Annotated in this window: 55 protein-coding genes and 2 tRNA genes (2 of these 57 cut by a window edge); 37 read left to right on the forward strand and 20 right to left on the reverse strand. The window is 65.6% G+C overall.

What is annotated here, in order from left to right:
- A protein-coding gene (locus tag H9656_RS01870) for a con-10 family general stress protein (protein WP_029673451.1) crosses the window boundary here: on the reverse strand, positions 1 to 7 show its start. 227 nt of this gene lie to the left of the window's left edge; 7 of the gene's 234 nt are visible here — the first part of the coding sequence; it begins with the start codon at positions 5 to 7; its stop codon lies beyond the left edge, outside the window.
- Between the two features lie 182 nt (positions 8 to 189).
- Between H9656_RS01870 and H9656_RS01875 the strand changes: the two genes are divergently transcribed.
- Positions 190 to 486 (forward strand): hypothetical protein, encoded by a 297-nt coding sequence (locus tag H9656_RS01875; protein WP_191742584.1) that lies wholly within the window; start codon positions 190 to 192, stop codon positions 484 to 486.
- A gap of 4 nt (positions 487 to 490) precedes the next feature.
- On the opposite strand, the gene H9656_RS01880 is transcribed toward H9656_RS01875, so the two are convergent.
- Positions 491 to 1204, reverse strand: a complete 714-nt coding sequence (locus H9656_RS01880; RefSeq protein ID WP_225212189.1) for an MBL fold metallo-hydrolase — start codon at positions 1202 to 1204, stop codon at positions 491 to 493.
- Between the two features lie 172 nt (positions 1205 to 1376).
- Here H9656_RS01880 and tig point away from each other — a divergent pair, with 172 nt between their 5' ends.
- The 4 genes from tig to H9656_RS01900 all read left to right on the forward strand — a co-directional run bounded on the left by tig (position 1377) and on the right by H9656_RS01900 (position 5140).
- On the forward strand, positions 1377 to 2720 hold the full coding sequence (gene tig / locus H9656_RS01885; protein ID WP_191742585.1) for a trigger factor: 1344 nt from the start codon (positions 1377 to 1379) through the stop codon (positions 2718 to 2720).
- Positions 2721 to 2839: 119 nt separating this feature from the next.
- A complete protein-coding gene (locus H9656_RS01890) occupies positions 2840 to 3745 on the forward strand; it encodes a hypothetical protein (RefSeq protein WP_191742586.1) in 906 nt (301 codons plus the stop codon).
- 108 nt (positions 3746 to 3853) lie between these two features.
- Positions 3854 to 4495, forward strand: a complete 642-nt coding sequence (locus H9656_RS01895; protein ID WP_024354168.1) for an ATP-dependent Clp protease proteolytic subunit — start codon at positions 3854 to 3856, stop codon at positions 4493 to 4495.
- Between the two features lie 102 nt (positions 4496 to 4597).
- Entirely contained in the window at positions 4598 to 5140 is a 543-nt protein-coding gene (locus H9656_RS01900; RefSeq protein WP_191742587.1) for a cytochrome b, read from the forward strand.
- A gap of 3 nt (positions 5141 to 5143) precedes the next feature.
- On the opposite strand, the gene H9656_RS01905 is transcribed toward H9656_RS01900, so the two are convergent.
- Positions 5144 to 5791: an HAD-IB family hydrolase gene (locus H9656_RS01905; RefSeq protein ID WP_191742588.1), complete on the reverse strand. Its 648-nt coding sequence runs from the start codon at positions 5789 to 5791 to the stop codon at positions 5144 to 5146.
- A gap of 196 nt (positions 5792 to 5987) precedes the next feature.
- Between H9656_RS01905 and clpX the strand changes: the two genes are divergently transcribed.
- From clpX to H9656_RS01925, 4 genes are all read left to right on the forward strand, one after another.
- Positions 5988 to 7256: an ATP-dependent Clp protease ATP-binding subunit ClpX gene (gene clpX / locus H9656_RS01910; RefSeq protein WP_191742589.1), complete on the forward strand. Its 1269-nt coding sequence runs from the start codon at positions 5988 to 5990 to the stop codon at positions 7254 to 7256.
- A gap of 274 nt (positions 7257 to 7530) precedes the next feature.
- Entirely contained in the window at positions 7531 to 9930 is a 2400-nt protein-coding gene (gene lon, locus H9656_RS01915) for an endopeptidase La (protein WP_191742590.1), read from the forward strand.
- Between the two features lie 119 nt (positions 9931 to 10049).
- Positions 10050 to 10325, forward strand: a complete 276-nt coding sequence (locus H9656_RS01920; RefSeq protein ID WP_003170215.1) for an HU family DNA-binding protein — start codon at positions 10050 to 10052, stop codon at positions 10323 to 10325.
- 47 nt (positions 10326 to 10372) lie between these two features.
- Positions 10373 to 10449: transfer RNA gene (locus H9656_RS01925), tRNA-Val, on the forward strand.
- 114 nt (positions 10450 to 10563) lie between these two features.
- Here H9656_RS01925 and H9656_RS01930 read toward each other — a convergent pair.
- The 5 genes from H9656_RS01930 to H9656_RS01950 form a co-directional block, all read right to left on the reverse strand.
- On the reverse strand, positions 10564 to 11064 hold the full coding sequence (locus H9656_RS01930) for a YciE/YciF ferroxidase family protein (RefSeq protein WP_191742591.1): 501 nt from the start codon (positions 11062 to 11064) through the stop codon (positions 10564 to 10566).
- Between the two features lie 160 nt (positions 11065 to 11224).
- Positions 11225 to 11815, reverse strand: a complete 591-nt coding sequence (locus H9656_RS01935) for a DUF4142 domain-containing protein (protein ID WP_191742592.1) — start codon at positions 11813 to 11815, stop codon at positions 11225 to 11227.
- A gap of 22 nt (positions 11816 to 11837) precedes the next feature.
- Positions 11838 to 12077 carry a hypothetical protein gene (locus H9656_RS01940; RefSeq protein WP_191742593.1) on the reverse strand — a complete coding sequence of 80 codons (240 nt, stop codon included), beginning with the start codon at positions 12075 to 12077 and terminating at the stop codon, positions 11838 to 11840.
- Between the two features lie 124 nt (positions 12078 to 12201).
- Positions 12202 to 12396, reverse strand: coding sequence for a hypothetical protein (locus tag H9656_RS01945; RefSeq protein WP_191742594.1), 195 nt, complete (start codon positions 12394 to 12396; stop codon positions 12202 to 12204).
- A 71-nt stretch (positions 12397 to 12467) separates the two neighbouring features.
- Positions 12468 to 13571: a flavodoxin family protein gene (locus H9656_RS01950; protein ID WP_191742595.1), complete on the reverse strand. Its 1104-nt coding sequence runs from the start codon at positions 13569 to 13571 to the stop codon at positions 12468 to 12470.
- Between the two features lie 126 nt (positions 13572 to 13697).
- Between H9656_RS01950 and H9656_RS01955 the strand changes: the two genes are divergently transcribed.
- Entirely contained in the window at positions 13698 to 14591 is an 894-nt protein-coding gene (locus tag H9656_RS01955) for an SDR family oxidoreductase (protein WP_191742596.1), read from the forward strand.
- Positions 14592 to 14596: 5 nt separating this feature from the next.
- On the opposite strand, the gene H9656_RS01960 is transcribed toward H9656_RS01955, so the two are convergent.
- Together H9656_RS01960 and H9656_RS01965 are read right to left on the reverse strand one after the other, a co-directional pair.
- Positions 14597 to 15397 (reverse strand): metallophosphoesterase family protein, encoded by an 801-nt coding sequence (locus tag H9656_RS01960; protein WP_225212190.1) that lies wholly within the window; start codon positions 15395 to 15397, stop codon positions 14597 to 14599.
- On the reverse strand, positions 15381 to 16160 hold the full coding sequence (locus H9656_RS01965; RefSeq protein WP_191742597.1) for a nucleotidyltransferase family protein: 780 nt from the start codon (positions 16158 to 16160) through the stop codon (positions 15381 to 15383). Before H9656_RS01965 ends, H9656_RS01960 begins: the two co-directional genes overlap by 17 nt.
- Before the next feature lie 112 nt (positions 16161 to 16272).
- Here H9656_RS01965 and H9656_RS01970 point away from each other — a divergent pair, with 112 nt between their 5' ends.
- The 5 genes from H9656_RS01970 (at position 16273) to H9656_RS01990 (ending at position 19133) form a co-directional block, all read left to right on the forward strand.
- On the forward strand, positions 16273 to 16887 hold the full coding sequence (locus H9656_RS01970; RefSeq protein ID WP_191742598.1) for a cysteine hydrolase family protein: 615 nt from the start codon (positions 16273 to 16275) through the stop codon (positions 16885 to 16887).
- Positions 16888 to 16960: 73 nt separating this feature from the next.
- The gene (locus H9656_RS01975) at positions 16961 to 17563 is read left to right on the forward strand and encodes a hypothetical protein (RefSeq protein ID WP_191742599.1); all 603 of its coding nucleotides are present in this window, start codon (positions 16961 to 16963) and stop codon (positions 17561 to 17563) included.
- Positions 17564 to 17612: 49 nt separating this feature from the next.
- On the forward strand, positions 17613 to 17888 hold the full coding sequence (locus tag H9656_RS01980) for a SemiSWEET family sugar transporter (RefSeq protein ID WP_191742600.1): 276 nt from the start codon (positions 17613 to 17615) through the stop codon (positions 17886 to 17888).
- A gap of 37 nt (positions 17889 to 17925) precedes the next feature.
- On the forward strand, positions 17926 to 18744 hold the full coding sequence (locus H9656_RS01985; protein ID WP_225212311.1) for a TIGR02587 family membrane protein: 819 nt from the start codon (positions 17926 to 17928) through the stop codon (positions 18742 to 18744).
- Positions 18745 to 18785: 41 nt separating this feature from the next.
- Positions 18786 to 19133 (forward strand): hypothetical protein, encoded by a 348-nt coding sequence (locus tag H9656_RS01990; protein WP_191742602.1) that lies wholly within the window; start codon positions 18786 to 18788, stop codon positions 19131 to 19133.
- Here H9656_RS01990 and H9656_RS01995 read toward each other — a convergent pair.
- The 5 genes from H9656_RS01995 to gltX all read right to left on the reverse strand — a co-directional run bounded on the left by H9656_RS01995 (position 19130) and on the right by gltX (position 24901).
- Positions 19130 to 20170: a phosphotransferase family protein gene (locus H9656_RS01995; RefSeq protein ID WP_191742603.1), complete on the reverse strand. Its 1041-nt coding sequence runs from the start codon at positions 20168 to 20170 to the stop codon at positions 19130 to 19132. The genes H9656_RS01990 and H9656_RS01995 overlap by 4 nt on opposite strands.
- Positions 20167 to 21417 (reverse strand): acyl-CoA dehydrogenase family protein, encoded by a 1251-nt coding sequence (locus H9656_RS02000; RefSeq protein ID WP_191742604.1) that lies wholly within the window; start codon positions 21415 to 21417, stop codon positions 20167 to 20169. The genes H9656_RS01995 and H9656_RS02000 overlap by 4 nt, the downstream gene beginning before the upstream one ends.
- A 170-nt stretch (positions 21418 to 21587) precedes the next feature.
- Positions 21588 to 21977 carry a cupin domain-containing protein gene (locus H9656_RS02005; RefSeq protein ID WP_191742605.1) on the reverse strand — a complete coding sequence of 130 codons (390 nt, stop codon included), beginning with the start codon at positions 21975 to 21977 and terminating at the stop codon, positions 21588 to 21590.
- 141 nt (positions 21978 to 22118) lie between these two features.
- Positions 22119 to 23420, reverse strand: a complete 1302-nt coding sequence (gene gltA, locus H9656_RS02010; RefSeq protein ID WP_191742606.1) for a citrate synthase — start codon at positions 23418 to 23420, stop codon at positions 22119 to 22121.
- A gap of 65 nt (positions 23421 to 23485) precedes the next feature.
- Positions 23486 to 24901 carry a glutamate--tRNA ligase gene (gltX, locus tag H9656_RS02015; RefSeq protein WP_191742607.1) on the reverse strand — a complete coding sequence of 472 codons (1416 nt, stop codon included), beginning with the start codon at positions 24899 to 24901 and terminating at the stop codon, positions 23486 to 23488.
- A 58-nt stretch (positions 24902 to 24959) separates the two neighbouring features.
- Between gltX and H9656_RS02020 the strand changes: the two genes are divergently transcribed.
- Positions 24960 to 27050, forward strand: a complete 2091-nt coding sequence (locus tag H9656_RS02020) for a ComEC/Rec2 family competence protein (RefSeq protein ID WP_191742608.1) — start codon at positions 24960 to 24962, stop codon at positions 27048 to 27050.
- Positions 27051 to 27218: 168 nt separating this feature from the next.
- Here the strand turns inward: H9656_RS02020 and lexA are convergent, their stop codons facing one another.
- The 3 genes from lexA to H9656_RS02035 all read right to left on the reverse strand — a co-directional run bounded on the left by lexA (position 27219) and on the right by H9656_RS02035 (position 33534).
- A complete protein-coding gene (gene lexA, locus H9656_RS02025; protein WP_191742609.1) occupies positions 27219 to 27923 on the reverse strand; it encodes a transcriptional repressor LexA in 705 nt (234 codons plus the stop codon).
- Between the two features lie 121 nt (positions 27924 to 28044).
- Positions 28045 to 30135, reverse strand: a complete 2091-nt coding sequence (locus H9656_RS02030) for a S9 family peptidase (RefSeq protein ID WP_191742610.1) — start codon at positions 30133 to 30135, stop codon at positions 28045 to 28047.
- Between the two features lie 117 nt (positions 30136 to 30252).
- Positions 30253 to 33534, reverse strand: coding sequence for an autotransporter outer membrane beta-barrel domain-containing protein (locus H9656_RS02035; protein WP_191742611.1), 3282 nt, complete (start codon positions 33532 to 33534; stop codon positions 30253 to 30255).
- Between the two features lie 313 nt (positions 33535 to 33847).
- Here H9656_RS02035 and H9656_RS02040 point away from each other — a divergent pair, with 313 nt between their 5' ends.
- A complete protein-coding gene (locus tag H9656_RS02040; RefSeq protein WP_191742612.1) occupies positions 33848 to 35098 on the forward strand; it encodes a glycosyltransferase in 1251 nt (416 codons plus the stop codon).
- A gap of 109 nt (positions 35099 to 35207) precedes the next feature.
- Here the strand turns inward: H9656_RS02040 and H9656_RS02045 are convergent.
- Positions 35208 to 35284, reverse strand: a tRNA-Asp gene (locus H9656_RS02045).
- A 94-nt stretch (positions 35285 to 35378) separates the two neighbouring features.
- Complete coding sequence (locus H9656_RS02050; protein WP_191742613.1) at positions 35379 to 36995, reverse strand: AbgT family transporter; 1617 nt, start codon at positions 36993 to 36995, stop codon at positions 35379 to 35381.
- Positions 36996 to 37203: 208 nt separating this feature from the next.
- Between H9656_RS02050 and H9656_RS02055 the strand changes: the two genes are divergently transcribed.
- From H9656_RS02055 to H9656_RS02150, 20 genes are all read left to right on the forward strand, one after another.
- Positions 37204 to 37581, forward strand: a complete 378-nt coding sequence (locus H9656_RS02055) for an NADH-quinone oxidoreductase subunit A (RefSeq protein ID WP_191742614.1) — start codon at positions 37204 to 37206, stop codon at positions 37579 to 37581.
- Positions 37551 to 38150: a NuoB/complex I 20 kDa subunit family protein gene (locus H9656_RS02060; protein ID WP_119412176.1), complete on the forward strand. Its 600-nt coding sequence runs from the start codon at positions 37551 to 37553 to the stop codon at positions 38148 to 38150. Before H9656_RS02055 ends, H9656_RS02060 begins: the two co-directional genes overlap by 31 nt.
- Positions 38147 to 38773 carry an NADH-quinone oxidoreductase subunit C gene (locus H9656_RS02065; RefSeq protein WP_191742615.1) on the forward strand — a complete coding sequence of 209 codons (627 nt, stop codon included), beginning with the start codon at positions 38147 to 38149 and terminating at the stop codon, positions 38771 to 38773. Before H9656_RS02060 ends, H9656_RS02065 begins: the two co-directional genes overlap by 4 nt.
- Positions 38774 to 38865: 92 nt before the next feature.
- Positions 38866 to 40044: an NADH-quinone oxidoreductase subunit D gene (locus H9656_RS02070; protein ID WP_225212312.1), complete on the forward strand. Its 1179-nt coding sequence runs from the start codon at positions 38866 to 38868 to the stop codon at positions 40042 to 40044.
- Entirely contained in the window at positions 40041 to 40715 is a 675-nt protein-coding gene (nuoE, locus tag H9656_RS02075) for an NADH-quinone oxidoreductase subunit NuoE (protein ID WP_191742616.1), read from the forward strand. The genes H9656_RS02070 and nuoE overlap by 4 nt, the downstream gene beginning before the upstream one ends.
- Positions 40715 to 40984, forward strand: coding sequence for a hypothetical protein (locus H9656_RS02080; RefSeq protein WP_119412174.1), 270 nt, complete (start codon positions 40715 to 40717; stop codon positions 40982 to 40984). Before nuoE ends, H9656_RS02080 begins: the two co-directional genes overlap by 1 nt.
- 6 nt (positions 40985 to 40990) lie before the next feature.
- Positions 40991 to 42304 carry an NADH-quinone oxidoreductase subunit NuoF gene (gene nuoF, locus H9656_RS02085; RefSeq protein ID WP_121483232.1) on the forward strand — a complete coding sequence of 438 codons (1314 nt, stop codon included), beginning with the start codon at positions 40991 to 40993 and terminating at the stop codon, positions 42302 to 42304.
- A gap of 5 nt (positions 42305 to 42309) precedes the next feature.
- A complete protein-coding gene (gene nuoG / locus H9656_RS02090; RefSeq protein ID WP_191742617.1) occupies positions 42310 to 44355 on the forward strand; it encodes an NADH-quinone oxidoreductase subunit NuoG in 2046 nt (681 codons plus the stop codon).
- 3 nt (positions 44356 to 44358) lie between these two features.
- Positions 44359 to 45435, forward strand: a complete 1077-nt coding sequence (gene nuoH / locus H9656_RS02095; protein ID WP_121483230.1) for an NADH-quinone oxidoreductase subunit NuoH — start codon at positions 44359 to 44361, stop codon at positions 45433 to 45435.
- Positions 45436 to 45446: 11 nt separating this feature from the next.
- A complete protein-coding gene (locus tag H9656_RS02100; protein ID WP_167349632.1) occupies positions 45447 to 45647 on the forward strand; it encodes a hypothetical protein in 201 nt (66 codons plus the stop codon).
- The gene (gene nuoI, locus H9656_RS02105; protein WP_003170180.1) at positions 45647 to 46138 is read left to right on the forward strand and encodes an NADH-quinone oxidoreductase subunit NuoI; all 492 of its coding nucleotides are present in this window, start codon (positions 45647 to 45649) and stop codon (positions 46136 to 46138) included. The genes H9656_RS02100 and nuoI overlap by 1 nt, the downstream gene beginning before the upstream one ends.
- Positions 46139 to 46251: 113 nt before the next feature.
- A complete protein-coding gene (locus H9656_RS02110; protein WP_191742618.1) occupies positions 46252 to 46878 on the forward strand; it encodes an NADH-quinone oxidoreductase subunit J in 627 nt (208 codons plus the stop codon).
- Positions 46878 to 47186, forward strand: coding sequence for an NADH-quinone oxidoreductase subunit NuoK (gene nuoK, locus H9656_RS02115; protein ID WP_191742619.1), 309 nt, complete (start codon positions 46878 to 46880; stop codon positions 47184 to 47186). Before H9656_RS02110 ends, nuoK begins: the two co-directional genes overlap by 1 nt.
- Positions 47187 to 47200: 14 nt before the next feature.
- Positions 47201 to 49270 (forward strand): NADH-quinone oxidoreductase subunit L, encoded by a 2070-nt coding sequence (gene nuoL, locus H9656_RS02120; protein WP_318240614.1) that lies wholly within the window; start codon positions 47201 to 47203, stop codon positions 49268 to 49270.
- Positions 49271 to 49275: 5 nt separating this feature from the next.
- Positions 49276 to 50763, forward strand: a complete 1488-nt coding sequence (locus H9656_RS02125; protein WP_191742621.1) for an NADH-quinone oxidoreductase subunit M — start codon at positions 49276 to 49278, stop codon at positions 50761 to 50763.
- Between the two features lie 7 nt (positions 50764 to 50770).
- The gene (nuoN, locus tag H9656_RS02130) at positions 50771 to 52213 is read left to right on the forward strand and encodes an NADH-quinone oxidoreductase subunit NuoN (protein ID WP_191742622.1); all 1443 of its coding nucleotides are present in this window, start codon (positions 50771 to 50773) and stop codon (positions 52211 to 52213) included.
- Between the two features lie 6 nt (positions 52214 to 52219).
- A complete protein-coding gene (locus tag H9656_RS02135) occupies positions 52220 to 52966 on the forward strand; it encodes a biotin--[acetyl-CoA-carboxylase] ligase (protein ID WP_191742623.1) in 747 nt (248 codons plus the stop codon).
- The gene (locus H9656_RS02140) at positions 52963 to 53757 is read left to right on the forward strand and encodes a type III pantothenate kinase (RefSeq protein WP_191743718.1); all 795 of its coding nucleotides are present in this window, start codon (positions 52963 to 52965) and stop codon (positions 53755 to 53757) included. Before H9656_RS02135 ends, H9656_RS02140 begins: the two co-directional genes overlap by 4 nt.
- Before the next feature lie 6 nt (positions 53758 to 53763).
- Positions 53764 to 55440 carry a ribonuclease J gene (locus H9656_RS02145; protein WP_191742624.1) on the forward strand — a complete coding sequence of 559 codons (1677 nt, stop codon included), beginning with the start codon at positions 53764 to 53766 and terminating at the stop codon, positions 55438 to 55440.
- Positions 55440 to 55659: the 5' portion of a DUF3088 family protein gene (locus tag H9656_RS02150; protein ID WP_191742625.1), read on the forward strand. Its footprint extends 119 nt past the window's final position; only the first 220 of its 339 coding nucleotides appear in the window; its start codon is at positions 55440 to 55442; its stop codon lies beyond the right edge, outside the window. Before H9656_RS02145 ends, H9656_RS02150 begins: the two co-directional genes overlap by 1 nt.

Raw genomic sequence — 55659 nt, forward strand, 5'->3', positions numbered from 1 at the left:
CGGCCATTTCGGATGTTCCTTTCGTAGACGGTGGCGCTTGCGAGAGAGAACCCGACCCCGGCGCGGAGGTTCCGCGAAAGGTTTAAAACCCCGTTCGACGGCGAGCGGACGCACACCGAGGTCAAAGGAACCCTGCGGATTCCGGCGGGTTCATCGAAGCTCGGAGTGCAGCATTCAGGAGCTCAGTTCATGTCCATGTCCAACGACCCTCTAGCCAATACCGACGGCGCGCCCTCGCCGGAGGACATCACTGAAGAGCGTTCAACTCTTGGCGATCGTCTTCAGGGAACCGCCGACGAGATTCTGGCCGCAGGCGCACGGCCGCGGCCCCTGCGTCAGGCTGTGCGGGAGGACGCGACGGAGGTGCGAGAGTGGGCGCGCCGCCACGGTGCGGAGGCTTGCGATGCGATTCGCGACGAACCGATGCGCATGACGCTCTATGCGCTCGGGATCGGCGTTCTGATCGGCCTCCTGGCCGCGCGATAGGCGGTCAGGCTGGGCCGGATGCAGGCCGCGCCATCGGCGCCGCCTGCATCGCCCGGTCGGACACAAACGGATTGCTGCGCCGCTCGGCCCCGAAGGTTGAATGCGGCCCGTGGCCCGGGACGAAGGTCACGTCGTCGCCGAGGGGCCACAGCTTGGTGGTGATGGCCGTCAGCAGGGCCTGGTGATCACTGCGCGGGAAATCAGTGCGCCCGACCGAACCCTGGAACAGGACGTCGCCGACCTGGGCGAAGCGGGCCTGACGGTTGAAGAAGATCACATGGCCGGGCGTGTGGCCGGGACAGTGGAAGACTTCCCAGGTCGTTTCCCCCAGCGTCAGCACGTCGCCGTCGGCCAGCCAGCACGTAGGGGTGAAGGTCCGGGCCTCGGGCAGGCCGTATTTCTGTCCCTGGGTGGGAATTAGGTCGATCCAGAACTGGTCCTCAAGGTGCGGGCCGACGATGTCGAGGCCGGTCTTCTCCTGCATTTCGGCGGCGGCGCCGGCGTGGTCCAGGTGGCCGTGGGTGATCCAGATGGCGTCAAGCGTCAGTCCGCGGCGCGCAACCTCGCCCAGAATGGCGTCGACCGAGCCGCCGGGATCGATGACGGCGGCCTTCTTCGTCTGCGTGCACCAGACGGTGGTGCAGTTCTGCTGAAGCGGGGTGACGGGCGTGACGAAGACGCCGATGGGGGCTGCTGAAGCGGCTGACGACTGGCTCATGCGTCATCAGATAGCGGCCCGATGACCACAAAGGAACCGCGTTGCGTTGACGTTTCAGCCCCTTCTCGACATAAGGGCGGGCTCCGAGGCGCCGCTCCCGAAAGGGGCGGCCCTGTTGCTTTATCCACCGCGCGCCTTTGCGGCGTCGCCACAGAGCGTCAGATATCCGACCATGCAAGTCGTCGAAAAGTCGAACGAAGGCCTCAGCCGCGTGATTGCGGTGACCATTCCCGTCGCCGAGCTGAATGAAAAGCTCGAAGCCCGCATCAAGGAAGTGGCCCCCCAGATGAAGCTGAAAGGCTTCCGTCCGGGCAAGGTGCCGGCCTCGTACGTCAAGAAGACCTTCGGCCGTGACTTCATGGGCGAAATCATCAACGCCTCGCTGAACGAGACCAGCCAGGGCGCTCTGGAAGAGCTGAAGCTGCGTCCGGCCGCGCCGGCCGAGATGAACCTGACCTCCGACATGGACAAGGTCATCGCCGGTCAGGAAGACCTGGCCTATGAAATGTCGCTGGAAGTCATGCCGGAATTCACCCCGGTCGACCCCAAGACCCTGAAGCTGACCCGCCCGACCTATGAGGCCTCGGAAGAGGACCTGGACGAGGCGCTCAAGGAACTGGCCTCGCAGGCCAAGTCCTACGAGGACAAGAAGGGCAAGACGGTCAAGGCCGCCGACGGCGACCAACTGACCATCGACTTCGTCGGCAAGATCGACGGCGAAGCCTTCGACGGCGGCGCCGCCACCGACGCTGACCTGGTGATCGGCTCGGGCCGCTTCATCCCCGGCTTCGAAGAGCAGCTGAAGGGCGCCAAGGTCGGTGAAGAAAAGACCATCGAAGTGACCTTCCCGGAAGACTACCAGGCCAAGCACCTGGCCGGTAAGGCCGCGACCTTCGACGTCACCGTCAAGGCCATCAAGGCCGAGGTCGAGTCCAAGATCGACGACGAGTTCGCCACGCGCATCGGCCTGGAGTCGCTGGACCAGCTGAAGGAACTGCTGAAGTCCAACCTGAACCAGCAGTACGCCGGCGCAACCCGCTTCAAGCTGAAGCGCGCCCTGCTGGACGTGCTGGATGAAGGCCACGACTTCGCCCTGCCGCCGAAGATGGTCGATGCCGAGTTCGAAGGCATCTGGGCCCAGGTGTCGGCTGACAAGGACGCCGGCCAGCTGCCGGAAGACGACGCCAAGAAGTCGGAAGACGAACTGAAGGCCGAGTACAAGAAGATCGCCGAGCGCCGCGTGCGCCTGGGCCTGGTCCTGGCTGAAATCGGCCGCGCCAACAACGTCGGCGTGACGGATCAGGAACTGTCGAACGCCATCATGGCCGAAGCCCGCAACTACCCGGGCCAGGAGAAGATGGTTCTGGACTTCTACCGCCAGAACCCGAACGCCGCCGCCCAGCTGCGCGCGCCGATCTATGAAGAGAAGGTCGTCGACCTGATCGTCTCGGTCGCCGAAGTGAAGGACGAAGCCATCAGCAAGGAAGAGCTGATGAAGGAAGAAGACGAGGCGTAAGCCTCTCTTCCTCGCCGATACTGAATGAGGGGCGGTCCGCATGGGCCGCCCCTCTTCTCATATCTGAGTGGTGGCGATAGGGTATCGACGTTTGGTCAGTTTTCGTTGTGGAGACGACTATGCTGAGCCTCGCGGCGCTGATGTTGTCAGGTCTGATATCCAACACTCCGGTGCAGGCCGCTGGTCTGCCGCCGGTGCAAGACGACCCCGTCCGGGTCGAGGATGTCGTCGTATCCGGCCGACGTTTGCAGGACGAGGCTGAGGCCTTCGTTGCGGAACTGGCGGCGCCGCCGCCCAAGCGCGGTCTGGCGCGATGGCGCGGGCCGGTCTGTATCGGCGTCGCCAACCTGTCCGAAAGCATTGCGCGCCCGTTGATCGATCACATCGCCACCGTGGCGAGCACCTATGACGTCCGCATACGAGAGCCCGGTTGTGCGCCCAACGTCATCATTGTCTTTACGGATGACGCCCCCGGAATGGCTCGAGGACTCGTGGCCCGTGACGCCGAAGCGTTCCGCGTGCGCTGGAGCAGTCAACTGGACCGCGGCCAGAAAGCGCGGGACGCCTTCCAGAACGGCGACTGGCCGGTACGCTGGTGGCACGTCAGCATGCCGGTCATCGGCACATCAGGGCAGCGGGCCATCCGGATGCCCGGCGACACCGGCCCGATTTCCGTCCCGGGCGAGGGATTGGCGAACAAGGGCCGCCCCATCACGGACGTGTTGAGCAAGGTGATCGTCATCGTCGATATCGCCAAGGTCGAGGGTGCCGAGCTCCCGCTGCTGGGGGACTATCTGGCGATGGTGGCCCTGGCGCAGGTTGATCCCGAGGGCGGCACGGGTCGGTTCGATACAGTGCTGAATCTTTTCCATGAAACGGGCAGGGACGAGGGTCTGTCGGGCTGGGACAAGGCCTACCTCGCTTCGCTATACGGGGCGTTTCCGGAGCGCATCGACCGATACAATCATGCCTCTTCGATCGTGCGCGACCTGCGACGGGCGGAGCGCAGCGCGCAGCGCCAGTAAAGTCGCGCGCGAGGGAGCCTTGCGCCGGCGGGCCAGCGACGCGATATCGTAGAAGACAGGCGCGCGTTCTATGAGTCGTGCGACCCTCCTGAATTCGAGAAGGCCTTCATGCGCGATCCGATCGACTACATCTCCAACAACCTGGTGCCGATGGTGGTGGAGCAATCCAGCCGCGGCGAGCGCTCCTTCGACATTTTCTCGCGCTTGCTGCGCGAGCGGATCATCTTCCTGACCGGGCCGTTCGAGGACGGCATGGCCTCGCTGATCTGCGCCCAGCTGCTGTTCCTGGAATCGGAGAACCCGAAGAAGGAGATCAGCATGTACATCAACAGCCCCGGCGGTCAGGTGACCTCGGCGCTCGCGATCTACGACACCATGCAATACATCAAGTCGCCGGTATCGACCGTGGTCATGGGCATGGCCGCCTCGGCCGGCTCGCTGATCCTGACGGCCGGCGAAGCGGGCCAGCGCGTCGCCCTGCCGAACGCGCGGGTCATGGTGCACCAGCCGTCGGGCGGCTTCCGCGGCACGGCCTCGGACATCGAGCGCCACGCCGAGGACATCATCGCCACCAAGCGCCGCCTCAACGAAATCTACGTCCAGCACACCGGCCGCACCTATGAAGAGGTCGAGCGCACCCTGGACCGCGACCACTTCATGACGGCCGAGGAAGCCAAGGCCTGGGGCATCGTCGACCACGTCTATGACAAGCGCACCCAGGCCGACGACGACGGCGTCAAGGCTCCCTAAACCTTAGATGGCTTTCGGCTGCGACAATTTGCGAGGCGGGATTCGGCGACGGATCCCGCCTCGAATCATGTTTGAGACTCGGTATCAGCGGGAGGGGGACGCATGGCGACGCAGTGGAGAGACGACGGATTTCGATATGGCGCCGTCACGCGCGCCCTGCATTGGGCGATGGCCCTGCTGCTGGCGTGGCAGTTCACGGGCATGGCGATCAAGCTGATCGTCGGCAAGGCGCCGATCACCGCCTTCTGGGTCGGCACGCACAAGGGGATCGGCGTCATCCTGCTGAGCCTGATCGTGCTGCGCGCGCTGTGGGGGCTCTACAACATGAAGACGCGTCCGGCGCATGGCGGCGGCTTCTGGGGACGGGCCGCCAAGGTCGGGCATCTGGCGCTCTACGCCCTGATGCTGATCGTGCCGGCGCTGGCCCTGCTGCGGCAGTATGGGTCGGGCAAGCCGCTGGATGTGTTCGGCGTGCGCCTGATTGACGGGGGCTGGGCTGAGGTTCCGTGGATGACAGCCCCGGCCAACGCCGCCCACGGCCTGCTGGCCTGGGTGCTGCTGGCCGCGATTGCGGGCCATATCCTGATGGTGCTGGTCCACCGCTTCATCTGGAAGGATGACACGACCCAACGGATGCTCGGTTAGCGATCATGGACGGCCAGTGAAGACGCGGTAGCCCTTTTCGGCGGCCGCCGCGATCATCTCGGCGTCGCCCGAGGTGTCGCCATAGGCGGCGGCCAACGTCATGTCGTCGCCGTAGACGGCGCGCAGGCGGCTCATCTTCTCTTCGCCCCGGCAGTTGCCGCCGAGAAAGCTGCCGGCCACGCGATCCTGGGCGTCGAAGGCCAACCGTGTGCCGATCAGGTTCTCGGCGCCCAGCCTGCGGGCGAAGGGGGCGACGGTTGTCTCAGGCGAGGCGGTGACGATGACCCGGTGCGCGCCGCGACGCCCCCAGTCCTCCCAGGTCGCCAGCGCGTCCGGCCGCATGAAGCGCGGCCAGATTTCTGCGGCGAAGCGTTCGGCGTCCGCCTCCAGCGCCTTGCGGTCGGCGCCCATCAGGAACTCGCGCACCGAGGCGACCTTGATCCGGCCCCGGTCGCGGTCGCCCAGGTAGGCGAAGACCGCCGGGATCATCTGCGCCAGACCGATCAGCCAGCGCACCGGCCCGGCCCGCCACTTCAGGAAGCTGGTGAAGCTGTCGCGAATCGTCAGGGTGCCGTCGAAATCGAAGGCGACGATGGGTTGTCCGGGGGCAGGGGACTGGTGAAAGGCTTTTCCGCTTCCCATGTCAGACATTAGCCGTGATCCCCATATTATCTGTCCTGTCCGTTCCCCGAAGCGCGTTGCCGCGCCGCAACGGGGTTGTGGCGGAACGTGTGATGGGTGATTGTCATTTTTTGAAGACCTTCGATGATAGATTCCCTGGATCGATCGCGAAGGAAGCGCTTTTCGTCTCAATGTCGGGGCGGATCGCGGATAGTGAGAAGGGTCTATGACCAAAGCCGCCGGCACAGACGCCAAAAGCACGCTCTACTGCTCGTTCTGCGGCAAGAGCCAGCACGAAGTCCGCAAACTGATCGCCGGACCGACCGTCTTCATCTGCGATGAATGCGTCGAACTGTGCATGGACATCATCCGCGAAGAGCACAAGATCGCCTTCAAGACCTCCAAGGACGGCGTGCCTACGCCCAAGGAGATCCGCGACGTCCTAGACGATTATGTGATCGGTCAGAGCCACGCCAAGAAGGTGCTGAGCGTCGCCGTTCACAACCACTACAAGCGCCTGAACCACGCGACGAAGAACAACGACGTCGAACTGGCCAAGTCGAACATCATGCTGATCGGGCCGACCGGCTCGGGCAAGACGCTGCTGGCCCAGACGCTGGCGCGCATCATCGACGTGCCGTTCACCATGGCCGACGCCACGACCCTGACCGAAGCCGGTTATGTCGGTGAAGACGTCGAGAACATCATCCTGAAGCTGCTGCAGGCGTCGGACTACAACGTCGAGCGCGCCCAGCGCGGCATCGTCTACATCGACGAGATTGATAAGATTTCGCGTAAGTCGGACAACCCGTCGATCACCCGCGACGTGTCGGGCGAAGGCGTGCAGCAAGCCCTGCTGAAGATCATGGAAGGCACCGTCGCCTCCGTGCCGCCGCAAGGCGGGCGCAAGCATCCGCAGCAGGAGTTCCTGCAGGTCGACACCGCCAACATCCTGTTCATCGTCGGCGGCGCCTTCGCCGGCCTGGAGAAGGTGATCTCGGCGCGCGGCGAGGGGGCCTCGATCGGCTTCGGCGCCAAGGTCAAGGAGATCGACGAGCGTCGCACCGGCGAAATCCTCAAGCAGGTCGAGCCTGACGACCTGATGCGCTTCGGCCTGATCCCTGAGTTCATCGGTCGTCTGCCTGTTCTGGCGACGCTGGAGGACCTCGACGAGGCGGCGCTGATCACCATCCTGACCGAGCCGAAGAACGCCCTGGTCAAGCAGTACAAGCGCCTGTTCGAGATGGAGAACGTGACGCTGACCTTCACCGACGACGCCCTGTCGGCGGTGGCCAAGAAGGCGATCACCCGCAAGACGGGCGCCCGCGGCCTGCGCTCCATTCTGGAGGGCGTGCTGCTGGAGACCATGTTCGAGTTGCCCACCTATGAGGGCGTCGAAGAGGTCGTGGTCAACGCCGAGGTGATCGAGGGCAAGGCTCAGCCGCTGTTGATCTATTCGGAAACCAAGAAGAAGACGGCCGACGGCGCCGCCTGACGCCGAGGCCTGATCTCAGTGAAAAAGGGGCGGCTCGCCACGGGCCGCCCCTTCATCGTTTCAGGGCGTGTCGAGAGCCGGCCTGAAATCACACGCTTTTTCACGCTTCTGTGGGCCGCCGGCCCGCCACGCTTGAACCGCGTCCAGACAGAACCACATACTCACACGAAAGCCGCTGAAAACAGCGGGTCGAGTCGGGAAGAAGAGGCAGTAGCGCCAAATCAGACCGGTTCGGCGGGCCGGAGATTCACGAAGGCCCCGGAAAGTACGCATCATGACCGAGAGCAAAATCCTCCCTGTCCTGCCGTTGAGAGACATCGTCGTCTTTCCGCACATGGTCGTGCCGCTGTTTGTCGGGCGCGAGAAGTCCGTGCGCGCCCTCGACGAGATCATGAAGGGCGAGAAGCAGATCCTGCTCGCCACCCAGATGAACTCGGTCGACGACGACCCGGCGACGGACGCCATCTATCCGACCGGCGTGCTGGCGACGGTGCTGCAACTGCTGAAGCTGCCGGATGGCACCGTGAAGGTGCTGGTCGAGGGCAAATCGCGCGCGCGCCTGACCCGTTTCACCGACCGTGAGGACTACTACGAAGCCGAGGCCGTCGAGATCGACGACGAAGCCGGCGATCCGTCGCAGAGCGAAGCCCTGCTGCGCGCCGTGATCGAGCAGTTCGAAAACTATGTGAAGCTCAACAAGAAGGTCCCGCCCGAGGCCCTCAGCGCTATTCCCCAGATCACCGATCCGTCCAAGCTGGCGGACTCGGTCGCCGCCCATCTGTCGGTCAAGATCGCCGACAAGCAGGCCTTGCTCGAAACCGTCGTCATCCCGGCGCGGCTGGAGAAGGTCTACGGCATGATGGAAGGCGAGATCAGCGTCCTTCAGGTCGAGAAGAAAATCCGCAGCCGCGTGAAGCGGCAGATGGAGAAGACCCAGCGCGAATATTATCTGAACGAGCAGATGAAGGCGATCCAGCGCGAGCTGGGCGAGACCGACGACGCGCGTGACGAGCTGCTGGAGCTGGAAAAGCGCATCAAGAAGACGCGCCTGTCCAAGGAGGCCCGCACCAAGGCCGAGGCGGAGCTGAAGAAGCTGCGCAACATGTCGCCGATGTCGGCGGAATCGACCGTGGTGCGGAACTACCTCGACTGGCTGCTGTCGATCCCGTGGTCCAAGACCCGGCCCAAGCCCATCGACCTGCAGAAGGCCGAGGACATCCTCGAAGAGGATCACTACGGCCTGGAGAAGGTCAAGGAACGGATCATCGAGTATCTGGCCGTCCAGGCGCGCACCGGCAGCCTGAAGGGGCCGATCCTGTGCCTCGTCGGCCCTCCCGGCGTCGGCAAGACCTCGCTGGCCCAGTCCATCGCCAAGGCGACGGGGCGTGAATACGTCCGTATGTCGCTGGGCGGCGTGCGCGACGAGGCCGAGATCCGCGGCCACCGCCGGACCTACATCGGCTCCATGCCCGGCAAGATCATCCAGTCGATGAAGAAGGCTAAGACCACCAACGCCTTCGTCCTGCTGGACGAGATCGACAAGCTGGGCGCCGACTGGCGCGGCGACCCGTCCTCGGCGCTGCTGGAAGTGCTGGACCCGGCCCAGAACTCGACCTTCGGCGACCACTATCTGGAGGTCGACTACGACCTGTCGCCGGTGATGTTCGTCACCACGGCCAACAGCCTGAACATGCCCCAGCCCCTGCTGGACCGCATGGAGATCATCCGGGTCTCCGGCTACACCGAGGATGAGAAGGTCGAGATCGCCCGTCGCCACGTCCTGCCCAAGCAGCTCAAGGACCACGGCCTGAAGGAGGGCGAGCTGATCGTCCCCGACGAGACGATCCGCGACCTGATCCGCTACTACACGCGCGAAGCGGGCGTGCGTTCGCTGGAACGCGCCCTGGGCGGACTGGCCCGCAAGGCGGTGCGCGAGATGGCCAAGACCAACGCCGCCTCGATCACCGTTGATGCGGCCAAGCTGGCCGAATACGCGGGCGTGAAGAAGTTCCGCTATGGCGAGACGGACGCGGAAGATCAGGTCGGCATCGTCACCGGCCTGGCCTGGACCGAGTTCGGGGGCGACATCCTGACCATCGAGGCCCTGAAGATGCCGGGCCGCGGCCGCATGACCGTGACCGGCAACCTGAAGGAGGTCATGAAGGAGTCTATCTCGGCGGCGGCGTCCTATGTCCGTAGCCGCGCGCTGAGCATCGGCGTCAAGCCGCCCGTGTTCGAGAAGACCGATATCCACGTCCACGTGCCGGACGGCGCAACGCCCAAGGACGGCCCCTCGGCCGGCGTGGCCATGACGGTGGCCATGGTCTCGGTTCTGACCGGCATTCCGATCCGCAAGGACATCGCCATGACCGGCGAGATCACTCTGCGCGGCCGGGTGACGGCCATCGGCGGCCTGAAGGAGAAGCTGCTGGCGGCCCTGCGTTCGGGCGTGAAGACCGTGCTGATCCCGCAGGAGAACGAGAAAGACCTCGAGGAGGTGCCGGAAAACGTCAAGGCGGCCCTCGAGATCGTGCCGATCTCCACCGCCGACGAAGCGCTGAAGTGGGCCCTGACCGGCACGCCGACCCCCGTCGAATGGGACGAGGCGACCGAGCCGATGAACCCGACGCCGCCCGCGCCCGCAGCAGGCGAGGGGGCCAGCATCAGCCACTGATGCGGGCCTTGACTAGAGAGTGATGAGAAGCGGCTCAGGGACACCTGAGCCGCTTCTTTTTTGACCTGCGCCCGGATAGCCGCTTAAGTTCCGCCTTCGTTCGCGAGGGGGCTTTCGACGTGACCAAGACTGAACTGATCGGCCGCATGGCGCAGGCGGCGGGGATCAGCCGCGACCAGGCCAAGCTGGCGCTTGAGGCCTTCACCGATCAGGTGACGGCTTCGCTTGTCGAGGGACGCGTGGTTCGCCTGGTCGGCTTCGGCAGCTTCGTCGCGGCTGAGCGCAAGGCGGGCGTGGCGCGCAACCCCCAGACCGGCCAGGAGATCGCCCGGCCCGCCTCTCGCACCGCGCGCTTTCGGCCTGGGGAAGGCTTGAAAAGCGCCTTGAACGGCTGACCGCCACAGGGCATGAAGCCTGTCCTCGACATTGAGTCGAATGATGCGGGCGGCTAGCTCAGCTGGTCAGAGCACCTCGTTTACACCGAGGGGGTCGGCGGTTCGAACCCGTCGCCGCCTACCATCCATCGCCGACTAGGCAGTCTTCGCCAGAGCGGGGCAGCGTGAGCAAGCGCCCGCTCCTCCCTGACCAAGCGCGCCGACCCCGCCGCTGGCGAGGCAGCAGGGCCGGGCTGGCTCAGGCGGCGGGATGCAAGGCTTCGGCGTTGACGGCGGCGTCGGCGATGGCCGTGAGATCCTCGTCCGTCTGGCTTTCTTCCTTGAGCGTCTCGTCCAGCAGTTTGACGGCGTCCTTCAGGCCCAGCACCTCGGCCCAACGCTTGAGGGTGCCGTAGCGGGTGATCTCATAATGCTCGACCGCCTGCGCGGCGGCCAGCAGACCGGCGTCGAGCGCTGGCGTATCCTTGTATTCCTCGGCGATTTCATCGCCTTCGGCGAGAATGCCTTCGATGGCGTCGCACGTCTTGCCGCGAGCGGGCTTGTCGATGATCTCGAACACCTTCTGCAGGCGCTCGATCTGCCCTTCAGTCTGCTCGCGGTGCTTCTCGAACGCCGCCTTGAGGTCGGGAGACTGTGCCGCTCGCGCCATCTTGGGGAGGGACTTCAGGATCTTGCGCTCGGCGTAATAGATATCGCGCAGGGTGTCGTGGAACAGTGTCTGCAACGTTTTCTCAGCCATGGAGAACTCCTAAAAACGAGAGGGGAGCTTTTGAAGCGGAGAGCGCGCCGGCGCGTTTCGGCTCGTTCAAATCTGAACAGGACGCTGCGCCGGGGCCCGCCGCATAAAGCAGGAGCGGACTGTCGTCCGACCCCTGATCAGTGGTGGATGCCCGTTGGCTTTAGGCCATGCTGGATTGCAGTTGCTTTGCGCGCTCCAGGTGGGCCTCGATCTTGGGCAGGACCGTACGGGCGTGTTCGGCCAGGGCGGGAACATCCGTGTTGTTCGAGAAGCCACGATGCAGAGTCACGGCTTCCTCGTGCGCGGCGACCTGCTGGTCGATGTAGGTCTTGTCGAAGTTCGCCGCCGAGGCGGAGCGAAGGTTATCGATCAGCCCTTTGCGGCGCTGATCCAGCTCCATCGGCACGGTCGTGTCCGGCGCCGCCTGGGCTGCGGCCGTTTTCAGCGCCGTGGAAGCGGCCGTGTGATCGGTTTTGATCATCTGGGCCAGCTCCTTGACCTGAGCGTTCTGCGAGCGCTCGAGGGCGATGTCCGCCGCCTGAATCTCGTACATGTCGCCCATGGCGGCGTTAGGCACATACGCGCTGACCATGTTGGCGCCCATGGTTGCGGCTGAGGTCTGGCCGACCGGCTCCGAAACGGCGTCCTGAGCCTTGTCTATGGCTTCGGAGCCTTGCTGCTGGTTGCAGGCGGCAAGTGTCAGGGCGGCGGTCGATACAGCCAGGATCGAGACGGTTTGCTTGAACATCATCTGGTTTTCCTCGGATAGGTTTTCAGGATTTTGCGGCCATGCCGGGGGTGCCGGAGGCCATCTCTTCAGCCTGGGTCTTGGGCGGCGGCGCGTCGGCCTGCTGCAACCCGTCGTCAGGGCTTTCTCGAATGGACAGAATGGCTTCATGCGCACGCATCAATGGGGCTGCGGCGTCGGCGGCTTGGGCATCGGTGGGCGAAGCCACGCGCAGATGCCTCTGCGGCCCGCTGTCGCTGCCGACAACTACCTCATAGAAGCGCATGGCCGCCTCCCTGGGCAACGGGATGGCGTAATCGTAAGCGATGCTCAGTCATTAGTTCCTCCCTGTGACAGGAGGTTAAGCAGCTAGGCGCGAGCCCGTTCCAAACGGTCAAGTTTGGCCGCTGCTACATGGCGCGCTCCAGCGGCGCTTCGCTCCCGGTCATCTGGGGATCGGGAACCTTGCTCTGCGTGCGCAGGAAGCCGGTGGCGGCGGTCGCCAAATAGACGATGAGCAGCAGCGCCAGGAGAGCGGCGACGACCATAAGCAACCGCCGCGGGCGCTGCAGAATGGGCGGCTTGTCTTTGTGGGCGAGCGGCAAGGCATTTCCTTTCGTGCTTCAGGCAGAAGCGAAAGGCGCGCGGCGCGTTCCATACGGCGCCGGTGGCTCGCCTATTTCTCTCGGGGCGCTCGAGCAGGGGGTTGCCCAGCGCCGCCGCCGTCTTCGCGGGCCGCGATGACGGCGCGAACCAACTCTTTCGCCGCCAAACGCACCTCGTCCTGGACGGCTTGATCACGGTCCAGGGCTTCGTGACTGGTCGCGTAGGGCTCCCAATAGCCGATGTAGCGGTCGATCTCCGCGTCCGCGCCGGCCGGTGACAACTTCATCGAAACGAGCCAGTCCGACAGCGATCGACGCACGTTCTCGGCCCCTTCCACGTCGCCGTGGACGACCAGAGCAAAGCGCCGACCGGCCAGGTGGCGAGGGTAGGGCCAATCCGCCAGCTCAAGGGCCTTGGCCATGGAGACTGTCTTGCCCTGCGTCGACGTGGGGTCGGGATTGCCGCCATCAGCGCAGACCATCCGGTCCATCATCAGCTTGAAGGGACTGGAGGCATGGTACCAATTGACCGGAGTGACGATCAGGACGCCGTGCGCCCGCACCCACATGGGATAGATCTCGTTCATCCAGTCGTGGACCTGGCCCAGGCTGTAGTTTGGGTAGCAACTGCACGGCCAGTGACAGAGAGCCGCCGCCGTCGAGAAGCAGGCTTTACAGGGGTGAATCTCGCGCCCGTATTCCGACGCGAGCCGCGACAGATCGAGGATCTCCGTCTCCACGCCGACATGATCCTCCACGACCTCACGCGCGATCTTGGCCAGGCGCCAGCTCTTGGACATTTCGCCGGGACAGGTGTGCTCCGAACGGCTGGAGGCGTTGATGATGAGTATGTGCAAGGGCGCCGACGCATCTTCGTGGCGGGCCTGGGCGGCGCGCACCGCGGCCTGAGCGTCCAGCCAGTCTAGCGCCAGCTCGTAATCCGGATCAGCGAAGCCCTGGCCGGCGACGCGTGTCAGAGGCGATTTGCGGCCGGAGATATAGCCGTCCCAGGCTGTAGCGGCCAAGCGATCGATCTCCTCTCGTAGAGGGTCGAAGGCGGGGTCAGCGAAGCGGCTGCGAAAGCGCGCCTCAAAGGTCGCCCGATCCAGTTCGGGGCTCGGCATGCCCTTGCGCGGCTCGGGGCCTGCAGGGGGCGGGGCGACGGGGTCGGACATGGCTGCCTCCGGCTCTGGCTTTGCCGGAAACGTCGCTTCCGATCGCGCCGTTCCATCCTCGCGCCGGGAACGCCCGCGACGGGCATGACTTAGAATGGCGACCTTCAGTCGTTCAGAGGAGCCGTCATGCCCGACCGCCTGACCATGCAGGACCCACGCGATCAATATCCGCGACCGCCCTTTCCCCGGCAGCCCCAATCGGCCCCCGGCTTGGTCGCCAGGATGGAGCCGCAGCCCGACCACGGGGAAGATACCTATCGCGGCCACGGGCGACTGAAGGGGCGACGCGCCCTGATCACCGGGGGTGATTCCGGCATCGGCCGCGCGGTGGCCATCGCGTACGCCCGCGAAGGCGCCGACGTTGCGATCTCCTATCTGCCCGCCGAGGAGGCCGATGCGCGCGAGGTGATCGCCTTGATCGAAGCTGAAGGCGTCAAGGCTTTGGCCTTGCCCGGCGACGTGCGCGGCGAGGCCTGGAATGCGACTATGGTGGAGCGTACGCTCGAAGCCTTCGGGGGGCTGGACATCCTGGTCGTCAACGCTGGCCGCCAGCAGTTTCGTGACGATGTGGGCGCGGTTTCGACCGAGGATTTCGACGCGACCATGAAGACAAACCTTTATGCCATGCATTGGCTATGTCAGGCCGCGGCGCCGCATTTGCCGCCTGGCGCGGCGGTGATCACCACGGCGTCGATCCAGGCCTATGAGCCTTCGGACATCCTCTTGGACTACGCCACAACGAAGGGCGGGATCGTCACCTACACAAAGGCCCTGGCGAAGCAACTGATCGACAAGGGCGTGCGAGTGAACGCCGTGGCGCCCGGACCATTCTGGACAGTGCTGCAACCCAGCGGCGGCCAGCCCCAGGAAAAGGTCGAGACGTTCGGGGCGCATAGCGCCTTTGGTCGTCCGGGCCAGCCGGTCGAGATCGCGCCGATCTATGTGTTGCTGGCGTCCCAGGAGGCCAGCTTTGTCACAGGCGAGGTCTGGGGCGTCACCGGCGGCGCGGGGATCGCTTAGACGGGTCAGACCTCGAACACGCGATACGGGGTGTCGCCCAATGTCCGCAGCACGGGCAGGGCGACGTTGTAGACCGGAACGCCGCGCGCCGTGCGGCCTTCGGGCGCCCCGCGATGGGCGTGACCATGCAGGACCAGCTTCACGTTCTCATAGCGATCGACCACCTCGCCCAGCCGCGACGAGCCGAGGAAGGCATGGATCTCCGGCGGCTCGCCGATCACGGTGTCCACCACTGGAGCGTAGTGGAGCAGCACCACGCTTCGCTCTGTGCGCAGAGTGCGGATTGAGTTTTCGATGATGTTGGCGTCTTCGACGGCCTCATTGACGAAGGTCTTGATCGAGGCCTCGCCGAAGGAACTGAGCATGTAGCGGCCGAAGCCCCCCACGAATCCCTTGCCGCCGGCGAAACCGACGCCGTCGATCTCATAGGCTTCGCCGGACAACATCTTGACCCCGGCTTCGCTCAGCATGCGGGTGACTTCCTGCGGCTGGCCGCATTCGTGCTCGTGATTGCCCAGAACGCCGACCATGGGAATGCGGCATGCGCGCAGGTCCTCAAGAAGGTTCTCGACCTCAACCGTCTTGCCGAAGTTGACCAGGTCGCCGCACAGGCACAGCACGTCCGCGTCCTCATGCACGCGGTCGAACAGGTCGCGATAGGCGCGGTGCGAGGTTTCGCCAACGTGCAGGTCGCCAACGGCGGCCACGCGCAGCTTCTTCTTCGGGCCTGCCTCCATGCCCGGCTGTGGAGTCTGGGCTTCGGCGAGCGGCGGGGCGGTTCCGGGCCGGTCAGGCGACGGGGTCATGACGTTCCTCCAGGCCTTTGCCCACGACGTCGCCGAAGCCCCACTCGGAAATGTCGGCGATGTAGTCGCGCGGGCTAAAGAGGCGGCCGCGGCACACCTTCACGCGCGGCGGCGGCAAATCGACCTGGGCCTGCAGGCGGCCGATCAGTTCGGTCATCAGCCAACCCGGCACCAGGCTGCGCTCGGTCGGATAGGCGAAGCGGAAGTTGAGCAAGTGCGCCATCAACACCTCCCAATAGAGGTCCATCTGATCCAGCAGCGACTTCCAGTCGATGGCGTCCGCCTGTTTCAGGATGACGTGGTTCACGTCGGCGCCGTCGTAGCGATAGCGGTCCTGAATGAAGACCTTCGACAGGATCAGTGCCGTCGGCGGGGTGATCGTCACCTCATGGCCGTAGACAGTGATGCGGTCGGGACCGAACCAGCTGTCAGACACGGCGATCGTGCCGTTCGACATGGCGAAAATGACGTCAAAGAAGTGCTTCTCGTCTTTCCAGACCTTGGCGATCCAGCGCTCGTCCTCGACGTCGGTGCGATAGCCGCGCGCCTGGAAGAAGGACAGGATACGGGGGTAGTCGCCAGGCTTGCAGAAGACGTCCAAGTCCTTGGTCGGGCGACGGATGCCCGTATAGGCGGTGACGGCGTAGGTCCCCGACAGCAGAAAGGGCACGCCCGATTCCTTCAGCAGGCCTAACGCCTCCTCATAGAAGGCCTGCGCCTCGGGCGGCGGTTCAAAGGCGGGTTCGGCGACGGTATCGGACATCGTATCGGGGTTCCTGAGCAGGGCAGGGAAACGGCGCAGGTGAAAGTCGGGTTCCGCCGCTTGCGTGGCCGACGAATGGAACCGCCTTTGGAAGTCTGAGGTTTGCGCCAGCATGGCTTCCGGCATTCATTTCGGCCGCATCCCGGCCAACGCGGTCCATCTGTGCGTCGACATGCAACGTCTCTTTGCGGAAGATACGGCCTGGCGCACGCCATGGATGCCGCGCGTCCTGCCCGTCGTCGTGCGTCTGTGCGAGCGTAAGGCCGAGCGCACCTGTTTCACCCGTTTCATCCCCGCGCGCTCGCCGGGCGAGGGGCGGGGAACGTGGCGGCGCTACTGGGAGCGATGGTCGTCGATCACGCTCGACAACCTGGGGGACGACAAGGTGGAGCTGTTGCCCGAGCTTCAGACCTTCACCCCGCCCGCCAGGGTGCTGGACAAGGCGCATTATTCCGCGTGGGTCGATACCGGTTTGGCGAGCGCTCTGGCGGCGGGTCACGTGGACACTCTGGTCGTGACCGGAGCCGAGACCGACATGTGCGTGCTCGCGACCGTGCTTGGAGCGGTGGACCTGGGCTTTCGGGTGGTGGTTGTTGCCGACGCCCTGTGCAGTTCGTCTGATCAGTCGCACGACGCCTTGCTGGGTCTTTATCATGACCGGTTCGGCCAGCAGATCGAGACGGCGGAGTGCGACGAAGTTCTGGACGCCTGGGATGAGCCCGACTGACCGCCACTCGCGCCGCCTGAGGACCGCTTGAATCGATCGGCGTTCCGTGAAAACGTCATCGGGCGGGGGCGCCATGAACGGTTTCGATTTCCTCTTTTCGCTGATCGGCCTTTTGCTGGGGTTCGTCCTGATCGAAATCCTCAGCGGCCTTAGCCGGGCGTTGAAAGCGCGTCAGACGCATCAGAAACAAGATGAGCAGGCGGTTCGCGTGGGGTGGCTTAGCCTCCTGCTGGCTCTTTTCATCATGGTGGATGTCGCCAGTTACTGGACAAACGTCTGGGAGATGCGCGAGCGGCTGACGGTCGGCTACGATACGGTTCTGATCAGCTTGCTGGTGGCGGCGCTCTACTATTTCGCCGCTTCGATGGTCTTTCCCAGCAACCTGGACGCTTGGCCGAATTTGGACGAGTGGTTCTGGCGCAACAAGCGTCGCGTCCTCCTGCTTGTTTTCGCGGCAAGCGCGGTGACCATGACAGGAGTGTTCGTGCTCTCGACCGAACGACCTCCGCTGTGGGAAGTGGTGGTGACGCAGGCCCTCTACTTCGGCCTTGTCCTCTCCGCCGCCCTGGCGCGGGGGCCGCGAGTGTTCGCCGCGTCCATAGGCGCTCTTCTGCTCGTCTATGGGCTCTACGCGGCGGTTGGTCTGGGATTCCGGCTCGGCCTGTTCGGCGCCTGAACAAAGGGTCGCTTTCGGAACAGCTAAGCGGGCCTGACGTTGGCCGGTGATGGACGACCAGCTCGCGAACATCATCGGCACGGCGGCGGCGCTCTGCTCGATCACCAGCTTTGCGCCGCAGGCCTATAAGATCTGGAAAGAGCGCGATGCGTCGGCGGTGAGCCTCAAGACCTACTCCTTGACCGTTAGCTGCTTCATCCTCTGGACGATCTACGGCGTCATGACCCAGGCGTGGCCGGTGACTTTCGCCAACGCCTGCGCTCTTGTCATGGCGTCGGCCGTCCTGGTCATGAAGTGGCGCTTCCGAGATAGCGGCGGCCAGTGACGCGGGAGCCGAAGCTCGACGGCGACGTTGCGTGGGCATGAGCTCGTTTCAGAACACCGCGAAGGCGGACGGCGCATATGTCCGGGATCTCGGCCGGGCCTTCGGCGGCGCGCTGCTGTTCAGCTTGCCCCTGCTGATGACCATGGAGATGTGGGCGCTCGGCTTTGCTGCAGAGCCGGTGCGGCGTCTGGTCTTCCTGTTAGCGTCGCTGCCGGTTCTTTTCGGGCTGGCGCACTACGCCGGGTTTTCGGCGCGACGAGGCCTGCTGAACAATGCGTTGGACACCCTGGTCGCTCTGGCCGTGGGCTTTATCACCGCCACTGCGCTTTTGATGGTGTTCAATGTGCTGGACTGGAGTTCGCCCGCCTCCGCTGTGGGGCAGGTCGCCTTGCAGGCGGTGCCGGCCGCGCTCGGCGCCCTGGCGGCGCGACGCCAGCTGTCCGGCGATCCGAACGAGGGCGAAGAAGACCAGGCCTCCTATCCGGGAGAACTGTTCCTGATGCTCGCTGGAGCGCTCTTTTTCGCGCTGAACCTGGCCCCGACGGAGGAGATGCGCCTGATCGCCTATCTTACCACCCCCTTGGGCGCTCTGGGGGTGCTGACGGTGTCGGTCGTCCTGCTGCACCTCATCGTGTTCGAAGCGGGTTTTGCCGGGCAGGAAGAGGCGGAGACGCCGTTACGGGCGTTTCTCGATTTCACTCTGCCGGGTTACGCCCTGTGCCTGCTTTCCAGCCTGGCCATGCTGTGGGTGTTCGGAGGAGCGGACGGCCACGGCGTTCAGTCGCTTGCCGCCAATGTCGTCATCCTGACCTTTCCGGCGTCGATAGGCGCGGCCGCAGCCCGGCTTCTGGTGTGACCATGGCGCGCCGAGGGAAAGAGGCAAAGGATAGGAACGTCGTGTCCCGGGTGCAGGCCTGCTGCGCCGTGGCGGGGGCTATCGTCCTGCTCGGGGCCGTGGCCGTTCTCGCTTCTGCGGCCTTTTCCAAACCGTTGCCTGCGAACCTGACGATCAGGAACGATGATGTTCGTGCTTCGGCGGGCGGATGGGTGGTCGATGTCGTGGTCGTAAACGAGGGCGACCTGGCGGCGGCCGCTGTGGATATCGAGGGGCAATTCGGCGACGAACGCTCCAATGTCTCGCTCGATTATGTGCCGGGCAAGGGAGAAAAGCGGGCCAGTCTGGTATTTTCGGGCGCGCAGAAGCCGGAGCCGCGCCTGCGCGTGCTGGGCTGGTCCGAGCCCTAGCCGACGGCTGGCCCCTCACTCGCCGCGCCCGCGAGGCGCGCTTCGCGCCAAGCCGCGGTGGTGAGCGCGGGCAGCATGGCCACAGCGTCGGCGGCCTTGGCGCTGGACGCGTTGCCTGAAAGCATCCGCTTCTTCACTCCCTGGACGATGCCGATCAGGCGGAACAGGTTGAAGGCGAAGTGCCAGTGGAGGTCGGGTAGCTCGTCGCGGCCGGTGGCGGCGCAATACCGCCGGGCGATGTCGGCCAGCGACGGAATGCCTGCCGTCTCAAGGTCCAGACCGTTCAAGCCCGCGCGGCCGTCGGCGGGCAGAATCCAGTTCATGGCCAGATAGGCGAAATCCGCCAGCGGGTCGCCCAGCGTCGCGAGTTCCCAGTCCAGCACGGCCCGGACCGTCATGGAACTGGGCGCGTAGATCAGATTGTCGATGCGATAGTCGCCGTGGATGATGGCGGTGCGCGTCTGTTGCGGCGCCGTTCGGGGCAGGAAGTCGATCAGGCGCTCGACCTCGGGCAGGTCGTCGGTCTGGGCGGCGCGATACTGCTTGGTCCAGCGGGCGACCTGACGCTCGAAATAATTGCCGGGGCGACCGAAGTCCTCCAGTCCCACGGCGACCGGATCGACACTGTGCAACTGCGCCAGCGTATCGACCATGGCTTCATAGGCGGTGCGGCGCTCATCCGGCGACAGGTCAGGCAGGGCGCCGTTCCAGAAGGTGCGGCCCTCGACCAGCTCCATCACATAGAAGGTCGAGCCGATGATGGAGTCGTCCTGGCACAGGGCTAGCGGCGCGGGCACGGGAAAGCCGGTCGGATGCAGGGCGCTGATCAGCCGATATTCGCGCTCGACCGCATGGGCAGAGGCCAGCAGGGGGCCGAAAGGCCGACGGCGCAGGACATAGTCCCGGCCGTCGACGGTCATCCGATAGGTCGGATTCGACTGGCCGCCGGGAAATTTCTCCAGCCGGATATCGGCGGGCGCGGCGGGCAGGACGCCCGCCAGCCATGGTCCCAGACGCGCGACGTCCAGATCGCTCATCGCGCCGCTTCGGCGTGACGGGCGAACTCCGACCGGGCGATGGCGCGGGCGTGCACCTCGTCGGGGCCATCGGCGAGACGCAGGGTGCGGATGCTGGCCCAGGCCGCCGCCAGTTCGAAGTCCTGGGATACGCCGCCGCCGCCGTGGGCCTGAATGGCGTCGTCGATGATGCGCAGCGCCATCGTCGGCGCCTGGACCTTGATCATGGCGATCTCGTCCTTGGCCGCCTTGTTGCCTGCGCGGTCCATCATGTCGGCGGCCTTCAGGCACAGCAGGCGCGTCATCTCGATGTCGATGCGGGCGCGGGCGACGCGCTCTTCCCAGACCGAATGGTCGCCGATCCGTTTGCCGAAGGCGACGCGCGACATCAGGCGGCGCGTCATGGCCTCCAGCGCCTCTTCGGCGGCGCCGATGGTGCGCATGCAGTGGTGGATGCGGCCGGGCCCCAGGCGTCCTTGCGCGATCTCGAAGCCGCGCCCCTCGCCGAGCAGGATGTTCTCGACCGGCACCCGCACGTCGGTCAGGCTGACCTCCATGTGGCCGTGCGGGGCGTGGTCATAGCCATAGACGCGCAGAGACCGCTCGATCTTCACGCCGGGCGCATCCATCGGCACCAGGATCATCGACTGCTGGCGATAGGTCTTCTCGTCCGGGTCGGTCTTGCCCATGACGATGGCGACGCGGCAGCGCGGATCGCCCGCGCCGGATGACCACCATTTGCGGCCGTTGATGACGTAATGGTCGCCGTCGCGCGTGATCTGGGTCTGGATGTTGGTGGCGTCGGACGAGGCGACGGCCGGTTCGGTCATCAGGAAGGCTGAGCGGATCTCGCCATTCATCAACGGAATCAGCCACTGCGCCTTCTGAGCGGGCGAGCCGTAGCGGTGCAGCACCTCCATATTGCCCGTGTCCGGCGCCGAACAGTTGAAGACCTCGCTGGCCCATTCGATGCGGCCCATCTCTTCGGCGCAAAGAGCATATTCCAGGTTGGTCAGCCGCTCGCCGGTGAATTCGAAGTCGTCCGCCTCGGCCATGCCCTGGGGGGCAGGCGGCATGAACAGGTTCCACAGTCCGGCGGCGCGCGCCTCGGCCTTCAGCGTCTCGATCGAGGGCAGGGGGGCGGTCCAACGGTCGCCTTCGGCGATCTCCGCGTGCACGGCGGCGACGCGCGGGCGCACCTTGTCGGCCATGAAGGCCCGGACCCGCGCCTGAAACGAACGCTCGCGCTCCGTCAGGGTGAAATCCATCGCTTAGCTCCCTTGAGTATGGCCACAACGCCGAGTCGGTCTTTCAACCGGTCGAAGATTCTCGACAGGCTTCACCATGCCAGACCGTTCGTCATCTGAAATCGCTGGCGGCGTTCAAGGCAGAGGGCGCGCTCCCGCTCGGCATGGGGGGAACGCGCCGGTCGCTGAGCCTACTCCGAGGTCTTGCCGTCGAAATGCTCCTCGGCTTCGTCGGCCTTGGTCGGATGAACTACGTCGAGGCGATGCTCGGGCGGGCCATAGAGGGTGTAGAGCTTGAGCGGCTCTGAGCCGGTGTTGATCAGGTTGTGGCGGGCTCCGGCGGGAACAATGATGCCGGACTCGGCCTGGGCGGGGCGCGATTGCCCGTCGATGACGATCTGTCCTTCGCCCTGTTCGATGCGGAAGAACTGGTCGTGGCCTTCGTGGACCTCTTCGCCGATCTCTTCCCCCGGCTGAAGCGTCATCAGCACCAGTTGCAGATGGCAGCCGGTGTAGAGCACGCGGCGGTAGTCATTGTTGTCGAGCGTGGCCCGTTCGATATCGTCGAGATAGCCTTGCATGGCGGATCCTCAGGAAGAAGAACTGGGAGAATTCGACTCTTAGCGCGCCTGATGCGGCCGGGTCTTGATCTTTCGCAAAGCCAAGAAAAAACGCCGGAGCTTTCGCCCCGGCGTTTCTGCATTGCATCGCTTTACGATCGCTTAGCCGCGCTGGGCCAGCGGGACGTAATCGCGCTCGGTCGGGCCGGTGTACAGCTGACGCGGGCGACCGATCTTCTGCGACGGATCGGCCATCATTTCCTGCCATTGGGCGATCCAGCCCACGGTGCGCGCCAGGGCGAACAGCACGGTGAACATGGTGGTCGGGAAGCCCATCGCCGACAGGGTGATGCCCGAATAGAAGTCGACGTTCGGGAACAGCTTGCGCGAGGTGAAATACTCGTCCTGCAGGGCCACCGCCTCCAGCTCCTTGGCGACCTGGAACAGCGGGTCGTTCTCGCGGCCCGTGGCGGCCAGAACTTCATAGGCCGACTGCTGCATGACCTTCGCGCGCGGATCGTAGTTCTTGTACACGCGGTGGCCGAAGCCCATCAGCTTGTACTTGCGCGCCTTCACGCCCTCGATGAACTCGGGGATGCGGTCCGGAGTGCCGATTTCCTTCAGCATGTTCAGCGCCTCTTCGTTGGCGCCGCCGTGCGACGGGCCCCACAGGCAGGCGATGCCGGCGGCGATACAGGCGAACGGATTGGCGCCCGACGAACCGGCCAGGCGGACGGTCGAGGTCGAGGCGTTCTGCTCGTGGTCGGCGTGCAGGATGAAAATGCGGTCCATCGCGCGCACCAGAGCCGGATCGACCTGATAGTCCTCCGCCGGAACGGCGAAGCACATGCGCAGGAAGTTCTCGGCGTACGACAGGTCGTTGCGCGGCGAGATGAAGGGCTGGCCGATGTGGTACTTATAGGCGCGGGCCGCGATCGTCGGCATCTTGGCGATCAGGCGGATGGCCGAGATGTTGCGCTGCACCGGATCATGGATGTCCAGGCTGTCGTGATAGAAGGCCGACAGGGCGCCGACGGTGCCGACCATGATCGCCATCGGGTGGGCGTCGCGACGGAAGCCCTCGAAGAAGCGGTCAAACTGGGCGTGCAGCATGGTGTGCCGCGTGACGCACTGCTCGAACTCTTCGTATTCGGCGGCGTTCGGCAGTTCGCCGTGCAGCAGCAGATGGCAGACTTCCAGGAAGTTGGACTTCGAGGCCAGCTGATCGATCGGATAGCCGCGGTGCAACAGAACGCCAGCGTCGCCGTCAATGTAGGTCAGGGCCGATTCGCAGGCCGCGGTGGAGGTGAAGCCAGGGTCGAAGGTGAAGGCGCCGGTGCCGCCGTACAGCTTGCGGATATCGATGACGTCCGGGCCGGTCGAGCCGGAAAGGACGGGGAGCTCTACGGTCGTGTCCTGATAGGACAGGGTCGCCGAGCCGGCGGGTTTGGCTTGTTCAGTCATCTAGGCCCCTTGTTCTTCCTTGGACCGGCGCGGGGAGGCAGTCGGCCTGAGTTGGTTATGGGAGATCACTTAGTCTGTTGCAGCGCATCATCCAAGCGTCCGAGACTTTCGTCACGCCCGAGAGCGCAAAGAGTTCGTGCGATATCGGGCGAGGTCGAGCCGCCCGTCAAGGCGGCGCGCATGGAAGGCCCTATTTTTCCGAAGCCTACGCCTTCTTCCTCGGCGAAAACCTTAAGTTCGGCCTCCAGAGCGAAGACATCCCAGCTTTGGAATAGGGCCAGACGCTCACGCAGTCGTGAAATTCTCTGCCCGCTTTCGCCCTGCAGCATACCCACGGATTTCTCGTTAAGCGCGAGCGGACGCGCCTGCAACACGAATGCCGTTTGATCCGCCAACTCCGGGATGGTCTTGGCGCGATCCTTGACGAAAGGCATGGCCCTGAGGAGCCGCTGTTCGTCGTCCGGTTGCAGGGTGCGGCCGCGCGCCAGGTGGGCGTCGAGCGTCAGCTTGGCCAGACGGTCATCGTCGGCCAGCCGCAGCCAGTGGGCGTTGACGTGAGCCAGTTTGTCGAAGTCCAGTCGGGCGGGCGCCTTGTTGACGCCTGCCAGATCGAACCAGGCCAGCGCCTGTTCGTCGCTGAACAGTTCATCGTCGCCGTGCGCCCAGCCGAGACGGGCCAGGTAGTTGCGCATGGCCTCGGGCAGGTAGCCCATGGCGGCGTATTCATGCACGGCTTGCGCGCCGTGGCGCTTGGACAGCTTGGCGCCGTCGGGACCGTGGATCAGCGGGATGTGGGCGAAGGTCGGCCGGGTCCAGCCGAGCGCATCGTAGATCAGGCTCTGACGGGCGGCGTTGTTGAGGTGGTCGTCGCCGCGGATGACGTGGGTCACGCCCATGTCGTGGTCGTCCACCACCACGGCCAGGTTATAGGTCGGCGCTCCGTCCGAACGCAGGATGACCAGATCGTCCAGCGACGCCGATTCCCAGCGCACCGTCCCCTGCACGGCGTCCTCGACCGCGACGGCCTGATCCAGGGGGCGGCGGAAGCGCACCGTGTGCGGCTTGGCCAGATCGTCGACGCTGGGCTCGCGGTCGCGCCAGGGCGAGACGAAATCGCGGCCCTCGGCCTTGGCCTGGTCGCGCAGGGCCGTGGTCTCGTCCGCCGTCAGGAAGTCGCGATAGGCGTGGCCCGTCGCCAGCAGCTCATTGATCACCTCGCGGTGACGGTCGGCGCGGGCGAACTGGAAGACCGGCTCTTCGTCGCCGAATAGCTCCAGCCAGGACAGGCCGTCGAAAATGGCCTTCACCGCCTCTTCGGTCGAACGCTCGCGGTCGGTGTCCTCGATGCGCACCAGGAACTTGCCGCCGCGTCCCTTGGCGTACAGCCAGTTGAATAACGCGGTTCTCGCCCCGCCGATATGCAGGTAGCCTGTGGGCGAGGGGGCGAAGCGGGTGACGACGGTCGACGAAGGGGAGGTCATAGAGGCAGCATCCATAGGGCAGGGTCTTATACGCCCGCCCGTGGGGAAGCGAACCCTTATGCCCCGGTTATTTGCCAGCCTGCTCGCCGACGCGCGGGCGCAGGTCGAACGCTGGCCGCTGTGGTCGTCGGTCTGCTTTGGCGCAGGGTGCGCGGCCTATTTCACCCTGAAGGACGAGCCGACGACTTGGCCGTTGGCGCTGGGCGCCGCCGTCCTGCTTTGCGCCTGGATCATCGGCCGGGCTAGAGGCCTGCCGCGTTGGGCGACCCTGATGCTGCTGATGCTGGCCTGTTTCTCGAGCGGACTGGCGGTGGCCAAGCTGAGAACAGAGGCTGTGGCGGCGCCGATCGCGCCTGCGGATATGGCGCCGACCCAGGTCGAGGGCTGGGTCATCGACGTGGACTCGTCCGGCCAGAACGGGGCGCGTGTGGTGGTGGCGCCCGTCCGCGTGCGCGGCCTGTCGTCGGAGCAGACGCCCGAGCGGCTGCGCGTGACGGTGAAGGGGGCGCCCCCGCCGCCGGGCGCGCCGATCCGGGTGTTCGGCATTTTGAACCCGCCGCCGCCGCCCGCCAGTCCCGGCGCTTACGACTTCGGCCGCAACGCCTATTTCAAGGGGATGGGCGGGACCCTGTTCGCCCTGGGGCCGACGCGTCCGGCGGTGCTCGCCTCGCCGCCGTGGCGGGTCAGGGCGGCGATGAAGATCAATGCGGTCCGCTATGCCCTGGCCGAGCGGATCGTGGCGCGTCTGGGCGAGCGAACCGGCGGGGTGGCGGCGGCCATGACGACCGGCCACGAGACGTGGATTCAGGACCCGGATCTGGACGCCATGCGGGATTCCGGACTGGCGCACATCCTGTCGATCTCGGGCCTGCACATGGCGGTCGTGGGCGGATTTGTCTTCTTTGCGGCCCGCCTCCTGGTTGCTGCGTGGCCGTGGCTGGCGTTGCGTGTGTCGGGCAAGAAGGCGGCGGCGATCGCAGGGTTGATCGCGGTCGGGACCTATCTGGTCATTTCAGGCGCGCCGCCGCCGGCCGAGCGCGCCGCGATTACGGCGTCGATCGCTTTTCTGGCGGTCCTGACAGATCGCCAGGCGGTGACGATGCGGGCGCTCTCGGCAGCGGCCTTTGTCGTCCTGTTGCTACGGCCCGAGGCCGTCGTGACGCCGGGATTTCAGATGTCGTTCGCCGCGACGGCGGCCCTGGTCGCCCTGGTCGAGGTTTGGCCGCGCCGAATCCGTGAGTTCGCCGCGCCCTGGCCCATCGTCGCCGTGCAGCGGTTGGGCAGCTGGCTGCTGGCCGCATGCGCCGCCAGTCTGGTGGCGGGGATGGCGACCGGGCCCTTCGCCATGCAGCATTTCAATCGCACGGCCGTCTATGGCCTGATCGCCAACCTGGCGACGGCGCCGCTGGCGGACTTTGTGATGATGCCCGCGCTGGCGCTGGGCGCGGCGCTGGAGCCGTTGGGGCTGGGCGCGCCATTCCTGTGGGTGGCGGGTCAGTCGGTGGACGCCATGCTGGCGATCGGACATTGGGCGGCCAATCTGCCTGGCGCGGTGAAGGGGATCGCGAGCGCCCCGGCGGCGGCTCTTCCAGTGGCGTTTCTGGGCATATTGTTCATGTGCCTCTGGCGGGGATGGTGGCGGTTGCTGGGTCTGCCCTTTGCGGCCGCTGTGCTGATCTGGCCGCGCCCGGCTCCGCCGGACATCTGGATCGGCGATGGCGGGGCCAACGCGGCCTATCGGCTGGAACGCGAGGCGGTCGTGATCCGACCTGCGGTGCGCCAGTTCGCCAGCGACCTGTGGTCTCGGCGACGAGGACTTGAGCCCGTCGCCTGGTCCCCCGAGGGCTGGACTTGTAAGCGGTCCTACTGCGCGCCGGACGGCGAACCGGGGCCGCTGGCGCTGTGGTGGGGCAAGGCGGCGCCGGGACCAGAGCAACTGGATCAGATGTGCCGCAGCGCGCAGGTGGTCAGCGTGCGCGCCGCGATCACAACCTTGCCGGCATCATGCGACGGGCGGTTGGTGCTGGACGGCGCCGACTATGCGCGCGGCGGATCGGTGGAGTTGTGGCGGGACGAAGCGGGCGGCTGGCGCGCCTTGTGGGCGGCTGAGGTGCGGGGCAGGCGGCCGTGGAGCGGTGCTCACTCCTAACCCGCTCATCCTCGCGGACGCCGTGATCCATTAAGAGCCACATGTGCTGTCGCTGGCCAGGGAAGGTCGGCGGACAATCAAACGGCCCCGCTTGCGGCCAAAGTTCTGGGTCCCGTTGTCCGCTGGGATGAGTGGAAAGAAGGCGCGCGTGGCGTCTCTGCCCAGTTCTCAGTGGTATCGCCGCAGCAGGCCGACCAGCTTGCCCTGAACCTCAACCTGATCGGGGCCGAAGATGCGGGTTTCATAGGCGCTGTTGGCGGGCTCCAGGGCGATGGACTGGCCCTTCTTGCGCAGGCGCTTCAGCGTGGCCTCCTCGCCTTCAACCAGGGCGACGACGATCTCGCCTGAGGAGGCGTTCTCCACCCGCTTGATGATGACCGTGTCGCCATCGAGGATACCCGCCTCGATCATGGAATCGCCCTCGATCTCGAGCAGATAGTGTTCGCCCGCGCCCAGCATGGCCTCGGGAACCGGCAGGCGCTCGCGTTCGTGCTGGATCGCGGCGATGGGGGTGCCGGCGGCGATCTTGCCCAGCAGGGGCAGGTCCCGGACATCGTTGGCGGCCTCGGCGACGGCCGGGCGCGGGTTCAGGCCGCCGCCCTGGATCACGTCAGGCTTGAAAGGAGTGCGGCCTCTGGCGGGCGCGGCGGCCGTGGCCTGTTCGGGCAGCTTCACCACCTCCAGCGCGCGGGCGCGGTGGGCGAGACGGCGGATGAAGCCGCGTTCCTCCAGCGCCGTGATCAGGCGGTGGATCCCGGACTTGGACGCCAGGTCCAGCGCCTCCTTCATCTCGTCAAAGGAGGGCGACACGCCCGTTTCCCGAATGCGCTCATGAATGAACATCAGGAGTTCGTGCTGTTTCTTCGTGAGCATGGCGGCGAATCCAGAACAAGGCGTGAACCGTTGGTGATGTTCTGTAAGTGTTCTGGTTAAATGTCAACTAACGCCACGCTGAACCCCGCGCCCGCCGCAAGACGGGCGCGGGGGCAGGGTCTTATTGCGTCGGCGTCGCCGGGGCGCCGTCCTTGTAGCGTTCGAACCACTCGATCATGGCGTTCATGCGGGCCGCGTTCTGGGAGGGGCGGACAGCCAGGCTGTGCCCGACGCCGGGGATCTTGACCAGCGCCGTGGGCACGCCGCGCAGTTGCAGGGCGGTGTAGTACTGCTCCGACTCGCTGACCGGGGTGCGGTAGTCCTCGTCGCCGACGACGACCATGGTCGGCGTCTTCACATTGCCGACCAGCGACAGCGGCGACCGGCGCCAGTAGGCCTCAGGGTTCTCCCACGGATATTCGCCGAACCAGTAGCGGGCGAAGAAGGCGGGGTTGTCGGCCGTCAGCACGAAGCTGGCCCAGTCGATGACGGGCTTCTGGACCACGGCGGCCTTGAAGCGGTCCGTCTTGCCGACGATCCAGCTGGTCAGCACCCCGCCGCCCGAGCCGCCGGTGACGAACAGGCGGTTCGGATCCGCGACGCCCTGGGCGATGACGGCGTCGACGCTGCTGATCAGGTCGTCATAGTCGTTCGACGGATAGTTGTGGTGGATCAGGTTGGCGAACTCGTCCCCGTAGGAGGTCGAGCCGCGCGGATTGACCGACAGCACGGCGTAGCCGGCTGCGGCGAACAGCTGGTTGTCGGTGGCGAAGTGCGGGCCATAGGCCGCGAACGGGCCGCCGTGGATTTCCAGCACCAGCGGATAGCTCTGGCCCTCGACGTAGTCGGCCGGCAGGGTCAGCCAGCTTTCGACCGCGCGCTGGTCGTGGGACGAGGCGACCTGGATGCGGCGCACCTCGCCCAGGCGGCGGGCGCTGAGGAAGTCTGCGTTCAGGCGCGTCAGCTGGGTGCTCCGTCCGCCCTTAAGCACATGGACGTCAGCCGGGCGCGTGGGCGCGCCGCGCGTGAAGGCGATGGCGCCGTCGTCGGCCACGGTGAAGTCGCCGCCGGTGTAGGGCCGACCGATGTCGTCGCCGGTCAGGTCTTCGATCAGGGTGGTGATCGCGCCGTCCATCGACACGCGGGCGACCTTGCTGCGGCCCTGGTCGTCATAGGCGACATAAACCGAACGGCCGTCGCGGCTCCACACCGGCGACTTGACCGACCGGTCCAGGTTTGGCGTCAGCACGCGGCTGTTCGAGCCGTCGGCGTCCATCACATAGAGGCGGGTGTTGTGATAGCCCATCCGCTTGTCGTCGTAGCCAAGATAGGCGATGCGGCGGCCGTCGGGCGAGGCGACGGGCGAGTTGTCGGGGCCGGCGCGGCTGGTCAGGGCGGTCAGGCCGCCGGTCTGCACGTCCAGGGCGAACACTTCGCTGTCGGCAGCTTCGCGCTGCCAGTCGGGTCGACGGTTGGCGCTGAGATAGAGGGTGCGGGAATCAGCCGACCAGGACAGGCCGCCGCCGTGATTGAAGTCGCCGTGGGTCAGCTGGCGCGCGCCGCCCCCCTGGGAGCCTGCCACGAAGACGTGCCGGAAACCGGGCTTGAGATAGCCCTGGCCGTCCGAGCGGTAGGTGACGGCGTCGATGATCTCCAGCGGGGGCGCCCATTTGGCGCCTTCCGGCTTGGCCAGGGGGGAGCCGATCTTGGGCTTGTCGCCGGGAACCAGGACCGAATAGGCTAGCTGTTCGCCGTTGGGCGACCAGCTGATGCTGGAAGGAGTGTTGGGCAGGTTGGTGACGCGAACCGCTTCACCCGACGCCATCCAGCGGACGAACAGCTGCGGCGCGCCTCCCTCGGCGTTCGAGATGTAGGACAGGCGCGTCCCATCGGGCGACCAGCGCGGCTGGCGGTGCGAACCGGCGGAGGCGATCAGCGGCGAGTGTTGGCCCGTCTTGACGTCGATCAGCCAGATGGTGGGCCGCATCTGGTCGGTCATGATGTCGGCCGTCTGGCGGACATAGGCGATCTGGCGGCCATCCGGACTGATCTGGGCGTCGGAGGCGACCTCCAGGCCGAACAAATCCTGACCCGTGAACAGGCCACGGTCAGCGGCGGGCAGGGCGACCTGACCAGCCGACGGCGCCTGGGCGAGCGCTGGCGCATGGGCAGTGAGAATTAGGGCGCAGGCCGCCCAGGCAAACTTGTTCATATCAGTCCCCCTCTGAACTCCGAGGGATCATAGGTCCGCGAGAAGCGACGGCAAGATATGGAAAAGGCCGCCGGAACGAATCCGACGGCCTCTTTTGATCGGTAATCCGAAGAAGGATCAGAACTTGAAGCTGGCTCGCAGCAACAGGGTGTAGCGGACGTAGTCTTCCAGCAGCTCTGCGTCGCCAGTGATGGCGAGCATGCCCAGGTCGTTGCCGACGTTCAGGCGGAAGCCCAGGACCGGACCGCCGCCTTCGATGCTGGCGGGGGCCAGGGTGAAGGCGTCGCCGCCCGAAGCGAAGCGCGCGATGGTGCTCCCGGCGTCGACCGAGAAGTTCTGACGCCAGCCCAGACGGACCTCCGGACGGATCCAGTTGTCCTTGCCGAAGCCGTAGCCGATGTTGACGGCGGCGACGCCCGAGAACAGGTGGCCGTCGCGCTCGTCGATATCCAGATCGAAGCCGTCGCCGCCGCCACGTTCGGAACGGGCGTCCTCGCTCAGCGAGAAGTATTCGACGTAGGCCTCGGGGCGGATGTTCAGGCGACCGAAATGGCGCTCGTACGAAGCGCCGCCGGCGGCGGCCAGGGTGAAGCCGTTCCAGTCGGACTCGTTCTTCAGATTGACCCCGTCGGCGACCAACCTGCGCGTCGCATTGAACGAGGCGTAGCCGCCGGCTGCGCGGGCCCAGGTCGTCCAGAACTGGCCCTGAGCGCGCCAGTAGAGGCCGAGCTCCAGCAGGCTGGCCGACAGGACCTCCTCCGCCGCGGACTCCGGATCCTCCAGGTCGGACGAGGTGAAGGCCGCCGTCACGCCGAAGGCGCCCATGTCGGTGCCGCGCTCGACGCCGCCCGCCAGGCCGAAGCCCTCGGAACGGAAGCCGTAGGTGTCGGTCTTGTCCTTGTCGGCGTAGAAGTTGATCTCCTGCACCCAGGCGCTGGTCTCGCCCGGCGCGGCCGCGGCGTTGCGGCCGGTCAGGGCGCGAGTCACGGCGTCGACGCCGCTGGCCAGGGACAGCAGCGGTCCGCCCGAGTGGTCGGGCAGCAGCTGCTCGTAGACGTTGAAGAAGCCTTCACGATCGGTCTGGTTCAGCAAGGCCGCCCGGATCAGTTCATTGTCGGCCAGGCCCGCGTAAAGGACGTCGAAGGCGGCGGCTTCCGAGCCGATCATATTGGCCTCTTCGGCCGTGATCCTGCGCGCGTCGATCGACAGTTCGTTCGCCGTGACGTCGCCGATCTCGACGACGAAGGCGTAGGGCGAATTGGATTGCAGTTGCTCGGACGTCAGGTCGCCAGCGTTCAGATCACCCGCCTTGATCACCTTGAAGCTGGTCGTCCCCTCCGCGGCGATCAGGGAGTTGAAGCGAACGCCAAGGCTGCTGGCGCCGGCCAGGTCAGCCGACCCGGACACATTGTATCGGAACTCGTCGGCAGTCGCCTCGTCCAGAGTGACGATCAGCTTGCCGTCTTCGCCGACGTTCAGGCTGGAGATGTCCAAGCTCGCGGACTGCTGGGCATCCAGCACGCCCTTGGAGATGTCGATGTCGAGCAGGCCGTCGGCGTTCGACAGCTTGCCCCTGACCACAGCGCCGCCGCTGATCGACAGGCTGTCGGCGCCAGTCCCGAACGAGATGTCGCCGGTCACCGTGCCGTTGCGCACGTCCAGCACATCGGCGCCGGCGCCGAAGCGGATGTCGCCGACGATGGCCGGTTCATTGGCGTCTGGCACGCCGTCGCCGTCAGCGTCGGGCAGCTTGTGGTCCGGGATGACGACGCCGTCCTGAACCAAGGTGACGCCGGTCGTGTTGGCGCTGACATCCACAGCGATGGCCGAACCGGTGCGCTCGACATCCTTCTCGGGTGTGCCGAAGGCGATGATGCGGCCGGTGTTGTCGATGGTGGAGAGGGTCCCCGACTCATCGCGGATCGCCACGGCCGAACCCTTCGACCCGTTCACCGCAACGGCGATATTGCCCGAGTTCGAGACCGAACCGACATTGGCGCCGCTCTTGATCAGAACGCCGCTGGCAGTGTCGGCGTCGGAGGAGGTGATCGAGCCCTGAATGGCGCCGCGGTTGGAGATCGTGGGCAAAGAGGCGCCCTCGCCGACCAAGACCGTAGTGCTGTCTGCCGACACCGCAGAAGCGATGACCGTTCCTTCGTTGCGGAAGCCGCCGACGACCGTCACATCCTGGCCTGTGCCGCCGATCTGCACGGCCTTGGCGTCGATGTCCTTGTACACGCCCGTCGCTTCGATCGCGCCGCGGTTGATCAGGCCATAAGCGGAATCGCCTGTCCCGGCCGCGCCCAGAGTGATCGCGCTGTCGGCCGAGCCGACGAGCACGGCCGGCGCACCGCCGAAGGAGCGGATGGACGCAGTGGTTTCCTGGCTGTCCAAGATGCCGTCGCCGTCGCGGTCGTCGTCTTCGCGGTTCTTCTTGCCGTCGCCGTCGTCGTCTTCGTCGCCGTTCTTGACGCCGTCGCCGTCGTCATCGCCTTCGATGCCACCGGCGCCGTAGGACGGGGCGGTGTCAAACACGACCCCCTTGCCGACATCGCCCGCGATCCGAACAGCCGGACCGCCTTGCAGGAGGTCGTCGGCGTCGAGGTTCTCGAGGTAGACTTGGCCGGGCCACGGCTCGCCCGTGGTGGGCTTGGACGGCGGGGCCGCCGTATAGCGATAGCCGGTGGCGGTGACAGCGCCCTGGATCTTGACCTGACCGCCGACATCGCCGTCGATGGCCACGCCGGTCGAGTTCTCGCCGACCACGCCGACGCTGCCCAGCAGGGTGACATCGCCGCTGACATCGCCGGTCGTGCGGATGCCATACCCGTTGTCGCCGACAACGTTGATCTGACCCATGTTGACGATATTGCCGGTGAGCGGCGCTTCCACGGACAGGCCGGCGGAGTTGTTGCCCTCGACGCGAATGACGCCTGTGTTCTCGATTCGGATGTTGCCGGTCAGAGGCGCGTCGCCGGTGACGCGCACGCCGTAGCGGTTGTCGCCCTCGGCGAAGGGGCCATCCAGGTCGCCGTCCTTGTCGTCGTCCTTATACTCGTCGATCGCATCGGTGATGGTGATGGCGCCGCCGATGGTGATGTCGCCGGTGTTGCCGCCATTGGCCAGTATGCCGGTGGCGCCGTCGGCAGCCTTCAGCATGTCGATCTTGGAGCCGGCGTCGAGTTTGACGCTGTTGCTGGAATCGAGCGTCACCGCCGCTCCGGACGTGAGCGCGATGGAGCCGCCGCTGGCGATCCGCACGTCATCGCGCGCGCCATTGTTGGCTGTGGACGTGCTGATGGGCGTAGTGCGGCCGTTCGAGATGACCTGTTCGGCCTGGGCGCCGGCTGCGACGATCAGAGGAGCGATCGCTACAGCGGTCGCGAGCAGAATACGCATTGGTAATGAAACCCCTCGTGGTCGCACGCGCAAGGAATGAGGCGCCCCTCCTAACAGGGTCAGCACCCACATGCCCCAAGTTTCTTGAATTTGAGGCGAATGCAAGGCCTGGAGGTAGAGAGAGGAAGCTGAACGGCAGATGAAAATCCTGGCGACGCGCGTTACAAGCTCAGCCATATGCGCTTCCGGCTTGCAGCGTTGCCGCTGCCGGCGTTAGGGCGAGCAATCTGCCGGACGATGATTTGCACCGTCCCGCATCCAAAGCCGGAGCCTTGGCGTTAGCGTGAAGAAGTTCAGCGGAAAGGCCCAAGGCATGAGCGTCAGCCCCATCGATGTCCAGGAAAGCGAACTGCGTCTGTTTCCGGGCTTGGATGATGAGGTCGCCGCGACGCTTCGCGCGCTGAAGGCCTGCGCGGCGGAGGATCGCCCTCGGTTGGTGGACACCACCATGCTTTTTGCGCCGCGATCGGGCGGGGTGAAGCGATACCTGCTGTCCAAGAAGGCGTGGCTGGCCGAGAATCGCCCCGACGTGGCGCACAGTCTTGTCGTCCCCGGGGCCGGTTATCGGGCGAGTTCTGACGGCGTCGTGCGGTTGCAGGCCCCTAAGCTGCCTTTCGGGGACGGCTACCGTTGGCCCGGCTCGGTGCGCCGCTGGGGCGCATGGGTGTCGTCGCTCAATCCCGCGCTGATCGAAGCGGGCGACCCGTATACGCCGGGGCAGGGCGCGCTTGAGGCGGGCCAGAGGGTCGGCTGCCCGGTCGTGGGCTTCTGTCATTCGGATCCGGCGGCCCTGGCGGCGCTGCACTTTGGCGAGTGGGCGAAAAAGCCGGTGGAGAAGCGCTGGGCCAAACTGTTCTCTCAGTTCGATCGCGTGGTCTCGCCGAGCCGCTTCATTGCACAGCGCCTGGAAGAAGCCGGCGTGGGGGGCATCGTCGTCCGGCCCCTGGGCGTAGAGGTCGACACCTTCCATCCGGACCGTCGGGATCGCGACTGGCTGTTGAAGAAGCTGGGCCTGGGGGCAGACGCCCGATTGCTGTGCTTCGCCGGGCGTCCGGCCAAGGAGAAGAACGTCGGCGTGCTGATCGACGCGGTGCAGCGGCTGGGCGCGCCTTATCATCTGGTGCTGGTCGGCGCCGGTGCGGGAATGCCGCCGGAAGATCGCGTGATTTCCCTGCCGTATGAGAAGGACCCGCGCGCCGTGGCTCGCATCATCGCCAGCTGCGACGCCTTCGTGCACGCCAATGACAAGGAGCCGTTCGGCCTGATCGTGCTGGAGGCGATGGCCTGCGGGCGGGCCGTGGTCGGCGTCAACTCGGGCGGCGTCGCTGAGACTGTCGATGACAGCGTGGGGCAGTTGGCCGCCTCGGCCGACCCGGTCGACTACGCCGAAGCGATCGAGGCCCTGTTCGCGCGCGACGTCGAGGCGCTCGGCGCCGCGGCGCGGGTCAAGGCGGTCGAGCAGTTCGCCTGGAATCGCGTCTTCGAAGACCTGACGATGCTTTACGGCGAACTCACCGGCAAAGCCGCCTTCGTCACGCCGCGAGAGCGGTTGCCGCTCAACTAGCGCTTCGGCGCGGGAATCTGCGCGTGCGAAAGCCGCGCCAGCGTTCGAGTTCGATTTTCAGGAGAAGAGGGAAGGGCGGTGCGCCACTCCCTCAAAGCCTTGAGAGGAGTGGCGCGAGTGACGGGGCTCGAACCCGCGACCTCCGGCGTGACAGGCCGGCACTCTAACCAACTGAGCTACACCCGCGTTCCCATCCGAAGCGACTGTGCGCCCCGGCGAGGGGCGTCGTTTAGGCGGGGCTGCGCCGTACGTCAAGCGACGCGGCTGTGGATAAATCAAATCAGCGCGAAGACGACGGGGCGGCGGCTTGCGGCGGAGCGGCCGGGCCGGAAATTCCGCCGTCTGCGGGCAGTTGCGAAGCCGTGGCGGGAGGCGGCGGCTCGTAGTGCACGCCCACGCCCGGCCCAAGCGGCAGGTCCAGGGCCACCCACGACGCGACCATGATCAGGCCCGCAATCAGGAAGGCTCCTGCGTAAGGCAGCATGGTCGCCATCAGCGATCCCAGCCCGAATCTCGGATCCCAACGCTGGGCGAAAGTCAGGATCAGCGGGAAGTAGCTCATCAGCGGCGTGGCGATGTTGGTGACGGAATCACCCATGCGATAGGCGGCGGTCGTCATCTCGGGGCTGATGCCCAGCAGCATGAACATAGGCACGACGATGGGCGCCAAGGCCGACCACTTGGCCGAGGCCGAGCCGATGAACAGGTCGAAGATGCAGGACACCAGCACCACCATGATCAGCAGCAGAGGCGTCGGCAGGGCCAGTTCGCGCAGAGAAGCGGCGGCGTTGACCGCGAGGATGGGCCCCAGGCCCGACCAGTTGAACATGGCGACGAAGTGGGCGGCGAAGAAGGCCAGGACGATGTAGGGGGCCAGTTGGCTGATCCCCTCGCGCATCATCCGCACCAGGTCGTGGTGGGTCTTGATCGAGCCGGACCCGGCGCCGAAGGCCGCGCCCGCCATGAAGAAGGTCAGGGCGAAGAAGGCGACGAGCGAGCGATAGAGCGGGTTGAACTTTTGTTCCGGCTCGGCGTCTGCGTCGACGAAGGGGGATCCGGGCAGGAAGGTCACCGCGGCCCAGACGGCGATCATCGCCAGGATGGTCAGGCCGGCCCAGGCCAGGCCGCGCTTCTCGGCGGCGGTCAGGGGCGTCTTCTCTTCGGCCGCGACGGGGGCCGCGTCGTGCGGGATCCACGCGCCCAGGCGCGGCTCGATGACGCGGTCGGTCAGGAACCAGACGATGGGTGTGAAGACGATCACCACCCCGACGATGAAGAACCAGTTGCCCGCGATGCTGACGGCGTAGGATGGATCGATCAGATGGGCCGCCGGTTCGGTGATCCCCAGGATCAAGGCGTCGCTGGCGCCTGGGAAGAGGTTGCCCGCATAGCCGCCCGACACGGCGGCGAAGCCAGCGGCCAGGCCGGCGAGGGGGTGGCGGCCTGCGGCGGCGAAGATGACGGCCGCCAGTGGAATCACCACGACATAGGACGCGTCCGACGCGTGGTGCGACACCATGCCGGTGATCACCACGATCGGCGTCAGGATGAAGCGCGGCGCATTCAGCAGCGCGCCACGGATCGCTGTAGAAAACAGGCCTGTCCGCTCCGCCACCGACGCGCCGTAGATGATTGTGATGACGATCCCCAGCGGCGGGAAATCCGCCAGCGTGCGCGGCATGCCGATGAACAGCCGCTCTAGATTGGCGGGTGACAAAAGGCTCTGCGCCTGCAGCACCTCGCCGGTCACCGGATTGACCGCAGACCAGCCCAGGCCCGCGCCGACCAGGCTCAGCACGACCAGACCGAGGATCAGCCACAGGAACAGGAAGACGGGATCTGGCAGCCGATTGCCGATACGCTCGACGGTGTTCAGCAGGCGGGCGGCCAAGTTCATGCGCAAGCTCTGGGTTCAGGATAGGCGACAGCGCATTTCGCGGATCAGCGGCATAGGAGGCAATCGCGAAGGCTGCGGCAAATCGCGCAAAAAACTGCGAACCATTCGCAACAAAAAACCTTTGCCGACATGGGTTTGAACCCTGGCGAGGTTGGGTCTAAGAAGCCCCGAATCCGCCCCCTACCTCCCGGCGGGCGAGGCAGCTCGAATGAACGAATTTCTTCTAGAATATCTTCCGATCGTCGTTTTCCTGGGCATCGCCATCGTGCTCGGCGCCGGCTTCATGCTGGCGGCCTGGGTGTTGGCCCCCAAGAACCCCGATACCGAGAAGCTCTCGGCTTATGAGTGCGGCTTCAACGCCTTTGACGACGCGCGCATGAAGTTCGACGTGCGCTTCTATCTGGTGTCGATCCTCTTCATCATCTTCGACCTGGAAATCGCCTTCCTGTTCCCGTGGGCGGTGTCGATGTTCGATCTGTCGCACGGCGGCATGATTTTCGCCTTCTGGTCGATGATGGTCTTCCTGGGCGTCCTCACGGTCGGCTTCATCTATGAATGGAAGAAGGGAGCACTGGAATGGCAGTGATCGCCCCCTCTAGCCCCCTGGTCCCCGCCGGTTCGGCGGCGCGTTCGACCGTCGAGGGCTATGATCCCAAGATCCACGACAAGTTCTTCGAATCCGTCAATACGGAGCTGGGCGAGCGCGGCTTCCTGACGACCTCGCTGGACGACGTGATCACCTGGGCCCGCACGGGTTCGCTGATGTGGATGTCGTTCGGTCTGGCCTGCTGCGCCGTGGAGATGATCCACCTGTCGATGCCGCGCTTCGACCTGGAGCGTTTCGGCACCGCGCCGCGCGGTTCGCCGCGCCAGTCGGACCTGATGATCGTCGCCGGCACCCTGACCAACAAGATGGCCCCGGCCCTGCGCAAGGTCTATGACCAGATGCCGGACCCGCGCTACGTCATCTCGATGGGCAGCTGCGCCAACGGCGGCGGTTACTATCACTACAGCTACAGCGTCGTGCGCGGTTGCGATCGCGTGGTGCCGGTGGACGTCTATGTCCCGGGCTGCCCGCCGACCGCCGAGGCCCTGCTGTACGGCATCCTGCAACTGCAGAAGAAGATCCGCCGCACGGGGACCATCGAGCGATGAGCGAACTGGTGCGCGTTGCGGAGCGCGAATCCGCCCTGACGCCCCTGGGCACTGAAATGGTCGCGGCGCTCGGCGTCGAGGCCGTGGTGGCCTATGGCGAACTGACCCTGATCGCTCCGCGCGAGAAGATCGTCGAGATCATGACGGCCCTGCGCGATCAGTTCGGCTTCCAGCAGTGCATGGATGTCTGCGGCGCCGACTATCCCGACCGCGCCGAGCGGTTCGAAGTCGTCTATCACCTGCTGTCGCTGACCCGCGCCGCGCGGGTTCGCGTCAAGGTGTCGACCGATGAAGTGCAGCCGGTCCCCAGCGTGACGTCGGTCTATCCGTCGGCGGGCTGGTTCGAGCGTGAAGCCTTCGACATGTACGGCATGATCTTCTCGGACCACCCGGACATGCGCCGCATCCTGACCGACTACGGTTTCCAGGGGCACCCGCTGCGCAAGGACTTCCCGATGACGGGCTATGTCGAGGTCCGCTACGACGAAGAGCAGAAGCGCATCGTCTATGAGCCGGTGAAGTTGACGCAGGAATTCCGCAACTTCGACTTCCTGTCTCCGTGGGAAGGCGCCGACTATCCGACATCGGTCCTGCCGGGCGATGAAAAGGCGGGAGCGCAGTAATGGCCGACGTCAAGAACATGCCCGCGCCGCTCGGTTCGGCCATCGACCCGTTCGAGGACTACGAAGACGGCCTGACCCCGCACGCGCGGGCGATGGACGACCGCAAGTTCACCATCAACTTCGGCCCGCAACACCCGGCCGCGCACGGCGTGCTGCGTCTGGTGCTGGAGCTGGACGGCGAGCTGGTCACGCGCGTTGATCCGCACATCGGCCTGCTGCACCGGGGCACCGAGAAGCTGATGGAGGCGCGCACCTACCTCCAGAACATCCCCTACCTGGACCGGCTGGACTACGTCTCGCCGATGAACCAGGAGCACGCCTTCTGCCTGGCCATCGAGCGCCTGCTGGAGATCGACGTGCCGTATCGCGGCCAGCTGATCCGGGTCCTGTACTCGGAGATGGGCCGTATCCTGAACCACCTTCTGAACGCGACCATGCAGGCCATGGACGTGGGCGCCCTGACCCCGCCGCTGTGGGGCCATGAAGAGCGCGAGAAGCTGATGGTCTTCTACGAGCGCGCCTGCGGCGCTCGTCTGCACGCCAACTACTTCCGCCCGGGCGGCGTCCACCAGGACCTGACGCCCGAGCTGATCGACGACATCGGCCGCTGGTGCGCCGAGTTCCCGGCCGCGCTGAACGACATCGAAAGCCTGGTCACCGAGAACCGCATCTTCAAGCAGCGCAACGTCGACATCGGCGTGGTGTCCAAGGAGAACGCCCTGGCGTGGGGCTTCTCGGGCGTCATGCTGCGCGGCTCCGACATCGCCTGGGACCTGCGCAAGGCCCAGCCGTACGACTGCTACGCCGACATGGAGTTCGACATCGCCGTCGGCAAGAACGGCGACTGCTGGGACCGCTATCTGTGCCGCGTCGAAGAGATGCGCCAGTCGGTGCGCATCATGGAGCAGTGCATCCACAAGCTGCGCAACTGCCCCGGCGAGCCGGTCCTGACCGAAGACAACAAGATCGCCCCGCCGCGTCGCGGTGAGATGAAGCGTTCGATGGAAGCGCTGATCCACCACTTCAAGCTCTACACCGAGGGCTTCCGCACTCCGGAAGGCGAGGTCTATGCGGCCGTCGAGGCGCCGAAGGGCGAGTTCGGCGTCTATCTGGTGTCGGACGGCACCAACAAACCCTACCGCGTCAAGCTGTCGGCCCCTGGTTTCCGTCACCTGCAGGCGATGGACTGGATGAACCGCGGCCACATGCTGGCGGACGTGTCCGCCATCCTCGGCTCGCTCGACATGGTGTTCGGAGAAGTGGACCGATGAGCGTTCGTCGTCTCGCCAAGGAGCAACCGTCATCTTTCGAGTTTTCGAAGGAGACGATGGAAAAGGCTCAGTGGTGGATCAAGAAGTACCCGGAATCGCGTCGCCAGTCGGCGGTGATCCCGATCCTGTGGCTGGTCCAGAAGCAGGAAGGCTGGGTGTCCGAGCCTTCGCTGCGCGCCATCGGCGACCTGCTGGGCATGGCTTACATCCGGGTGCTGGAGGTCGCGACCTTCTACACCATGTTCCAGCTGACGCCGGTCGGTAAGACCGCGCTGATCCAGGTCTGCGGCACGACGCAGTGCATGCTGCGCGGCTCCAATGATCTGATGCGCGTGTGCCGCGAGAAGATCGGCCCCAAGGACGAGCTATCCGCCGACGGCCGCTTCACCTGGCAGGAAGTCGAATGCATCGGGGCCTGCTCGAACGCGCCGGTGGCCCAGATCAACGACCTCTATTACGAGGACCTGACGCCTGAGAATATGGCTCAGATCATCGATGATTTCGCGGCGGGCAAGACGCCGAAGGCGGGCAGCTATGTCGGCCGTCACACGTCTGAGCCTGTGGGCGGCGCGCGCGTTCTGACGGACCCGGCGCTGTACGACGGCTCGGCCGCCCAGAAGATTACGAAGCTGCCGAACTCGGAGCCTGTCGCTGAAAAGGCGCCGGCCTGATGGCGCGGCCGGACCTCGAAACAGAAGCGGGCAGGGCGGCCTATCGGGCCGAACTGCGTCGCGTGGGCTGGCGTCAGCGTTGGGCTGGCCTGGCTTGCATCGTGGTCGCGGCCGCATTGGTTATGTTCGCGCGCGACGGCCGTTTCGGCCTGACTGACAACGCGGTGATGGCGGCCTATGGCCTGTTGGCTATCGGATGGGTGCTGGTGATCTACGCCGTCTTCCAGCGCACCCGCCACCATAAACGCCGCATGGCGGAAGGACTTTAAGGGATCATGGTCGGCATCCTCCAAGACAAGGATCGGATCTTCACCAACCTCTATGGCTTCCACGATTGGGGCCTTGAGGGTGCGAAGAAGCGCGGCGCGTGGAACGCCACCAAGGACATGCTGGACCTTGGCGGCGACTGGATCATCAACAACGTCAAGAACTCGGGCCTGCGCGGACGTGGCGGCGCCGGTTTCTCGACCGGGCTGAAGTGGTCCTTCATGCCCAAGGAAGTGAAGGATCGCCCTCACTACCTGGTCATCAACGCAGATGAGTCCGAGCCCGCGACCTGCAAGGACCGCGAGATCATGCGTCATGATCCGCACCTGCTGATCGAAGGCGCTCTGATCGCCTCCTTCGCGATGAAGGCCCACGCCTGCTACATCTATCTGCGCGGCGAATACATCCTCGAGCGCGAGCGCATGGAAGCCGCCGTCAAGCAGGCCTATGAGGCCAAGCTGATCGGCGACGACAACGTCCACGGCTGGGATTTCCACGTCTATATCCACCACGGCGCCGGGGCCTACATCTGCGGCGAAGAGACGGCTCTGCTGGAGTCGCTGGAAGGCAAGAAGGGCCAGCCGCGCCTGAAGCCGCCGTTCCCGGCGGGCGCGGGCCTCTATGGTTGCCCGACGACCGTCAACAACGTCGAGTCGATCGCCGTGGTCGGCACCATCCTGCGTCGCGGCGCCGACTGGTTCGCGAGCTTCGGTCGTCCGAACAACACCGGCACCAAGCTGATGTCGCTGTCGGGTCACGTGAACACGCCCTGCGTGGTCGAAGAGGCCATGTCGATTCCGCTGCGCCAGTTGATCGAGGATCACGGCGGCGGCGTGCGCGGCGGCTGGGAAAACCTGAAGGCCATCATCCCCGGCGGCGCGTCCTGCCCGGTGATCACGCGCGAACAGGCCGAAGTCGCCCTGATGGACTTCGATTCCATGCGCGAGCATCGCTCGTCGCTGGGCACCGCCGGCGTGACGGTCATGGACCAGTCCACCGACATCGTGAAGGCGATCGCCCGCATCAGCTACTTCTTCAAGCACGAGAGCTGCGGCCAGTGCACGCCGTGCCGTGAAGGCACCGGCTGGATGTGGCGCGTGCTGGAACGCATGGCGATCGGCGACGCCGACCCGTCCGAGATCGACCTGCTGCTCGACGTGGCCGGTCAGGTCGAAGGTCACACCATCTGCGCCCTCGGCGACGCCGCCGCCTGGCCCGTTCAGGGCCTGATCCGGCACTTCCGTCACGAGATTGAAGAGCGCATCCACACCTACCGCAGCCGCCGCGCGAACTTCGCCGGCCACGCGATCGCGGCGGAGTAATCGTAATGCCTATCGCCAAGGTCAACGGCGTTGAAGTCGAGTTCGAACCGGGCATGACCGTGCTGCAGGTCGCCGAGCGCGCCGGGCAGGAAATCCCGCGGTTCTGCTACCACGAGCGCCTGTCCATCGCCGGCAACTGCCGCATGTGTCTGGTCGAGGTGAAGCCTGGACCGCCGAAGCCGCAGGCTTCGTGCGCGCTGCCGGCCGCCGACGGCCAGGAAATCTTCACCGACACGCCGATGGTGAAGAAGGCCCGCGAAGGGGTGATGGAGTTCCTGCTCATCAACCACCCGCTGGACTGCCCGATCTGCGACCAGGGCGGCGAATGCGACCTGCAGGACCAGGCTGTCGGCTACGGCCGTGACGGTTCGCGCTATGGCGAGAACAAGCGCGCGGTCGAAGAAAAGAACATGGGCCCGACGGTCAAGACGTTCATGACGCGCTGCATCCAGTGCACGCGTTGTGTTCGCTTCATCACCGAAGTGGCTGGCGTCCCGGACATCGGCATGATCTCGCGCGGCGAAAGCGCCGAGATCACGACCTATCTGGAAAAGAACATCGACAGCGAGCTGTCGGGCAACGTCAATGACCTGTGCCCCGTTGGAGCCCTGACGCACCGCCCCTGGCAGTACCACTACCGCCCGTGGGAGCTGAAGAAGACCGAGACCATCGACGTGATGGACGCGCTCGGCTCCAACATCCGCGCCGACTCGCGCGGCGCCCAGGTCATGCGCGTGCTGCCGCGCGTGAACGAGGGCATCAACGAGGAGTGGCTGTCGGACAAGAGCCGCTATGCCGTCGACGGCCTGCAGGCGCGTCGTCTGGACCGCCCGTGGGTGCGCGAAAACGGCAAGCTGCGGCCCGCTTCCTGGGACGAAGCCCTGTCGGTCGTGGCCGCAAGGATCAAGGCTGCCTCGGCTGACCGCATCGGCGCCATCGCCGGCGATCTGCAGGACGCCGAGTCGATGAAGGCGACGCTGGACCTGTTCCGCGCGCTGGGCTCGGCCAACACCGACTGCCGTCAGGACGGCGCGGCTATGGGCGGCGAGGCTCGTGAGAGCTGGCTGTTTAACTCCGGCCTGCAAGGCATTGAAAACGCTGACGCCATCCTGATCGTCGGCGCCAATCCGCGTACGGAAGCGCCGCTGCTGAACGCGCGCATCCGCAAGACCTGGCTGAAGGGCGGCGTCGAAATCGGCGTCATCGGCCCGCAGGCTGACCTGACCTACGACTACGCCTGGCTGGGCGCCGGTTCGAAGACCCTGGGCAAGCTGCCCAAGGCCGCGACCGACTTCCTGACCAAGGCCGAACGTCCGGCGATCATCGTCGGCGCGGGCGCCCTGACCGGCGAGACCGGCCCGGCCGTGCTGAACGCCCTGGGCGCGCTGGCCAAGAAGGTCGGCGTGGTCAAGGACGGCTGGAACGGCTTCAACGTCCTGCACACCGCCGCCGCGCGCGTCGGCGGTCTGGACATGGGCTTCCTGCCGGGCGAGGGCGGTCTGGACGTGGCCGGCATGCTGAAGCCGGGCGCGCTGGACGTGCTGTTCCTGCTGGGCGCCGACGAGGTGAACGCGGACGCCTCGGGCGCCTTCCGCGTCTATCTGGGCTCTCACGGCGATCGCGGCGCGCACGGCGCGGACGTGATCCTGCCGGGCGCGGCCTACACCGAGAAGTCGGGCCTGTACGTCAACACCGAGGGCCGGGTTCAGATGGCCGAACGCGTGGTCTTCCCGAAGGGCGAGGCCAAGGACGACTGGGCCATCATCCGCGCCCTGTCGGAACGCGTCGGCTGCAAGCTGCCGTTCGACACCCTCGACCAGCTGCGCACGAAGCTGATGGGCGACCATCCGACCTTCGGCCGCATCGACTATCTGGCTCCGGCCGCGACGTTCGACGTCGCCAAGCTGGGCGCCAAGGGGGACCTGGGCGACGTCGCCTTCGTCTCCGTCATCGCCGATCCCTACCTGACCAACCCGATCGCGCGCGCCAGTGAAACCATGGCCCAACTGTCCGCTGAGCGGACGGCGCCGGTCGCCCTGGCGGCGGAGTAAGACATGGACGCTGCGACTTCCTTCTGGGCCACCCCCGTCGGCTGGACCCTCGCCACTCTGGGCGGGATCCTGCTGGTCGTGGTCGGCATCCTGATCTCCCTGGCCTTCCTGCTGCTGGCCGACCGCAAGATCTGGGCGGCCGTTCAGCTGCGCAAGGGTCCGAACGTGGTCGGCCCCTTCGGCCTGCTGCAGTCCTTCGCCGACTTCTTCAAGTTCGTGCTGAAGGAGATCGTCATCCCGGCCGGGTCGGACAAGGTGGTCTTCATCCTGGCCCCGCTGATCAGCTTCGTGCTGGCCTTCATCGCCTGGGCGGTGATCCCGTTCGCGCCGGGCTGGGTGGTGTCGGACCTGAACGTCGGCATCCTGTACATCCTCGCGATCAGCTCGCTGGGCGTGTACGGCATCATCATGGGCGGCTGGGCTTCGAACTCGAAGTATCCGTTCCTGGGGTCGCTGCGTTCGGCGGCGCAGATGGTGTCCTATGAGGTCTCGATGGGCCTCATCATCATCAACGTCATCCTGCTGGCCGGGACGATGAACCTGACGGAGATTGTGACCCAGCAACAGGGTTGGATCTGGAACTGGAACGCCTTCGGCGGCGGCCTCGAGACCCTGCCGACGATCATCGTCATGCTGCCGATGACGATCGTCTTCTTCATCTCGGCCCTGGCCGAGACCAACCGCCCGCCGTTCGACCTTCCGGAAGCGGAGTCGGAGCTGGTGGCCGGTTATCAGGTCGAGTATTCCTCGACCCCGTACCTGCTGTTCATGATCGGCGAGTACGCCAACATCGTCTTCATGTGCGCCATGATCACCCTGCTGTTCTGCGGCGGGTGGAATCCGGGCTTCCCGACCGACTTCCTGAACAGCGTCCCGGCCTTCGTCGCCAACCTGTTCTACCTGGCGGTCTTCGCCGTGAAGGTGGTCTTCTGGTTCTTCATGATCGCCCTGGTGAAGGCCTTCGTGCCTCGCTACCGCTATGACCAACTGATGCGTCTGGGCTGGAAGATCTTCCTGCCGGCCTCGCTGGTGGCCGTGGTCTTTGTGGCGGCGTGGCGCGTGTTCGCGGTGGGCGGCTGATGAGAATCCGCGTGCCCCTGCTGATCGGCCTGGCCGTCGCCGCGACGGCCGGCGCCTGCGCGCCCTATGAGGCCGAGCCCGTCTCGGTCTATCAGTGGGAGCGCAAGGTGCAGGAAGTTGAACGGCGCGAGGCGGAACGCCAGCGCCTGTGCCAGACTCTCGACAAGGAAAGCGCCCGCTATGAACGCGAGTGCGCCGGAGTGAAATCGTAATGCTGACCCGTATCGTTCAGGCGGCCAAGGGCGCGATGCTGACCGACGTGTTCGGCGCTGTCGGCCTGTCGCTGAAGTACATGGCCAAGCCCAAGGCCACGGTGAACTATCCGTTCGAGCGCAACCCGCAGTCGCCGCGCTTCCGCGGCGAACACGCCCTGCGCCGCTATCCGAACGGCGAGGAACGCTGCATCGCCTGCAAGCTGTGCGAGGCGATCTGCCCAGCCCAGGCCATCACCATCGAGGCCGAACCGCGCGCCGACGGCAGCCGCCGCACGACGCGCTACGACATCGACATGGTCAAATGCATCTACTGCGGCCTGTGCCAGGAGGCCTGCCCGGTGGACGCCATCGTCGAGGGACCGAACAGCGAGTTCGCCACCGAGACCCGCGAAGAACTGCTCTATGACAAGGCGCGCCTGCTGGACAACGGCGACCGCTGGGAGCGTCTGATCGCGAAGAATCTGGAACTCGACGCTCCGTATCGCTAAACGGAGCGGCGATTCCGCCACGCTGACCCTGACCTTCGGGCCGGGGCCGATTTCTGGAAGGGTCCGGGTGTCCGCCCGGGCCATTGGTTTTGAAGAGGGGCGTCGTCCCGCACATGTTGCAAGGCCTGGCCTTCTATCTTCTGGCGACGGTCGCCGTGGTTTCCGCCCTTCTGGTGGTGACCGCGCGCAACCCCGTGCACTCCGTCCTCTGGCTGATCCTGACCTTCTTCTCGGCAGCCGGCCTGTTTGTGCTGCTGAGCGCCGAGTTCTTGGCGATGCTGCTGGTCGTCGTCTACGTCGGCGCCGTGGCGGTGCTGTTCCTGTTCGTCGTCATGATGCTGGACGTCGACTTCGTGAAGCTGCGCGAGGGTTACGCGCGCTACCTGCCGCTGGCGGGCATCGTGGCGGGCGTGCTGCTGGCCGAGATGATCATGGTGTCGATCAGCGTCGTTCAAGGCGGGGCCGCCAAGGACGCTTTGGCGCCGGTTCCTGCGGGTCCTGACGTCACCAACATCGAGACGATCGGCCGCGTGCTCTACACGGACTACGTCTACTTCTTCCAGGCGGCGGGCGTGGTCCTGCTGATCGCCATGATCGGCGCCATTGTCCTGACCCTGCGTCACCGTCCGGGCGTGCATCGCCAGGATCTGGCGGCCCAGGCCAACCGCGAACGCGCCAAGGCCGTCGAGATCAAGTCGGTCGCTACCGGCCAGGGCGTCACCCCCGAGGAGCTTCTGTGATGGACATCTCGCTCCAGCACTATCTGGCGGTCGCCGCCATGCTGTTCACCATCGGCGTCTTCGGCATCTTCGTGAACCGCAAGAACGTCATCATCATCCTGATGTCGATCGAGATGATCCTGCTCGCGGTGAACATCAACTTCGTGGCCTTCTCGACCCACCTCAACGACGTGTCGGGCCAGCTGATGGCCATGTTCGTCCTGACCGTGGCCGCGGCCGAGGCCGCCGTCGGCCTGGCCATCCTGGTGGCCTTCTTCCGTAACCGCGGCGACATCGCGGTCGACGACGCCTCCGTGATGAAGGGCTGATCGGAACCGTGACTATCCAGACTCTCGTCACTCTCGGCGTCTTCGCCCCCCTGCTGGGGGCCATGATCGCCGGCTTCTTCGGTCGCCGGATCGGGGATATTCCGTCCCAGGCCGTCACGACCGGCCTGCTGTTCTTCTCGTGCGCCGTCTCGTGGATCGTGTTCAGCCAGTGGACCTGGGGCGGGCTTGCAGCCTTCACCGTCCACATCGCGCCCTTCATCCACGTCGGCGACTTCCAGTCGAACTGGTCGATCCGCATCGACGCCATGTCGGCGGTCATGCTGATCGTCGTGACCAGCGTCTCGTCGCTGGTTCACCTCTATTCCTGGGGCTACATGAAGGAGGACGACAGCCGTCCTCGTTTCTTCGCCTATCTGTCGCTGTTCACCTTCATGATGCTGGCGCTGGTGACGGCCGCCGACTTCGTACAGATGTTCTTCGGCTGGGAAGGCGTGGGCCTGGCGTCCTATCTGCTGATCGGCTTCTGGTACAAGAAGGCCTCGGCGTCTTCGGCTGCGATCAAGGCCTTCGTGGTCAACCGCGTCGGCGACTTCGGCTTCCTGCTCGGCATGATGACCGTGTTCTGGATGTTCGGCACGATCGAGTTCGCCAAGCTGTTCCCGCTGATCGAAGGCAAGGTCGGCACGGGCTGGGAATTCCTGGGCTACACCTGGTCGGCGCTGGACCTGGCCGGTCTGCTGCTGTTCGTCGGCGCGATGGGCAAGTCGGCGCAGTTCTTCCTGCACACCTGGCTACCGGACGCCATGGAAGGCCCGACCCCGGTGTCGGCCCTGATCCACGCGGCCACCATGGTCACGGCCGGCGTCTTCATGGTCTGCCTGCTGTCGCCGCTGTATGAGCACGCGCCCGTCGCGTCGCAGTTCATCGCCATCATTGGCGGGATCACGGCCATCTTCGCCGCGACCGTCGGCATGATGCAGAACGACATCAAGCGGGTGATCGCCTATTCGACCTGTTCGCAGCTGGGCTACATGTTCTTCGCGGCGGGCGTCGGCGCCTATCAGCCCGCCATGTTCCACCTGTTCACGCACGCCTTCTTCAAGGCCCTGCTGTTCCTGGGCGCCGGTTCGGTGATCCACGGCATGCACCACGAGCAGGACATGCGGAAGATGGGCGGTCTCGCGAAGCTGCTGCCGATCACCTACGTCGTGATGATGATCGGGACCGTCGCCATCACCGGCATCGGCATCCCGGGAGTGTGGGGTCTGTCGGGCTTCTACTCCAAGGACTCCATCCTCGAGAGCGCCTATGCAGCGGCGACGACCGGCCATTCGCCTGCGGGCATGTTCGCCTTCGTCATCGGCATCTCGGCGGCCCTGCTGACGGCCTACTATTCGTGGCGCCTGGTGTTCATGACCTTCCACGGCAAGGCCAAGTGGAAAGACGACGGCCATCACGCGGACGACCACGCGTCGCACGCCCAGATCGAGACCCATTCCGAATCGCTGGACGGCGACGTCCACGCGCACGACGACCATCACCACCACGGTCCGCTGAAGCCGCACGAGAGCCCGTGGGTCATGGTGCTGCCGCTGCTGCTGCTGTCGGTCGGCGCGATGTTTGCGGGCTGGATCTTCGCCCCGCACTTCATCGGTCATCACGAGGGTGAGTTCTGGCGCGGGGCTATCTTCGTCGCTCAGGCCAACCACGTCCTGCACGAGAGCCACAACGTCCCGACCTGGGTGAAGTGGGCGCCGCTGATCGTGACGCTGCTGGGCACGGCCGTCGCCTTCTGGATCTACGTCCTGAAGGAAGGCGTCGCCAAGCAGTGGGCCGAGCGCAAGGGCCCGCTGTGGACCTTCCTCTACAACAAGTGGTTCTTCGATGAGCTGTATGACGCCGTCTTCGTGAAGGGCGCCAAGGCGATCGGCGACTTCTTCTGGAAGATCGGCGACGTGAAGATCATCGACGGCCTTGGCCCGAACGGCGCGGCCTGGGCTTCGCTGAAGTCGGGCGGCTGGCTGTCCCGGTTCCAGTCCGGTTTCGTCTACTTCTATGCATTCGTGATGCTGATCGGCGTGGCTGCGTTCCTTGCCTTCGCCATCTTCACGTGGGGAGCCTGAGCCTCGTGCCTCACATTCTGAGCATCGTCACCTTCCTGCCGCTTCTTGGCGCGGCCGCGATCCTGGTCGCGCGCCTGCTGAACAAGGGCGGCCATGAGGCCGCGGCCCCGGCCGCCCGCTGGATCGCCCTGATCACCACCATGGTGGTGCTGGCGGTTTCCGTTGTGCTGGTCGGGCAGTTCGATCCGTCGAACCCGGCCTATCAGTTCGTCGAGAACTACGCCTGGTTCGCCGGCGCCAGCTATCATCTGGGCGTGGACGGGGTCTCGATCCTGTTCGTCCTGCTGACGGCCTTCCTGCTGCCGATCTGTATCGTGGCCAGCTGGAAGTCGATCCAGACGCGCGTCGTCGAGTACATGGTCGCCTTCCTGATCCTGGAGACGCTGGTCATCGGGGTGTTCACTTCGCTGGACCTGTTCCTCTTCTACATCTTCTTCGAAGGCACCCTGGTCCCGATGTACCTGATCATCGGCATCTGGGGCGGCGCCAACCGGATCTACGCGGCGTACAAGTTCTTCCTCTACACCTTGGCCGGTTCGGTCCTGATGCTGCTGGCCATGCTGTGGATGGCCCACACGACCGGCACCACCAGCATCCCAGAGCTGAAGCAGTACGCCTTCGACGCCTCGGTGCAGCCGATCCTGTGGCTGGCCTTCTTCGCCTCCTTCGCGGTGAAGATGCCGATGTGGCCGGTGCACACCTGGCTGCCCGACGCCCACGTGCAGGCGCCGACGGCCGGTTCGGTCATCCTGGCCGGCATCCTGCTGAAGCTGGGCGGCTACGGCTTCATCCTGTTCAACATCCCGATGTTCCCGCTGGCGTCGCAGATGTTCACGCCGCTGGTGTTCGCCCTGTCGGTGATCGCCATCGTCTACACCTCGCTGGTCGCCTTCCGTCAGACCGACATCAAGAAGCTGATCGCCTATTCGTCGGTCGCCCACATGGGCTTCGTGACCATGGGCATCTTCGCCGGCAACGACACCGGGGTGCAGGGCGCCGTGTTCCAGATGCTGAGCCACGGCCTGATCTCGGGCGCGCTCTTCCTCTGCGTCGGCGTGGTCTATGACCGGATGCACACCCGTGAGATCGCCTTCTACGGCGGCCTGACGGCGCGGATGCCCTGGTATGCGGCCATCTTCCTGATGTTCACCATGGCCAACGTCGGCCTGCCGGGCACCTCGGGCTTCATCGGCGAAGTGCTGACCATGACCGGCGCCTATCAGGCTTCGACCTGGACGGCCCTGATCGCCGCCTCGGGCGTGATCTTCTCGGCGGTCTATGCGCTGACGCTGTTCCGCAACGTCATGTACGGCGAGATCACCAATCCGGCGCTGCAGACGATCACGGACATCGACAAGCGCGAGCTGTTGATCTTCGTGCCGCTGATCATCGGCACCATCTGGCTGGGCCTCTATCCCAACGCCGTCCTCGACTACACCGGGCCGACCGTTGAGGCCCTGACGACCGCCTATCGCGCAGCTATCGGCGGGTGAGAGCATAATGACTGATCTGTCTTCCGCCCTTCATCTCTCGGCTCCGGAGCTGACCCTTGCGGTCGGCGGCCTGGCGCTGCTCATGCTCGGCGCCTTCGCCGGGGAGAAGTCGACCCGCCTGGTCTCGGGCCTGTCGGTCCTGCTGCTGCTGGTCGCGACGGTGCTGGCCGCCGTCGGCCCGCTGGGCTCGGCCTTCAACGGGGCCTATGTGGCCGATCCGCTGGCGGTGTTCGGCAAGGCGGTGATCTTCCTGTCCGCCGCCGTGGCCGTGGTGCTGGGCGACAGCTGGATGCACCGCAACAAGATCGCCAAGTTCGAGTATCCGATCCTGATCGTGCTGGCCTCGGTCGGCATGGGGATGATGGCGTCGTCGGGCGATCTGATCTCGCTCTACATCGGCATCGAGATGCACTCGCTGGCCCTCTACGTCCTCGCCGCCTATCGCCGCGACGACCTGAAGGCCTCGGAAGCCGGTCTGAAGTACTTTGTCCTGGGCGCCCTGTCGTCGGGCCTGCTGCTGTACGGCGCCAGCTTGATCTACGGCTTCGCCGGTTCGATGCGGTTCGAGGACATCGCCGCCTTCGCCACGGCGAATCCTGGCCCGGGCCTGATCTTCGGCCTGGTCTTCCTGATCTGCGGCCTGGCGTTCAAGGTTTCGGCCGCGCCGTTCCACATGTGGACGCCCGACGTCTATGAAGGCGCCCCGACCCCGGTCGTGGCCCTGTTCTCGACCGCGCCCAAGGTGGCGGCCATGGTCCTGATCATCCGCGTCCTGATCGAAGGCTTCGGCCTGGCCCATGCCCAGTGGGCGCAGGTGGTGATCCTGATCTCGCTGATCAGCTTCGCCGTCGGCGCCTTCGGCGGGCTGATGCAAAAGGACATCCAGCGCCTGCTGGCCTATTCCTCGATCATCAACATCGGCTACGCCCTGCTGGGCGTTGCGGCGGGCACCCAGGTCGGCGTCCAGGCGACGCTGATGTTCATGACCCTGTATGTCGTGGACCAGATCGGCTTCTTCGCCATCCTGCTGTCGCTGAGCCGCAATGGTCGCCCGATCCGCAAGATCGCCGATCTGGCCGGCCTGAAGAAGGACCGCCCGCTGACGGCCGTCGCCCTGACGATCCTGTCGCTGTCGGCCATCGGCATTCCGCCGATGTCGGGTTTCTGGGGCAAGTTCTACGTCTTCGGCGCAGCCGCCGACGCCGGTTACTGGATGGCGGGCGCCGCCGGCCTGGTGGCCTCGGTTGTGGCAGGCTTCTACTACCTGCGCATCATCAAGGTCATTTGGTTCGACACGCCGGAGTTCGACGTGACGACGGACAAGGCGCCGGTCAGCGCGCAATGGATCGGCTGGGCGGCTGCGGCCTTCAGCTTCCCGGTGCTGCTGATCGCCCTGACCTGGCTGGAGCCGCTGACGCGCGCGGCGGCCGCGGGCGTCGGGATCGGATAAGGGGCCTTGGCGGCTCCGGTTCTGATCCTCGACGAGACCGACTCAACCAACGCCGAGGCGCGTCGTCGCGCCGAGGCAGGCGAGGTCGGCCCGCTGTGGATCGCGGCCCGGCGTCAGACCGCCGGGCGGGGCCGTCGCGGCCGCGCCTGGGACAGCCGGGAAGGAAACCTGGCGTCCACGCTGCTGCTGACGCTGAACCGCTCGCCGGCCGAGGCGGCGCAGCTGACGTTCGCCGCCGCCCTGTCGGTGGCTGATCTGCTGGATCGATATGTTCCGCCTGCGCTGGTCAGCATCAAATGGCCCAATGACGTTCTGCTGGACGGGCGCAAGTCGTCGGGCATCCTGATCGAATCCGGCCCGTCGCCGTCGGGCGGCCTGTGGCTTGCGGTCGGCATCGGCGTGAACCTGGCCCATGCGCCCCAAGGGACCGAGCGGCCGGCCACCTGCATCGCCGAACATCTGCGCTACGACGTCGTCGCCACGCCGTCGACGGAGGACGGCGCCAAGGTCCTGGCCGAAGCATTCGATGTCTGGTTGGAACGCTGGATCAGTTTGGGCTTTCAGCCGGTGCTGGACGCCTGGGTCGCGCGGACGCCGGGGCTGTTCGGCCCGTGCACGGCGCGCTTGAGCCACGAAACTCTGAACGGGATCGCCGACGGCGTCGAAGCCGACGGCGCTCTGCGTCTGAAACTGCCGGACGGAAGCCTGCGGGTCATCTCCGCCGGCGACGTCTTCTTCGGAGAGACCGCCTGATGCTGCTGGCGATCGAGCAAGGCAACACCAACACCCTGTTCGCCGTCCATGATGGACACGACTGGATTCTACAGTGGCGCACCGCCACCGACCCGATGCGTACGGCCGATGAATACGCTGTCTGGCTGCACCAACTGTTCGAGATGCAGGGCCAGGGGATGGCCATGGCCGATATGGACGGCTGCATCATTTCCAGCGTGGTGCCGCAGTCGATCTTCAATCTGCGCAACCTGGCGCGGCGCTATCTGAGCGTCGAACCCCTGGTGATCGGCGAGAACGTCGAACTGGGCATCGAGGTGCGCATCCATAAGCCCAGCGAGGCCGGCGCCGACCGCCTGGTCAACGCCATCGGCGCGCTGCAGGCCTATCAGGGCGATTTGCTCCTGATCGACAGCGGAACGGCGACCACCTTCGATGTCGTGTCTGGAGCCAATGGCAAAGGCGCGGGCGCCTTTGAGGGCGGCCTGATTGCGCCAGGCATCAACCTGTCGCTGCAGGCCCTGCACGAGGCAGCGGCCAAGCTGCCGCGCATCGCTATTCAGCGCCCGGATACTGTCATCGGGCGCGACACCGTCACATCGATGCAATCGGGCGTCTTCTGGGGCTATATCGCCCTGATCGAAGGGCTGGTGGACCGCATCAAGGCCGAGTGGGGCAAGCCCATGACGGTCATCGGCACCGGCGGCGTCGCCTCGCTGTTCGAGGGCGCAACCGACTCTATCGACCGGTTTGATCCGGACCTGACCATCCGCGGCCTACTCGAAATCTGGCGGCGGAACTCCCATCTGTAAGGCCGTATGAAAAAGCATAATCAAAACGACGAACTCGTCTTCCTGCCGCTGGGCGGCTCGAACGAGGTCGGAATGAACCTGAACGCCTACGGCTTCGGCCCGGCGCACGACCGCAAATGGATCATCGTCGACGTGGGCGTGACCTTCGGCGACCAGTCCACGCCCGGCGTAGACGTGATCGTGCCCGATCCGACCTTCCTGGAAGGCGAGAATATTCTGGGGATCGTGCTGACGCACGCCCACGAGGACCATATCGGGGCTCTGGGCTGGCTGTGGCCGCGCATCCAGGCGCCGCTATACGCCACGCCGTTCACGGCCTTCCTGATCCGCGAGAAGCTGCGCGACGCAGGCATCTATCAAGACGTCGAGCTGCACGAAGCGCCGCTCGGTTCGACTGTGAACCTGGGCCCGTTCGAGGTGACCTATGTCACCATCACCCACTCGATCGCCGAGCCGAACGGTCTGGCCATCAAGACCCCGTTGGGCACGGTGCTGCACACGGGCGACTGGAAGATCGATAACGATCCGGTCGTGGGCGAACGCACTGACGTCGACTTCATCCAGAAGCTGGGCGACGAAGGCGTCCTGGCCATGGTGTGCGACTCCACCAACGTCTTCGTCGACGGCGTCGCCGGCTCCGAAGGCGATGTGAAGGTCAAGTTGGCCGAGCTGATCCAGGGCCTGAAGGGCCGCGTCGCGGTCGGCTGCTTCGCCTCGAACGTCGCGCGCATGGACAGCGTGATCCGCGCTGCCGAGGCCGCCGGACGCCGCGTGGCGCTTGCCGGGCGTTCGATGCACCGCATCACCGCCGCCGCCAAGTCGGTCGGCATGTTGAGCGACCTGAAGCCTTTCCTGTCCGAACAGGAGGCCAGGGTCTGGCCCGCCGATGAGATCCTGTACCTTTGCACCGGCAGCCAGGGCGAGGCGCGCGCCGCACTGTCGCGCGTGGCTGAAGGGACCCATCCCTTCATCAAGCTGGGGCAGGGGGATCACTGCATCTTCTCGTCGCGCGTCATTCCGGGCAACGAACTGTCCATCGGCCGCCTGCAGGACAAGATGGCCGAGCGCGGGATCCGCATCTATACCGAGAAGGATCACCCCGGCATCCACGTCTCGGGCCACCCGTGCCGCGACGAACTGCGCCAGATGTATCAGTGGGCCCGGCCGCAGATCGCCGTGCCGACCCACGGCATGCGCCGCCACCTGATCGAGCACGGCAATCTCGCTAAGGACATGCAGGTCCCCGAAACGGTGACCCCGCGCAACGGCGATATGGTGCGCCTGGCGCCCGGACCGGCGGCCATCATCGATGAAGTGCCTTCGGGCCGCCTGTTCGTCGATGGCGGAATGCTGGTCGAGGAGGGCGGCGAGGCCCTGCGCGAGCGCAAGCACGCAGCCAGCAATGGCATCCTGATCGTCAGTTTCGTCCTGGATAAGCGCGGGCGGATCGCCAGCGACATCGACGTGCGCGGCATCGGCCTGCCCGGCGACGCCGACCGTCCTCTGGGCGACGTGCTGGACGATATGGCCGAGCGCGTCGAAAACACGGTGCGCGGTCTGAAGGGCGAGGCGCTCCAGGACGAGATGGTCATCGAACAGGCCGTCAGCCGGACCCTGAAGAAGGCCAGCCAGCAGATCTGGGACCGTCGTCCTATCGTTGAAACCGTGGTGTTGAGGCTCTGATGGCGGACAGGCTGTATCTGCTGAACGCGGACTGGTTCGACGATCAGGGCGGGCCGTGGTTCTGTCCGCCCGGCGCGCGGATCGAGGGGGTGCTGGGTCTTTATCCGCGCCTGCGCGAACACCTGACCGTGACCTACTTGGATCACCCCCGCCCGCGCCCGGCGGTGATCGCTGAGGTGGGGGAGGCGAACCAGAGCTGCCCCCTTCTGGTGCTGGACG

Origin of the sequence: Brevundimonas guildfordensis (assembly GCF_014836405.1) — a bacterium.
GTDB classification, from domain to species: Bacteria; Pseudomonadota; Alphaproteobacteria; order Caulobacterales; family Caulobacteraceae; genus Brevundimonas; species Brevundimonas guildfordensis.

Bases quoted from the DNA above. Each gene is read 5' to 3' on its own strand.
- H9656_RS02145 (WP_191742624.1), top strand. From the start codon at position 53,764: ATGAAAAAGCATAATCAAAACGACGAACTCGTCTTCCTGCCGCTGGGC.
- H9656_RS01895 (WP_024354168.1), top strand. From the start codon at position 3,854: ATGCGCGATCCGATCGACTACATCTCCAACAACCTGGTGCCGATGGTG.
- H9656_RS01930 (WP_191742591.1), bottom strand. From the start codon at position 11,064: ATGGCTGAGAAAACGTTGCAGACACTGTTCCACGACACCCTGCGCGAT.
- H9656_RS01940 (WP_191742593.1), bottom strand. From the start codon at position 12,077: ATGCGCTTCTATGAGGTAGTTGTCGGCAGCGACAGCGGGCCGCAGAGG.
- H9656_RS01980 (WP_191742600.1), top strand. From the start codon at position 17,613: ATGGACGACCAGCTCGCGAACATCATCGGCACGGCGGCGGCGCTCTGC.
- H9656_RS02020 (WP_191742608.1), top strand. From the start codon at position 24,960: ATGCCCCGGTTATTTGCCAGCCTGCTCGCCGACGCGCGGGCGCAGGTC.
- H9656_RS01985 (WP_225212311.1), top strand. From the start codon at position 17,926: ATGAGCTCGTTTCAGAACACCGCGAAGGCGGACGGCGCATATGTCCGG.
- nuoI (WP_003170180.1), top strand. From the start codon at position 45,647: ATGCTGACCCGTATCGTTCAGGCGGCCAAGGGCGCGATGCTGACCGAC.
- H9656_RS01995 (WP_191742603.1), bottom strand. From the start codon at position 20,170: ATGAGCGATCTGGACGTCGCGCGTCTGGGACCATGGCTGGCGGGCGTC.
- H9656_RS02040 (WP_191742612.1), top strand. From the start codon at position 33,848: ATGAGCGTCAGCCCCATCGATGTCCAGGAAAGCGAACTGCGTCTGTTT.
- H9656_RS01975 (WP_191742599.1), top strand. From the start codon at position 16,961: ATGAACGGTTTCGATTTCCTCTTTTCGCTGATCGGCCTTTTGCTGGGG.
- H9656_RS02030 (WP_191742610.1), bottom strand. From the start codon at position 30,135: ATGAACAAGTTTGCCTGGGCGGCCTGCGCCCTAATTCTCACTGCCCAT.
- H9656_RS02005 (WP_191742605.1), bottom strand. From the start codon at position 21,977: ATGCAAGGCTATCTCGACGATATCGAACGGGCCACGCTCGACAACAAT.
- H9656_RS01965 (WP_191742597.1), bottom strand. From the start codon at position 16,160: ATGTCCGATACCGTCGCCGAACCCGCCTTTGAACCGCCGCCCGAGGCG.
- H9656_RS01905 (WP_191742588.1), bottom strand. From the start codon at position 5,791: ATGTCTGACATGGGAAGCGGAAAAGCCTTTCACCAGTCCCCTGCCCCC.
- H9656_RS01875 (WP_191742584.1), top strand. From the start codon at position 190: ATGTCCATGTCCAACGACCCTCTAGCCAATACCGACGGCGCGCCCTCG.
- H9656_RS01890 (WP_191742586.1), top strand. From the start codon at position 2,840: ATGCTGAGCCTCGCGGCGCTGATGTTGTCAGGTCTGATATCCAACACT.
- nuoF (WP_121483232.1), top strand. From the start codon at position 40,991: ATGGTCGGCATCCTCCAAGACAAGGATCGGATCTTCACCAACCTCTAT.
- H9656_RS02080 (WP_119412174.1), top strand. From the start codon at position 40,715: ATGGCGCGGCCGGACCTCGAAACAGAAGCGGGCAGGGCGGCCTATCGG.
- lexA (WP_191742609.1), bottom strand. From the start codon at position 27,923: ATGCTCACGAAGAAACAGCACGAACTCCTGATGTTCATTCATGAGCGC.
- H9656_RS02000 (WP_191742604.1), bottom strand. From the start codon at position 21,417: ATGGATTTCACCCTGACGGAGCGCGAGCGTTCGTTTCAGGCGCGGGTC.
- lon (WP_191742590.1), top strand. From the start codon at position 7,531: ATGACCGAGAGCAAAATCCTCCCTGTCCTGCCGTTGAGAGACATCGTC.
- H9656_RS01900 (WP_191742587.1), top strand. From the start codon at position 4,598: ATGGCGACGCAGTGGAGAGACGACGGATTTCGATATGGCGCCGTCACG.
- nuoG (WP_191742617.1), top strand. From the start codon at position 42,310: ATGCCTATCGCCAAGGTCAACGGCGTTGAAGTCGAGTTCGAACCGGGC.
- nuoK (WP_191742619.1), top strand. From the start codon at position 46,878: ATGGACATCTCGCTCCAGCACTATCTGGCGGTCGCCGCCATGCTGTTC.
- H9656_RS02035 (WP_191742611.1), bottom strand. From the start codon at position 33,534: ATGCGTATTCTGCTCGCGACCGCTGTAGCGATCGCTCCTCTGATCGTC.
- H9656_RS01960 (WP_225212190.1), bottom strand. From the start codon at position 15,397: ATGACCCCGTCGCCTGACCGGCCCGGAACCGCCCCGCCGCTCGCCGAA.
- H9656_RS01955 (WP_191742596.1), top strand. From the start codon at position 13,698: ATGCCCGACCGCCTGACCATGCAGGACCCACGCGATCAATATCCGCGA.
- H9656_RS02065 (WP_191742615.1), top strand. From the start codon at position 38,147: ATGAGCGAACTGGTGCGCGTTGCGGAGCGCGAATCCGCCCTGACGCCC.
- H9656_RS02060 (WP_119412176.1), top strand. From the start codon at position 37,551: ATGGAAGAAGGGAGCACTGGAATGGCAGTGATCGCCCCCTCTAGCCCC.
- gltX (WP_191742607.1), bottom strand. From the start codon at position 24,901: ATGACCTCCCCTTCGTCGACCGTCGTCACCCGCTTCGCCCCCTCGCCC.
- nuoE (WP_191742616.1), top strand. From the start codon at position 40,041: ATGAGCGTTCGTCGTCTCGCCAAGGAGCAACCGTCATCTTTCGAGTTT.
- H9656_RS02070 (WP_225212312.1), top strand. From the start codon at position 38,866: ATGGACGACCGCAAGTTCACCATCAACTTCGGCCCGCAACACCCGGCC.
- H9656_RS01880 (WP_225212189.1), bottom strand. From the start codon at position 1,204: ATGAGCCAGTCGTCAGCCGCTTCAGCAGCCCCCATCGGCGTCTTCGTC.
- nuoH (WP_121483230.1), top strand. From the start codon at position 44,359: ATGGACGCTGCGACTTCCTTCTGGGCCACCCCCGTCGGCTGGACCCTC.
- H9656_RS02050 (WP_191742613.1), bottom strand. From the start codon at position 36,995: ATGAACTTGGCCGCCCGCCTGCTGAACACCGTCGAGCGTATCGGCAAT.
- nuoN (WP_191742622.1), top strand. From the start codon at position 50,771: ATGACTGATCTGTCTTCCGCCCTTCATCTCTCGGCTCCGGAGCTGACC.
- clpX (WP_191742589.1), top strand. From the start codon at position 5,988: ATGACCAAAGCCGCCGGCACAGACGCCAAAAGCACGCTCTACTGCTCG.
- H9656_RS02055 (WP_191742614.1), top strand. From the start codon at position 37,204: ATGAACGAATTTCTTCTAGAATATCTTCCGATCGTCGTTTTCCTGGGC.
- H9656_RS02110 (WP_191742618.1), top strand. From the start codon at position 46,252: ATGTTGCAAGGCCTGGCCTTCTATCTTCTGGCGACGGTCGCCGTGGTT.
- H9656_RS01950 (WP_191742595.1), bottom strand. From the start codon at position 13,571: ATGTCCGACCCCGTCGCCCCGCCCCCTGCAGGCCCCGAGCCGCGCAAG.
- gltA (WP_191742606.1), bottom strand. From the start codon at position 23,420: ATGACTGAACAAGCCAAACCCGCCGGCTCGGCGACCCTGTCCTATCAG.
- H9656_RS01970 (WP_191742598.1), top strand. From the start codon at position 16,273: ATGGCTTCCGGCATTCATTTCGGCCGCATCCCGGCCAACGCGGTCCAT.
- H9656_RS01935 (WP_191742592.1), bottom strand. From the start codon at position 11,815: ATGATGTTCAAGCAAACCGTCTCGATCCTGGCTGTATCGACCGCCGCC.
- tig (WP_191742585.1), top strand. From the start codon at position 1,377: ATGCAAGTCGTCGAAAAGTCGAACGAAGGCCTCAGCCGCGTGATTGCG.